Genomic DNA, 53,786 nt, shown 5'->3' on the forward strand with positions numbered 1-53,786 from the left:
CTTGCATCGAAAGATACCGCGCTCGACACCGTCGTCGCCATGCCGAGCTGGTCGCACCTAACGCCGCTCCAAGGCCTTAAGCCCCTTTGGCGCGAGATACGCAAGCCAGAGCATCGTCTCAAGAAGGCTGGGCTTGAACGGCTCAAAGACGGATCGATAGCGGCCAATCCGCAGCGCATGGGTCCGCTCACCTTCGCCGCTCGGCTGATGGCCCTCGATCGTGTCTTGAAGATCCAATCGGACTGCAATGCGGAAGCCGCGCGCCGCGGGCTAGCCGGAATCAACATTCTCGATATCGAGGAAGAGGCCCGCATCCGCGAACTGATAGCTGCCGAGACCTGGCCACAGGGCTGGGATGGCGATGAGCCGACCGCCGACACCCCGATGGACACCGTCTTTGCAGACGGCTCAGTCCAACCGCTGTTTCTGTGAGGGTCATGATGTCCTATCGAGATTTTCTCCAAAACAAGGTCCGCCTCGCACCGGTGTCTGGCTTCGAGATCGAAGACGACGAGATCAATCCAATCCTCAAGCCTCATCAGCGCGACATGGTCCGTTGGGCGGTTCGTGGCGGCAAGCGGGCGATCTTCGCAGCATTCGGTCTCGGCAAGTCTGTCATCCAGATCGAAGTCCTGCGCATCGTCGCCGCAAAGGCGGCCGGCCGTGGACTGATCGTTCTGCCACTTGGTGTCCGACAGGAGTTCCGGCGCGATGGTCTGATGCTCGGCGTCGAAATCAAGTTCATCCGCAGCGTGGCCGAAGCCGGCGAAACTGGCATCTACATGACGAACTATGAGACCGTCCGGGACGGCAAGATTGACCCGAACGATTTCACGGCCGTCACGCTCGACGAGTCGTCGGTTCTTCGCTCCTACGGCTCGAAGACCTATCAGACCTTCCTCACGCTTTTCGATGGCGTCCGGTACCGCTTTGTCGCCACCGCTACGCCTAGTCCGAACCGTTACAAGGAGCTGATCCACTACGCTGGCTTCCTCGGAATCATGGACACCGGGCAGGCTCTGACACGGTTCTTCCAGCGAGACAGCACCCAAGCGAACAACCTCACCCTATACCCCCACAAGGAACGCGAGTTCTGGCTCTGGCTCAACTCGTGGGCCATCTTCCTGCAGAGCCCAGCAGATCTCGGTCACTCCGCCGTCGGCTACGATCTGCCGCCTTTCCAGGTGATCTATCACGAGGTCCGCTCTGACATCGCTGACGGAGGTACCGATCGCGACGGGCAATCTGCGATGTTCAAGGACATGGCCCTAGGCGTCGTCTCGGCCTCCAAGGAGAAACGCGACACGCTCGACGCTCGCATCGACGCGATGACAAGGATCCTTGCCGCCGCGCCGGACGATCATTTCATCATTTGGCACGACCTCGAGGATGAGCGCCGCGCCATCGAGAAGGCGGTACCAAGTTCGGTTTCGATCTACGGAACACAGGACCTTGAGAAGCGCGAACAGACGATCGTCGATTTCAGCGACGGCAAGTTCCAGTATCTCGCCGCCAAGCCTGTGATCGCTGGCTCTGGATGCAACTTCCAGCGCCACTGCCACAAGGCCATCTTTCTCGGCATCGGCTTCAAGTTCAACGACTTCATCCAGGCGCTGCACCGGATCTACCGGTTCCTGCAAACCAGCCAGGTCGAAATTCACATCATCTACGCCGAGAGCGAGCGCGAAGTGCTGCGGACTCTGCAGGGCAAGTGGGAGGCGCATAACCGCATGGTCGACAAGATGTCCGAAATCATCCGCGAGCATGGGCTCGACAAGCTGAGCGCCGCCGACGTTCTCACCCGATCGATCGGCGTGGAACGCATTGAAGCCAAGGGCGAGGGGTGGCTTGTCGCCAACAACGATTGCGTCGAGGAAACCCGCTCGATGGCCGATAACTCCGTCGACATGATCGTCACCTCGATCCCATTCTCTAACCACTACGAGTACACGCCGAGCTACAACGACTTCGGCCACACCGACAGCGACGATCATTTCTTTTCGCAGATGGACTTTCTGACGCCCGAGCTTCTCCGGGTTCTCAAGCCCGGCCGGGTCTACGCCTGCCACACCAAAGACCGGATCATGTTCGGCAACGTGACGGGCATGGGGATGCCGACGGTCAACCCCTTCCACATGAAGACGGCCATGAATGCGATCTCCCATGGCTTTGCCTACATGGGCATGATCACGATCAACACCGACGTTGTGCGCGAGAACAACCAGACCTATCGCCTCGGTTGGAGCGAGAACTGCAAGGACGGCACCAAAATGGGCGTCGGCTCGCCGGAGTACGTCCTGCTGTTCCGCAAGCTGCCGTCCGACAACTCGAAGGCCTATGCCGACGACCGCGTTGCCAAGAGCAAGGATGACTACACCCGCGCCCGCTGGCAGGTCGATGCTCACGCATTCTGGCGCTCATCCGGCGATAGGATGCTTACACCTGATGAGTTGGCGGCCATGGGCCCGGACAAGCTCGCGAAGGCTTTCACCGAATGGACGCTCAAGAACGTCTACGACTATGAGACCCATATCCGCATCGGAGAGGCACTCGAAGTCCGCGGCGCCCTGCCTTCCACCTTCATGAGCCTGGCGCCCGGTGCGCATGACGCTTTCACCTGGCATGACGTCAACCGAATGCGGACACTGAACGGCGATCAAACCAAGAAGGGGCTCGAAAACCATATCTGCCCGCTTCAATTCGATATCGTTGATCGCCTGATCAAACGGTTCTCGAATGAAGGTGATCTAATCTTTGATCCGTTCGGCGGTCTCTTCACCGTCCCATATCGCGCCCTGAAGCTTGGCCGGCGCGGACGGGCGGCTGAACTGAACCCCGGCTACTTCCTCGACGGGATCAAATACCTCGAAGCCATGGAGCGAGAAGTCTCGACGCCAACCATGTTCGACGTCTTCGAACAGCCTGCAGAGGTAGCAGCATGACAGTCACAGCATCGAAATATTCTCGGGCCGAAAACGATCTATACCAAACCGAGCCGTGGGTGACTGAAGCCCTCATCCGGCATTTCCCGGTCGACGGACTTACCGTCTGGGAGCCCGCCGCTGGCAATCATCTGATGGTTGATGTTCTTCGAGAGCATGCATCGATGGTGATCTCTACAGACATCGCCCGATACGACCGTGACCACGATCAAATGTACGATTTCCTCGTTGCCAAGGGTGGTTGGCCGCACAGCGATGCGATCATCACCAACCCGCCTTATGGAAAAGGAAACCGCGACGCGCGACTGTTCGCCGAATATGCCCTGACGCGATGCAAAGGCCTTGTAGCCCTGTTGTTGACGGCGAAGTTCGATTTCGGAAACACCCGTTCTCACCTGTTCCGTGACAATGCCCCGTTCGCGGCGAAAATAGCTCTAACAGATCGCATCAGCTGGACGCTCGACGGCGTCACCGGGACAGAGGACCACGCCTGGTATGTCTGGACGGAAAAGCCGCGGCTGCCACGCGCGCCGGTCATCCTCTATGCGGGGAGGCGAGCATGAACATGGCCCCCAGAGATTTCATGGACCGCGTCACCGAAGACGACTTGATCGAAGCCGAGCAAGATGTCTTGGCCGCGCTGATGGTCGAGAACGAGCTTCTGTCCGAAACCGGGTTGGAGGATATCGACTTTCTCGAAGGCCTTCACCAGACAATATATGCCAGCATTGAGAAGCTTTCCACCAGCAATCAAGCGGCCAGTGCGGTGACGCTTAAGCCGTTCGTCCCGAAGGAGCTGATCCGAAGCACGATCACGCCGGCTCAATACCTCATGATGCTGCAACGCCGCGGAGCTGATCCGGACAATCGCCGGAAGTTCGAGGCTGCGCTCCAGATTATCAAGGGTAAATCGCTTGCCCGCCAGATCGGCAATGAAGCCCAGTATATGGCGTCAATGGCTTCTGAAGGGCACAGCTTGCTCACGTTGGGCGACGAGCTAGAACAGCTTGAAAACCGCGTAAAGGAGATGAAGGCCCGGTTCTCCGAGACCACGGCGATCACCTCACCAGGCAACAGCTATTTGGCAATGTTTCAGGCATCAGCCAAGCGGGACGGTGTTGTCGGCGTGCCGATAGCATTTCCGGAGTTGGCCAAGGTGTTGTCTGAGCCGGTGTTTGAGGCTGGCAATCTCTATGGCCTGCTGTCGTCAAGTGGCGAAGGAAAGACCAGTTTCACGGTCCACTTGATCTATCACGCGATCACACACGGCCACCCGGTGCTATTCCTGTCCTACGACCAGTCGGCAGCCCAGTGCGTCAGGCAGATGATCTCCCAGGTCCACTCGATCGATCTGAACCAGCAGCGCGACCCGATGGGCAAGATGACGGACATGGAGCGCGACACCTGCGTCCAATTCGCCAATTGGATCAACCAGCAGCCTTTCCAGGTCGTCCGTTGCCAGCGGGAAGGGATCGATCGCCTCGTCGCCTACACCCGCCGGTTCGTCAAGAAGTTCGCCAACGGCAAGACGCCCTTCGTTGTGCTCGACCACATCGGCAAGGTGAAGCCGAAAGACGCGAAGCTTTCCGCCGACCGCATCTCTGGCGATGTCACTGTCGAGGCCAAGGCATGCGCCGATGAGACCTCATCCGCCTGGCTGATCCTGAACCAGCGCAACGGGGCAGGCGACAAGCGCGACAATCCCCGGCCGATCGCTGCTGACCTCTACGGCGGCACTGGCGCCCGAGCCGACTACGACGCCGTGGCGACTATCTACAGCCCCGAAAAGTACAAGGCCGAACGCGAGAAGATAGCTTCGAATCCTTCCGACTGGGCAAAGATCAATCGCGTGTTCGGATCGGACATCGAGGGGCATCGCGAGATCGCCGTCATCAAAAGCCGGTTCGGCGATCCCAACATTACAGAGACCATGGATTTCATCGGCCGCTACACGCGGTTCGCTTCGAAGCCCAAGCCTGTCCACACTCAAGAACGGATGCTGTAGATGAGGTGGAATGGTCCAGAAAGCCAATGGTCTGGCGGGCTCGCGCATTGGGTGACGGGCGATCGCGCATATCTGTCGGTCGCCTTCACCTTCAAACTGCCCGAGGCGCGCAAGCTGGCGATCTACTACGCCGCGACCGGCAAGAAGGTCTTTGCCGGCGGTCCCGCGCTCGCCCATATCAAGACGCAGAAGTTCCTAGAGGACGTGGCGTGGGTGCCGCGTGGCGCCGGCAATCCCGGTCGCATGGATGGAGCTTTGCAGCGGCATAACCCAGCCGCGACGATCGCCAGCCGTGGTTGCTCAGAAAAATGCTCATTCTGCATCGTGCCATTCATGGAAGGCGACTTCACGGAACTGCCTGATTTCCCGGTGCTGCCGGTACTTTGCGACAACAATCTGTCCGGCTTGCCGGGGGAATATCAGGATCACATCGTCGGCCGCTATCAGGCTGAAGGGGTTCCGCTCATCGACGCCAACAGCGGCTTCGAGCCTCGCACCTTCTCCGCGACCGTCTTCGAACGCTGGCGCGTGATCAACTGCGGCGTCTGGCGCCTTGCCTATGACGATCTGGTCGAGCGCGACTTCATCAAAGAGGCGATGGCGATCCTGCGGAAAGCCGGTGTCCCTCCGCGCAAGGTCCAGATCTACACTCTACTCGGCAATGAGCCATACGAGGCCTGCATGCAGCGTGTCCATGAAGTCATCGAATGGGGCGGAGAACCTTACTGCCAGCCGCTCATGAAGCTGGTCGCCCTCACTCGCGACCCGCACGTCAAACACGACTGGACCGCCAAGAAGCTGCGCGGCGTTGCCCGATGGGCGAACAACCGCATGTGGCGATCGGCGGCTCCCCGTTTCGAAGATTACGACCCATCCGTCCGTCGCGCGCCTCGCGCCCGCTACGACGCCAGCCAAGGATTGTTCATATGAACGTTCTCGAAGCCTACGCCACCCCTTGTGTCGGCGGATATCACGGCATGGTCCGGTATTCGCATAAGGCCCAGGCATGGCCAGTGATGCGCGGTGAGCAGCCCATCGTCTTCAAGGTGGAGTCAGCGGCGATCATCGCGGCCCAGGACCAGCTGATCCGGCACATCAACGGAACACTGCGATCGAGCGGGTTCAAAATGGATGCGGCGAAGGCCTCAGCCGAGAAGCTTTTCACCCGCCAACGCGGATCCAGCAAGACCACGGCAATCGAGATCAAGAGGAGGGGAGCATGAAACTGATGAAAGGGAGCGAACCCTCATTCATGACAGCCGAGGAGGCTGCGAACCGGAGAGGATATGCGTCTCTATCCGAGCTTGCGCTGCGTGACGGCCTCGAGGGCATCTTGAGACAGCGGTTGCCAGACGCCCGGATCGTCCATGAGCTTGTAATGGGGGCGAGGGAGGTCCGCGCGGATGTCGTGGCGATCTCCCCGGGCCATATCGCTGCAGTCGAGGTCAAGGGCGCCTATGACAACGTGTCCCGCCTTCTGCACCAAGTCGGCATGTTTCAGCTCTGCGTGCCCGAGGTATGGGTTTGCTGCGCCAAGGAGCACGCGGAAGATGCCCGGCTGATCCGGCACCTGCTGCCGAGCGTCGGTCTGATCGTCGGGTCCAACCTCGACAGGCACTATCACCGTGGCGACAAGGTGCAGCCCCTGGACCTCCAGATTGAAGCCGAGCCTGTGCCTCGGCCTGTCGTGCCTCAGATGATGCTGGAAATGCTGTGGGCCGAAGAGCTTCGCGCCTCCTGCCACATGCTCAAGATCTCGGTGACGTCGGCCACGACCCGGCCAAAGGCGATTGCCTGCCTGTTGGAGTTCGCCACGCCACAAGAATTGATGGCGGTGACATGCGCCCAGCTCAGGGCCAGAGACGCGATCTGGCGCGCCGACAATCCGATTGCAGTTGAAAGGGCAGGAGCATGAAGACCATCGACGAACTCGTCGCTTACTTCGATCAGGCGAAGCGGGAATGTGACGACCAAATCGCCCGTCTCGCCAATACAGAGCCGACACAACGCACCCCTGAAGCCACTATCGGCAAGTGGATGGCTGACTACTCGGAACAGCGCCAGATTGTGCGGGACACGGCGTCGTACCTATCGGCCCTGCATTCGATCAAGGCGAAGCCCAGCTTTCAGGACCGCGTTGCCTTGGCCCACGGGCCTTTGTTCAGCGACGATCCAACCGACGTCGCAGAGCGCAGCGCCCGCTTCTTCGAGGAAAGCAACGAGACCTGCCAGGCGTTCGGCATGACGCGCGAGGAAGCCCACGCTCTCGTCGATTACGTCTACGGCAGGCCGGTCGGCGAACCGGCCAAGGAGATCGGTGCCGCGTCGCTGACGCTGACCTCGCTTTGCATCGTGGCCGGTTACGACCGCGCCGGCTGCGAGGAAGCCGATCTAGAGAAGCTCGTCCGCCCCGAGACGATTGCTCGCATCCGTGCCAAGCGCGCGACACGGCATGGCAGAGGAGCGCTTCCGGGGTTTGATCCATCTGCGACGGAGGTTGAATAGATGACGGAAGTGATGACGCGGGCTGACCGCGAAACGTTGATAAAGATTGCTCGCCAGCGAGAGCGGCTAGCGAAAAGCGAAGCTAAAGATCGTGCGGCTCAATTGGCTGCTGACTTCGAGAAGCAACTCGATCGTCGATATCAGTACGACGACAATGAAATATGGTCCCAAGCTGCCAAGTTGGCGGAAGAGGCCATCGCTGGCGCAACTGCCAAAATAACCGATGAATGTGACCGTCTCGGCATACCGAAGGAGTTCGCTCCAAGCCTGAACCTAAACTGGTACAGCAGAGGGCGGAACGCGAGCAAGGAGGAGCGTGCCGAGATGAGGCGCGTGGCCGCTAAGCAGATCGAGGCTATGCAGAAGGCTGCCATGACGGCGATCGAACGCCGGTCTGTCGAGACGCAGGAGAAGATCATGGTTGGCGGCCTTTCTACCACTGATGCGCGTCTCTTTCTTGATGGAATGCCAACTGCCGATAGTCTGATGCCGGCCATCGGCATAGACCGGGTGGAAAGCCTACTCCTTGAGGGAAAGGCAAAGCCATGACCCTGTTAGCCCGCCAATACGACAACGCCACCGACATGCTGGCCGGTGCCCATGCCGTCCGTACGCGGCTCATGAGGCCAAAGAACGCCTTCAGGATCGTTGAGGCATTGCCGGCGCCCGTTGCCACCGTTCCACTGCCAGCTGATCTAGGCGCCCCTCTGTGGATGCAACAGGGAATCCATTTCGATGCCCACGTCAGGCACTGGGAATGGCGTCTGGCTAATCCGGGAGGCGACCGCCGCGAATTTGTTGCCAGGCGCTGCGATGAACTTGGCTTGAAGCATTCCGATTTCGTCGGATCTAGCCAGAAGGCGGGACTGACCGGCAAACGGCAGATCATCTGGTACGAGCTGAGGCTCAACTTCAATCTTTCCTATCCGCAGATCGGCGCGATGTCCGGCGGCCGTGACCACTCGACAATTCTGAGCGGCGTCAGGCGGATCGCCAAGATCATGGACGCGGAAGTCCCCGGCAGCCTGTCCGACGCCGGCCGCCTGTCGTCAGACCGAGAGCTGAATAACCGGATGAGGCGGGAATACGCCAAGGGCGCCACACAAGCCGATCTGGCCGAAAAGTACGGCCTGTCCCTAGGCGCTATCCAGAAGGTTGCTCAGCTCGAAAAATGGCCGCGCGAGTGTCAAAAGGTTGCCAAGAGATATGACCTGGCCGGCATTTTCGATGCCTACTACGCCGGGTGGCCGATCAAGGAAATCACCGAGAAATTCCAATTGCCCGAGCGGACGCTCCGGGGCCTGAGGCAGCGGTTCGGATGGGCGAAGCGGGGCCTACGGGGCATCCAGGAGAAAAAGGCATGACCGAGGGTGAGACCAGCAGCGCCTCCATGTCATCATCAAAACGCCAAGCCGCCGCCTCCATTACTAAGGCGGAGACGGCGACCGGCACGCACCCGGTTCTAAGCGGGGCGTCGCATCTCTCAGAGGCTACGACGCGCCCCAAAGTAACTCCGGTGGATCTGACTGGCTTTCAAGATTTTGATATTTATTCGCAGAGTGAACCGAAATCTGCACCTACGTCGGCATCGATGGAGCGGGTCTAATGATGGTCGACCGCATCCCCTGCTGCGTTCCGTACTGCCGCCGCACGTTCAAGAACGACGAGGGATGCAAGGAGGTCATCTGTGGAAAGCACTGGCGGCTTGCGTCGCCGGTGTTGCGTCGTCGCAAGATCAAGCTTTTCCGAATGTACACCAAGCGGTTCGGCGAAAATGGATTTTGGGCATATCCGGCAGGCTCTGCCAAGCGCATCGAGGCGGTGAGGCTTGATCGGCTGTGCGGACTGATTTGGGAACGCTGCAAAACGCAAGCGATCGAGAGGGCCATGGGCATATGAGCAAAGGCAGGCTAGACGCATTGCTGGACGGGCTCGGGATCAAACTAGTTCCCGTGTACCGACGTCGTGCGGCTGCTCAAAGCCATGCCCGAGGGACGATGCACGAGATCAGGAACCAGTATGGCGATGGTCACTTGGTTATGACGCTCCGATGCATCAGGCAGACGAAAAACAACCGCGACGAGTTGTGGAGCGAAACCATCGGCGCGATTTCTGATATATTGATCCAGCGCCCGGATTGGTCAATCGATAGGGCCGGAGACGTGCTGGACGCCTTCGACCAGGTTCCGCTCGGTGTATTGCGTGGGAAGGCGGTGGCGCGTCGTCCGTGGCCCGTCAGGGCAACACTTCGAACTCTTATCTATCAGCAATTGGAGGCTATCCTTGATGAACCAGAACAGCGCCTTGCGGTCTGAACTATCCGAAGAAGCCGCACTGATGGCTGACCTCAGCACTGTCGTCAAAGCACGGTTCGTCGAGGCTGCCGACACGATGCTCCATCTGGACGTGAAGGGACTGCGCCCGGCCGCCGTCAAAGCTTTTTGGCCAGAGCATGTCCTCGACTACAAGGAAGTGAGGCTCCGGTACCGGCCGTCATCCGCCGCGATATCCCGGGCGGAGGAAGTCATGTACGGTTGGCTGCTCGACTACGTCCACCAAGATCGCCGCGCTCTGGTCGGGAAATGGTCGATTTGCCTCGCCGCACCGCATATCGAAGGCTCTTTCCGAGAATATTGCCAGAAAACGAACCGAATTCGTAGGACAGCGGAACGATGGCTAAATTCTGAGTTTACTAGCGTTTCCAGTTCACTGCTTAAATTCGCTCAAACGTTACACGAGCCGAATTGGTCGAGGGTGTCGCCAATGATGCCGAATTCATCTACTGGTTTGCATAAGGTTGGAACACCTGTCGACAAGAGCATCTCACACTGGTTGCCAGCGGATGCAAAGCCGATATTCGATCCTGCCAGCCCTGAACTTGAGGCGCTGATCAAGCGTATCGAACGGGGCAACCGTCGCCGGCAGGGCCGGAAGCAGGCGGCATAGATATCTCGATTGGAGAGCCGCGAAGGCGCACATGTAGGGTTCGACCCTGCACCCGGCGCTGAAGCCATGGTCCGCACCTGTGACGCGGATGAAACAGCGGCAGATTTACGTGCGGTGGAGCAGCCCGGTAGCTCGCCAGCCTCATAAGCTGGAGGCCGCAGGTTCAAATCCTGCCCCCGCAACCAAATACCAAGGGGAAGCCATCGCGCCCCGACCACAGATGTCGCTGAGAGCCTAAGGGATAGCTCAGTGCCGATGGCCAAGCCGGGAGGGTAGCCCGGCAACTAATTCGATCTGCGCAGAACAACGGGCTCCTATAGCTCAGCTGGATAGAGTACCCGCAGCCCGAGAGGGACGGAAGGTCGTCGGTTCGAATCCGGCTAGGAGCCCGCTGCGTGGGCAAGAACACTGCATGCATCCGAACTCCTGGGTTCAACCAGAGACGCGGACCTACAGGTCAGCTAGGGTGTATGCAGGACCAGATCGAGATGGATGGCTAAGCCCATGGCGGCAAAGCATCGCCCTTAACCTGGGATTGGGCGGTGGCCTGACGCGGTAAGCTATCCGCACCATCTTGATACCATTCAAGCCACCCACGGTTCACGCCATCAGATGGCTTTGTCATCCGCGCCCGGCGGTACCCGGGCCAACAAAGGAGAAGACGCATGAACGTCCCCGTAAGCAGATCCAAATTCCGACTGGTGTCCAAGAACGAAAATCAGGCGGGTTTCTCGCTGAATTTCGAGCCCGTCACCTCCGGCAGCGCTGAGAACGATCGGTTCTTCAAGTTCACCCCATGGGGCAAGCTGGAGATCGGCACCATCAACGCTGACGCCGCGAACGGCTACAAGGTCGGCAAGGAATATTATCTCGACCTGATCGAAGCCGAATAGCCCGTTTCCTCCCAAAGGAAGCCACCAGAGAGCCACCCCACCGGTTTGACAGCCGATGCGGTGGCTCTCTCATTTCAGCCTACCAACCGAAAGGAAACAGCATGAACAAGCTTCGAAGTATTGCCTTCTGCGCCATCGCCCTCTTGGCCGGCGCATTCATGTCGATGCCCGCCAACGCCTCAGTCCCGATCGAGCCCGGCATTCACGCCCTCGCGTCCCAAGGCATCTGCCATCCGTCGCCGGCCATCTTCGATGTCGATCATGTCGCCATCGCCGCCGATCGCCAGGTGGACGCGGCTTCCTCGCACGTCCTGGTCCGAAGTACGCCGATCACACAGATCGCTTCCTCTACACCTTCCGTCGGCCGCAAGCTTTCGCCTATCGACATCCGAATGCGATGCTGACTGACACCGGCCTGTAATTCTCGACCCCGAACAGCTTCACGGCTTTCGGGGTCGTTCGATGTCCCGCTTTGTGTCCTCTCCGGAGGATAGAGACCGAGCCATCCATTTAATGCTGAGGCTACACCATGAACCAGCACTGGCATTGCCGCATCGGCAGGATCCGGCTCAAGCCCGGGCAAAAGTTGATTTGTGATCAGCCCTGCGGGAATTTCTTCTGAGATGGCCGGTCGGTTCAAGGTGCTGCGCTACCGCCTCGCAAGGGTGCCGATCATCGCCCTGCATGTGAATGGCCGCAAGCTATTCGACAAGCGCTATACTCCGGCCATCCGGGCTATGTGGAAAGTTGGAGACTACGGGAAGTGAGCCACACCTTGATCCCCGACCATCGGGACCGCATGCTCGCCCTTGAGAACGTCGCCAACCGACTGCAGAAGCACTGCCGGATCGTGAACGTCCAATGGAAGCCACGGACGGCGCCGGCGTTCAACGGGATCTTCATTGGGTCGCCTCCGACCAAGAACGGCTGCTTCGCCACATCCGCATCGGACAACTGACATGCGCAAACGAGCCATCATAGTGAGCATCGTCATTGCTGCCGCCTTTATCGGGGCTGGACTTCTGATGCTGCCGGGATGTGCGAGGTATCAGCCTCCCGGCGCTGGGATATGGCGGGCGCTTCAATAGATTTGTAGAAAATTCCTGCGCTGCGGTCGAGGCCAGTAGAAATGATCTTGCGCAATTTACAAAGGATGCACCCGCTCCTTGGCACAATTTTGCTAATCGTGCTGATTTTGCTCCTCGTCGGCGCTCTGCCTAACTGGGGATACTCCGGATCATGGGGTTATGGCCCCTCGGGTGGCTTAGGCCTCGTGGTGGTGATTGCCCTCGTTCTGGTCCTGTTGGTAGAATTTAGACGGTAGGAAAATTTGATCTATTGCTGAACTGCGGCGCCAGTCGTAGTCAACTTAATCACCTTGCCTGACCGGGTTAGTCTCGTTCTGATGACAATCGCTCGGATCGAAAATCCACTAAACAAGACCGCCAAAATTATACTCATAATGAGGAAAGGCAGTGCCAAATCACCTGCCGATCTGAATTCTTGCGTGCACGGTACGATAAAACCAATACATGCTCCGAACAGCAGAGACGCTACGAACAAGTGATACTCGTAGTCTGCTAGGGCGCTCGCATCGACCATGCGTATGGTTATCTGCTCAGGCACGTGGACGGTAATATTGAAAGCTTGGGATGGGTTTGGCACCGCTGAGGCGGAAGAGTTCGTTTCGACCTGTTGCGGCGCGGCGTCACCTGGGTTTGAAAGGTCCGTCATTTAGACCTCGTATTTAATTCGGGCCAAAGGTTTGGCGGCAGAGTGCCTGCATACTGGCCGCCCACCATCGCCGGGCTGATAAGGACATGGATGTTTCCTCCTGCATTACGTGAAACAGCCCCTAGTCCATTGATGATTACTTGCCGAACCATTTCGTTAGCAATCGGAACAACGTAAACGGTTCTTAATGGCCTAACCCAAGCGTAAGGAATGAGAACCTCTTTTAGTTTCTCATTCCAAGTATCCCATTGAGCGCTGGCTGGCTCGTTGATGTCCCAGGACACGACAATATGCATCTTAAATCTCGCTTTTTGGTTGCGTCAGCATATCGACAAACAAGATCGTTTCGCAAGATCGATCGAATTGTGGAAGGGCATTGTTCGCTACCCAATGAACTTGCAAAAGAATCCTAGTCGAAAGTAGACCGAAATAGATGGCAGTCGGTAAAAAAACCGGGGGGCGGCAAAAAGGCACCCCAAACAAAGCCACACAGCGCCGCCAGCGCGAAGTAGCGAGGTCGGGCGTCACTCCCCTTGAGTACATGCTCAAGGTCATGAGGAACCCCAGGGCGGACAGCGCGAGGCGAGACGATATGGCCAAAGCTGCTGCTCCGTATGTCCATCCAAAACTCGCGTCCCTGCAGCATACCGGCAAGAACGGCGGCCCGATCCAGACCGTGGACCTGACCAAAGCATCGGAAGAGCAACTCAATGCACTCGAAGCCATCTTTGGCCCGCTTGCCACCGGCAGCGGAGATGATGAAGGCGATACGAGCGGAGAGGGCTCGGAGAGCGTCTGAGGCAGAGCGGGAAAACATTGCCCGAGACGCCGAGCGCATCCGGGCGCGGTGCCGGACGCTAGAGGGGTTCATCCTAGAATTCTGGTCTGTCCTTGAGCCGAAGAAGGAACTCCGGTTCGGCTGGGCCCTCCGGGCGATGTGCAAGCATCTGGAGGCGGTGACCGAAGGCAAGATCCAGTTCCTGATGATGACTGTGCCGCCCGGCATGATGAAGTCGCTTCTGCTGGTATTCTGGACAGCTTATGAATGGGGCCCCTGCGAACGGCCTGACATCCAGGTCCTTGCGACATCGTACAGCCAGCCGAACGTGTTGCGCGACAACATGAAGCTACGCCGGCTGATCGAGAGCGACAAGTTTCAGGCCATCTGGCCGCTGAGGCTTCGGGACGATCAGAACGCCAAGGGGAAGTTCGAGAACACCGGCAGCGGGTTCAGCGAGGCCCGGCCGTTCAGCTCTATGACCGGTGGTCGTGGCGACCGCGTCAAGATCGACGATCCGCATTCGACCGAAACAGCCGAGAGCGACACCGAGCGTCAGACCGCTGTCCGGATCTTTCGCGAAGGCATCTCGGACCGTCTCAACGATGTGACCACGTCAGCCATCGTCATCATCATGCAGCGGCTTCACGAGCAGGACGTCGCCGGAGTGGCGCTGCAGCTGGATATCGGCTTCATCCATCTCAATCTGCCGATGGAGTTCGAGCCCGATCGAAAGTGCATCACCTATGTCGGGGGAGAGCTGTTCTTCGAGGATCCTCGGACCTTCGAGGGGGAGCTGCTCTTTCCGGAGCGGTTTCCTGCCGAGGAGATCGAGCGCCTCAAGAAGGCCAAGGGGTCATACGCCTACAGCGGGCAATACCAGCAACGCCCTGCGCCTCGATCGGGAGGCATGTTCCAGCGGGGCGACTTCGAGATCGTCCAAGCTGTTCCGGCCGGCGCGATGCGCTGCAGGGCATGGGACTTCGCGGCAACCAAAGCGAAACCGGGCAGGCAGCCTGACTGGACCGTCGGTCTGAGGATGGCCTATGTGGGCGGTATCTTCTACGTGGAAGACGTGGTCCGCGACAGGTGGTCACCCGCCGACGTCGAGAGAAACCTGAAGAACACGGCCACACAGGACGGCCTTGAGATCAGGATCCGTATCCCAGAGGATCCAGGCGCTGCCGGCAAGTCCGACGCTGCGACCAAGATCAAGATCCTTCGCGGCTATGACGTCAAGGCTATCCGGCCCACCGGCGAAAAGTCGGTCCGTGCCAAGCCCGCTTCTGCCCAGGCAGAGGCCGGGAACGTCAAACTGATCGAAGGTAGCTGGAACAGCACGTTCCTCGACGAGGTCTGCTCGTTCCCGAACGCCCAACACGATGACCAGGTCGACGCCTTCGCTGATGCTCTGAACGAGCTGGCGCTGGGCTCGACCTTCACGCTTGCCAACATCTGAGGAATTCATGGGCGACATCATCACTATGGTCCGTGACAGCCTCACGAGCCTGGTGTCCCGCATGGGCACCGATCGAGACAAGGCCGCGACGACGTTCTACACGCAGCCTGTGCTCACCGACGATCAGATCGTTGCTGCATATCGTGGGTCGTGGCTGCCGCGGAAGATCGTGGACATTCCCGCGCTCGACGCGTGCCGCAAATGGCGGGATTGGCAGGCCCAGAAGCCACAGATCGCATCGATCGAAGCCGAAGAGAACCGCCTGAACGTCAAGGGCAAGGTCCTTGAAGCCATGAAGAAGGGCAGGCTGTTCGGTGGAGCCGCGGTGCTGATCGGGACGGGCGACGCCTACCCATCTGAGCCCCTTGATGTCGACCGGATCGCCAAAGGCGGCCTGAAATATATGACGGTGATGACCCGTCGATCTTTGACGGCAGGCGAGGCTGATCTCGACCTATCATCGGAGTTCTACGGGAAGCCGAAGAACTATCAGGTGACCGGTGCCAGCGGTGTCACGCTGACCATCCATCCGTCACGGCTTGTGATCTTCAACGGGAACATGACACCTGACGATGGGATGGATTTCTATGCGAACCAGGGTTGGGGCGAAAGCATCCTCGTCTCGACGCTCGACGCCATCAAGAACGCCGACAGCACGGCCGGCAACATCGCCTCGCTCGTGTTCGAGGCCAAGATTGACATCATCCGCCTGCCCAACTTCATGGCCTCACTCGGCAATGAGGAATACAAGCGGAAGATCCTCGAGCGATACACGCTGGCGAACACGGCCAAGGGCATCAACGGCACACTGCTGCTCGACAAGGAAGAGGAATACGAGAGCAAGTCTGCCTCGCTTGCCGGCCTGACTGACATCCTGATGGCCTTCATGCAGATCGTGTCCGGTGCTGCCGATATCCCGGTGACACGCCTCCTCGGGCAGTCGCCGGCCGGCATGAACGCCACCGGCGCCAGCGACATGAAGAACTATCACGACCGTATCCAGTCGATGCAGGAGCTTGAACTGTCGCCGGCCATGAACCGCCTCAACGAATGCATTATCCGTTCGGCCGATGGCGCCCGGGACCCGTCGATCTACTATCGTTGGTCTCCCCTCGAGCAGATGTCCGAAGCGGAGCGGGCCACGATCTTCAAGACGACAGCGGATGCTGCCCGGCAACTGGTCGGAACCGCAACGGGCCAGGAGATCATCCCGCGCGAGGCTGTTTCCGACGCACTGGTCAATCGACTGGTCGAGGATGGCGTTTTGCCAGGACTTGATTCCGCCATGGCAGAGTATGGAAAGCTGTCTGAACAGGATCCCTCGGAAGAAGAGACAGCCGCTGCTGCTGCCTCGCAGGCCAGCAAGGTCCCGCAACCCCAGCTGAAGCTGGTTCAGACCGCCGCAGATGCTGCGCCTCGCACTCTTTACGTCAGCCGTAAGGTTCTGAACGCCGAAGATCTGATCTCATGGGCGAAGGGGCAGGGGTTCACGACCACGCTTCCGGCAGATGAGCTTCACGTCACGATCGCATACAGTCACACGCCGATTGATTGGATGAAGGTCGGGGAAAGCTGGGCCAGTGAACTGAAGGTCGGACCCGGCGGCCCGCGCCTCATGGAGCAGTTCGGCGAAGCGACGGTCTTGCTGTTCAAGTCGGTCGAACTCGATTGGCGCAATCAGCAGATCACGGATCTCGGCGCCTCGTGGGATCATCCTGAGTACCAAAGTCACATCACCATCAGCTACGGCGGCGCACCGGCGGATCTCAGCAAGGTCGAGCCGTACCAGGGCGAAATCGTCTTGGGCCCGGAGCTGTTTGCCGAGGTCAAGGACGACTGGAAATCCGGAGTGTCTGAGGAATGAGCCTGTTTGCCCTGACCCCACTGACCTTCGTCATCATCGCGACGGCTTTAAACGTGGCCTTCGTCTGGCTCACCTATCCGAAAGGAAACGGCAATGACCGAAGTCGATAGCACCTCTGACGAGCGGACGGTGAATAACACGATGCGCCACAAGTACCGCGTCCTCTCGGATGCCGAGAAGGCGCAGATGCAGGCGGTTAAGGACAAGGGGCAGGAGTTCCTTGATCTGATCGAAACGCTGCGGACACCATCCGTCCCGATGGGCACGAACGCGGATGGCATCGAGATGGCCATGGGCACGGTCGATCGGGAGCTCACCATTGCGGTCGAGCGCATCGAGGAAGCCGTGATGTGGGTTGTGAAACACATCACGGCATAGCGCTAGGTCGGCTGAGTTGCCACAAGCAAATGCCATCGGATAGCGCCCTGGGCAGGGCTATGCTGCCGATGGTTTTGAGACGGGAGTTGAACGCCCTTGTTTGAGGCAATCTCATCTCCGCATCCCTTGCAACGGTAGATACCGGCATAGTCAGGGGTCGTGCCTGGCTTCCAATCTTTGGTGAAAGCATCACTGGGATTAGCTTTTTTTACGTTCGTTTCGTCGACATACAGCGCCATCTCATCCTCCTATTGGCGCGATCAGATGATCATCAATTCAACTAAGAGTCGACTCGGGCTCTGGGATGTATCCAATGAAATTCACCGATGCTGTAGCGGTGTCCGGCAAGCGTCGGACCACCGATGGATACCTCGTGGCCGAAGCTCGGTCCGTTCGCACCGGTGTTCAGTTGTACGCCGGCAGCGAGGTCGGCAAACCTGAGATGCCTGTCGTTCGCGTCTACCGTCCGGCCGATCAGGTCTTCGCACAAGACAGCCTGCAGAGCTTCAGTCACGCGCCGGTGACAATGGATCATCCAGAAGAGTCCGTGACCGCCGACAACTGGAAGCAGCTGGCCGTCGGTGAGGTCAGCACGGCAGCCAAAAAGGATGGGGAATGGGTACATCTTCCCCTGATCCTCAAGGATGCTGCAGCTATCCAAGATGTCGAAAGCGGCAAATGCGAGCTTTCCGCCGGATACGACTGCGAACTTGTCTGGGGAGACGGAGTGACAGCCGACGGCCATCCTTACGACGCCCGACAGCAGAACATCAAGATCAACCACTTGGCCATCGTCGATCGCGCCAGAGCTGGTTCACAAGCTCGCATTGGAGACAGTGCGATTACCTGGGGCGCCGCCCCGATTTCAACCAACGACAAGGAGACAGTCCCTATGACTGACGTACTTCGAACTGTGGTCGTGGACGGACTGTCGGTTTCGACAACCGATCAGGGCGCACAGGCCATCGCCAAGCTGATGAAGGATCTCGAGTCCTCTGCAGCAAAGTTTGCTGATGCCGAGAAGACAGGCGCCACCACGCTCGCCGACGCGGAAAAGGCCCATGCCGCCGCCATCGCCGCCAAGGATGCCGCCCTTGCCGAAAAGGACAAGCAGTTGGCTGCCAAGGATGCTGCCCTGGACGCCGAGAAGGCCAAGGTCCTCAGTGATGCCGATCTCGACAAGCGTGTCGCTGCCCGCGCCTCACTCGTCACCATCGCCGGCCTGCTCGCCAAGGACGTCAAGTTCGACGGTCTGAGTGATGCCGCGATCCGCAAGGCCGTTGTCACCACCGTTCTCGGCGATGCTGCGGTCAAGGATAAGGCCGACGCCTACATCGACGCCCGGTTTGAGATCCTGGCCGAAGATGCCGTCAAGAAGGCCGCCGACGGAGACCCGCTGCGCGACGCTCTCGCCGGTGGTCTCGTTCATGTCGGCGATGGTGATAAGGCCGTCACCGACGCCTACACCAAGATGATTGCCGACATGCACGCCGGCAACACCACCGCAACCGCCAAGTAAGGAGGAGACGTTCAAATGTCGACCTATCAGACTTCGTATTCGAGCGCTCCCGCGAAAGGCCTTCCCGGTCAGGTCGCGAACGAGGAGCGCAGCAACCGCATCTCCCGTACCGTTGAAACAGCTGCCGGTATCGCGTTCGGCCAGCCGGCGTTCCGCGGCGCCGGTGACCACGGCGTCATCGCTGGTGCTGCCTTTGCCGCAACCGGCACCGCATCGGCCGCCGCCGGCAATACTGGCACCTCAACGGTCAGCGCGCCTGTCATCACGGCCGGCGCCAAGTCCGGGCGCTACCAAGCCGTACTTCAGGCGACTTCGGCGACCGCCCAGTTCCAGGTCTTCGATCCTGAAGGTCTGATGATCGGCGTCGGCAAGGTCGGCACGGCATTCTCTGCCGGTGGCGTGGCCTTCACGATCACCGCAGGCGGCACCCCGACGGTCGGCGACACCTACTACATCGATGTCGTCTTCACCTCGAACGGCATCTTCGTCGGTCTCGCCATCCTGAGCCCGGCAGTTCCGCCTGTCGCCAACGGCGCCACGTTGGTCGATGGCTACCCGCAGTACTTCACTGGTGCCTTCATGACCGAGGGCCAGATGTACGTCGTCGCGGGGGCTGCCGTGAATGACGGTGACCGGGTGTACTGGAACCCGGCGACCGGCCGCTACACCAACACTTCGACGCATGTGCGCATCCCGAACGCCGTATTCGATACGACGGGCGTGGACGGCGGCATCGTCGAAATCTCCATCCGCAACCGCTAAAGGCTGAGAGGATCACGCCATGAATCAGATAATCCGCCCGCAGCCGTTTAAGGATGCGCAGGCCGCGTTCCCCTTCGTCATCGGACAGGGCCGAAACGTCGAGACAAAGATCTACCAGAAGCGTTACCCGACGTTCAATTACGGGCTTCACGTGCCTGTCGTCACCGAGGGCAACGAATGGGCCATCGGCACCATGTTCTTCACCGTCGACGTCGCCGGCGAGGCCAAGTTCATCTCCGGCGCCGCCAACGACCTTCCGTTCAGCGCGGCCACTCGTGACCAGGCTGCCCAAGACTTCGCCATGATCGGCGCTGGCTGGGAATGGAACATGGAAGAGATCAATCAGGCGGCCCTCTACGGCATCGCCCTGAGCGACGTCAAAGCCATGAGTTCGTCCCAGTCGATCGAGCGGCTGCTGAACTCGGTCGCCATGGTCGGTTCGACCGAGAAGAACTGGAAAGGCTTCTGCAACAGCTCCCAGGTGTCTCGCGTCGACGTCGTCAATGACGGCACCGGCTCGTCCACCTACTGGTCAGCCAAGACCAACGACCAGATCCTGCGGGACATCAACGACCTCCTGTCGAGCGTTCGCAAGAACACGAAGGAAGTCGAATGGGCTGACACCCTTCGTCTGCCCCCGGATGCCTTCCGTCTTGTCAACAGCCGTCGTCTCGGCGCCGGCGATGGCGTGCTAAACCTGCTCGACTATCTGCGGAAGAACAACATCTACACCGCAGAGACCGGCCAGCCGCTCGACATCATGCCGCTGCTCGAACTGGCCAACGCTTCGAACGCCGGCGGTGGTCGCATGGTCGTCTATCGCAAGGACGAGGAAGTCGTTCGCTTCCACCTTCCGATGCCTCGCCGCGTTCTCCCTCCTCGTCAGAAGTCCATCATGGCTTTCGAGCAGGGCGCCATCGCTCGTACCGGTGGCACCGAATGGCGTCTGCCAGGCGCAGCAGCCTATGGCGATGAGATCACCCCACCGGCATCGTGATAGGAGATCCGACATGAAGGTCACCAACAATAGCGAGGCACTGCAGGGCGTTCACACGCTTGGCGGTGTCGCCTACATCCTGCCGGGGGAGACCCGCGAGGTCGATCTCAATGCGGATCAGGCGGATCGGGCGGCAAAGCTCGCCTTCTTGACGCTGGAAGGAAACCCGGTGAAGGGAGAGGTCAAGTCGACCCTGCTCAACACGGTCGACGTCCCTGACAACGAGATCGATCAGCTTCGGCAGCAGCTGGAAAGCTCGACTGCCGATGTTTCCCGGCTGAACTCGTCCCTTGACGACGCGCTCGCAGAAATCACGCGTCACAAGGGCCTTGTTGCCAATCGGGATAAAGAGATCGCCGATCTTAAGGGCACGTCCGGCGAGATCAACGACCTGAAGGTCCTGATTGGCGAGCGTGAGGCTGAAATCAAACAGCTGAAGGATTCGTTGGCTGTCGCCACGCAGCAGCAGGGCACCAGCCAGAGCCAGCAGACAGTGACGCCTGTCGGCCCATTTGAGGTACGGGACACCTCAGCCGGCTGGTTCGGCATCTTCGGCGCCGACGGCAACCAGGTCGGCAAGAGCATCCGCTCCACCGATGCCGATGCTTTCCGCGCCATGGCGCCGGAGGGTCAGCTGGCCTACCTCACCGCGCCGGCTTCGGTGTGACGCTCATCGTCCCGGCGGGAAACCGCCGGGCACTCTTTCATTCCGGAGAAACGACATGGCTGGCTATGGCTCAAATGACGGCTTCAGGGCTTATGCGACCGACGCCGGCTATGTTGTTCCGGATGGCACGAGCGATGCTCAGATTGCCGCTGCCCGTCAGCGTGGTGCTCTGGTGATCGATCGGTACGAGGCGAAGTTCTCTGGCCAGCGCACAGGCGGCTTTGCCCAGGACCGCGCTTGGGGCCGCACCGGAGCCCGGACCTACTACGGGGAGGCAATCCCCGACGGGCTAATACCCGTCGCCATCATCAATGCGAGCTATGAGGCTGCCTTCCTCGAATTGACCAATCCGGGCAGCTTGTCGCCGGTGGTAACTGGATCATCGACGGTCAAGCGGGAGAAGATTGGACAGCTTGAGATAGAGTACGCCGCATCGTCGTCCACCTCGATCGATGATCTCGTCGCCATGGCAACACCGGTGGTCACTATCATCGAGGGGCTGCTCTGGCCGTTTCTCATCCCGATCCTGCCCGCGATACTGTGTGTCTGATGGCTAATCCGCTCTATGCCCGCCTTCAGGCGACGGCCGATCGATTGCTAAAGAAATACGGACAGGTCGGCGCCATCAAGCGCAGCGTGCCGCCAGATCCGGTCCTTGGTGGCGATGCCGAGCCGCAGACGTTCCCGGCCAAGCTCGTGCCGATGACCTACGACCAGCGCTACGTGAACGGGACATCGATCCTGACAACGGACCGCGAGCTCTACATCAGCTCTGTCGGCTTGGGCATAGTGCCCCAGGTCGGCGATATCGCAACTGCCGGCGGCGTGGATTACCTGATCATTGCCGGGGACCCGAACAACTACGACGGCCTGACATCGGTCGTCTTCATCGTCCAAGGGAGAATTATGTGATGGTCCAGGTTGAATTGCTCAAGGGTTATCGTCGCCGCGGTGTCGGGACCACAATGGAAGTCACTGAAGGCCTTGCCGACGGACTGGAAGCAATCGGTCTTGCCAAGCGCATGGATGCCGCACCCGAGCCGGAGCAACAACCAGAGGCCGTCGAAGAGCCAACCCAGGCAGATGCCGCGGAGCAGGCGCGTACCGTTGACCTCGTCGAAGATGAATCAGTCGCCGAGTTTAATCGCCTGCATCCCGAAGCCGAGGCCGTCAAGTAATTGGCCACTCTTCGCCAACAGCTCAACGATCTGATCGACAAGCTCACTCCGGACATGGAGAAAGCCTTTCACGCAGCAGTCGACGACTTGAAGTCCGAAGTCGTGATCAAAGAGGTCGTGGCGAAGCTCGAACAGAACGACGTCGCCGGCGCGCTATCGGCGCTGCACATCGATCCGACAGCATTCCAACCTCTGGCCGACGCGATGCGTGCTGCGTACGGCTCCGGCGGCTCACTGGTTGCTCAGGCGCTACCGCAGCTGTTCACGCCTGACGGCACCCGCGTTGTGTTCCGCTGGGACGTCAGCAACCAAGCGGCTGAAGCGAACATCCGCGACCTGTCATCGAAGCTGATCACCAATATCAGCGGCGGGACCGTCCAGGCTGTCCAGCAGGCGATCGTCAACGGCTATGCACAAGGGCAGGGCCCTGCTGCCATCGCTCTAGACCTCGTCGGACGTCGGAACAACGTAACAGGCAAGCGTGAAGGCGGGATCATCGGGCTCAACGGCCCGCAGTCGGAACTGATTGCTCGGACGCAGATCAATCTGGCATCTGGCGACCCGGTGCTGATGAAAAAGTACCTTGACCTCAATACCCGGGACAAGCGCTTCGACGGCGCCGTGAAGAAGGCAATCGCTGCCGGCAAGCCGCTCGATGCAGCCACGGCGACGAAGGTGCTGGCGCGGCTGCGCGACAAGAACCTCAAGCTTCGGGGCGACACGATCGCCCGAACGGAAACCGTCACTGCCGTCTTGACGGCCAAGCACGATGCCTACCGGCAGGCGCTCGCCAAGGCCAACCGCGACGAGACGCTTGTGAAGCGTAAGTGGCGCAGCTCTGGCAAGATCACGGTGCGGCATACCCACCAGATCCTGAACGGCCAAGAGGTGGTTGGAATGGATCTTCCCTTCGTTTCCGTCTCGGGCGCGATGCTTCGCTATCCCGGAGACGTTGGGTTAGGCGCGCCAGTGTCTGAAATCGTCAATTGCGAATGCGACGTCGACTATGTCTTCGATTTCGCTGAGGCGTTCGCTCGATCCAAGGGGCGGTAATGGCCGAAGCTGTTTCGTTTGCTGCATCGGTATCTGAATGGGCAAAGAACGAGCTTGGTGCTGCGAAAGCCATATTCCAACTGGCTGCCCAGACGGTCGCCAACGAGGTGAAGAAGCCTTTGGCGGATGGGGGTGCCATGCCCATCAAAACGGGCAATTTAAGACGCTCACTGATGGCTTCGACCGCCGAAATGCCCACGGTCAAGACGGATCAGACGACTTTCACAGATGGCGGGATTGAATTGGTCATCGCCGGCGCCGAACTTGGCTCGACGGTATTTCTCGGCTTCCAAGCCGCCTATGCCGCGCGCATGAACTACGGCTTCGTCGGAACGGACAGCCTCGGCCGTGTCTACAATCAGACGGGATTTGCCTTCGTCGACAAGGTCGCCCAGCGATGGCCTCAGATCGTGGCAGAGGCAGAAGTCACGGTTCGGGCTCGCTTTGAGGCCGCCCCTTCTCAAGCATGATCACCATCGCGCGCTGGATCATGTCCGTGTTGCGCAGAAACAGCTCCACAACCGCCTGACCGCCTTCGGTCGCGCCTTTTTGCCCCTTGAATAGGCCGTGAGCCTTATCGAGGAGGGCGTAGATTTCGCGATCGGTAAGTTCGTCGTCGGCCATGGGCCAAGAGGTAGCAGAATGGCCGACACGGTGGAAATGAAAATCTACCAGGCGCTGCTGATCAGAATTCAAGCGCTCACGTTGCCGACCGGGATGACGCAGGCCGCAAATGTCGCTCTCCCGGGCATCACCTTCGTGCCGACGGCGACAACGAAGTTCATCAGCATCGAGGTCCACTTCAATAAGTCGATCGAGACAGACCTGTCGCTGGTGATGGACCCGATCCGCCAAGGCCTGCTGCGCGCGAACGTCATGTGGCCGAAGGGCTCGGCAGTCGTCGACGGAATCAACCTTGCTGGCCAGATCAGAGAGTTCTTCCGGCGCGGCACGAAGCTTCTACGCGCGGACACTCAGGTCCGCATCGACGAGGATCCGGAAGTCGGGACGCTCGATACAGGCGACACCCATACCACCATCCCCGTCACCGTGCGGTGGACATGCCAACCACAAGTTCCGGCCTGATGGCCTGCCATCCCTGCGCCTTTGGCAAGCGCATCAGACCTTGAGAGGAAACTCAAATGCAACTCAATCCAGTGGCCGGCGCAAAATTCTATATCGGCCCCGCCGTCAGCAATGTCCCCGATGATGCCGATCTGACCGCAGCCAACTTCACCGCCGTGACATGGACAGAGCTCAAGGGCTGGCAGACCATGGGCGCCGTCGGCGATGCCGCGACCCTGATCAGCGAGGACATCATCTCGTCCGGCCGCACGCTCAAGGCCAAGGGCACCCGCAACGCCGGCTCGATGCAGAACAACTTCATCATCCTGCCGAACGACGTCGGCCAGATCGCGATGATCGCGGCTGAAAACACCGACTACAACTATCCGTTCCGTATCGTTTTCGACGATGCTCCCCCGGCTGCAGTATCAACCGTCACGGTCACCATTGCCACGCCAGGCGTCTTCACTGCGTCGGCCCCGCTTGCTGCCGGCACTCCGGTGAAGTTCTCCACCACTGGCACGCTGCCGACCGGCATCACGGCTGGCACGACCTACTATGTCGTAGCGCCAAGCGGCAACACCTACAGCGTGGCAGCAACTGTCGGCGGTGCGGCAATTGCCACCACAGGCACACAGACTGGCGTGCACACGGCGACGACTGTGACTGCCGGCACCATCAAATACTTCTACGGCATCGTCATGACTGCCCAGGAGAACGGCGGTGGCGCCAACACCTCGCGCCTGCTGCAAGCGAATGTCGAAATCAACAGTGCCGTCATCACTGTTTCGCCGGTAGGTGGCGCATAATGGTCGTTCAGAAGAACCAGGGCGCTTTGCCAGAATTCATCGACCTGACGCCGTTCGATGACAACCTCCAGATCCAGGAAGAGGGGATGTCGGTCGATATCGTCAACCCCGCTGGCAAGGCGACCGGGCTCAAGATCGTGATCTACGGCCCCGACAGCACGCGCGCCGAACAGGCCGTCAAGGAACTGGCTGCCGAGATCGAGAAGGATTCGGCGGCAGACGGAGACCTCGGCGGAGACACGCCGGAGGCGCAGAAAAAGCGCTCGATCGCGTATCTCGCCAAGATTACCAAGGGCTGGAACGTGCCGATCGGCGCTGACCGTCTGACCTACTCGGAAGAGAACGCCCGGGCGCTGTACGCCAAGTACCCGTTCATCAAGGACCAGGTGCAGTTCAAGGCCGACCGTCGGAGCCTTTTTATCAAAAGCTGATCGGCAAGCTTTGCCGTCTGATCGTCGATCAGCATAACAGGAAGAGGCTGCGGGTACCTGTCGCGGCCTCACACGTCTGGTTCTGGTTCCGGGAACTCGATAGCCAGCGCGGCAGCAATGGCTATGGGCCAAACCCTCTCGGGTTCCAGGAGATCAAAGCCTGGGCCGATCTCCGGGGCCACATGCTGAAGCAATGGCACATCGACGCTCTCGTCGCGATGGATCTCAAGCGCCGGGTCGTTTCCGCCAAGGCCGCAGATGCCAAGGACAAGAAGGAAGAGCAAGCATCGGTCTCTGAGCGCCCGCTGAGCCCGCAACTCTTCGACGCCTTGTTCCCGGCAAAACGAAAATAGGCCAGACTATTGGCACTGATCGGCGGATTGCAGAACAAGGTTGCCACCGTAGATCATGAATGGCTGAAAGCCAGTGTAGCCACCGCTTGCGTTCTTCAGGTTGACGAAGCCGCATAGGTTGGCGGGGTCTGCCGGAGAGTGGTGCAGCTTAATAAGCTGGGCGGCGTATGGATCACCTGTTTGGCTAATCAGCTTATCTAGAAGAACACTGATGTCGCTTGGCGCAACCGCACCATCGGAACCGTCCATCACTTGTTGGGCACCAGCGCCAGACGTCACCGTCACCACCGCAACTACCGCTATCAAGAACCGCATCTTTCTTCTCCGTTTTGTGACGGGAAGATAGCGCTAAGCGCTCGCAAAGGTAAATAGATGTCCGTCAGCCAGCTTGGGTTCCAGATTGATAGTTCGCAGGCAGCTTCGGCCGCCAGTGATCTTGATAAGCTGACGTCCTCTGCTTCGCGTGCCGAGCAGGCTGCCGGTAAGACGGGTGCGGCCGGCACGCGCATGTCGCAGAGCTTCGGCGGGATCAGTGCCGCGCTCGACAAGATCGTCTCTGGCCTCGATCGGCTGGAAAAGTCCAGCATGTCGATTGATAGCCGCCTTGAGGCAATGGCAAAGGGCGCCCTCACTGCGACATCGGCCACGAAGGCTCTCGGAGACGGCGCGAAATCGGCGAGTGACGGCGTTGATCAGCTTTCCACCAAGCTTCGGCAGGCCGCCAACGACAGCAGGACGTTCGGCGATCAGGCTTCGCATGTCACGGCATTCCGGAATGAGATAGATCGCCTGACCGCTAGGTATGCGCCGTTGCAGGTCGCCGCGAAGCAATACCAGTCGACGGTTGCGGATATCCAGCGCGCGAACCGCCTTGGTGTCATCAGTTCTGAGGAAATGACTGCCGCTCTGAACAGGGAAAAAATCGCATACGACAAGGCGCAGAAAGGCAAGTCGAATAATAGTTTCCAGACCGCGAACATCACTTCGCAGTTCCAAGATATCGGCGTCACGGCAGCTATGGGTCAGTCTCCTGCGACCATCGCGTTGCAGCAGGGATCGCAGCTCGCATCTGTGCTCGGCACAACGGGCGGTGGCGTAAAGGGAGTTGCCGGCGCGCTGGCTGCTGGTGTTGGTTCCCTCCTAAGCCCTCTGAGCCTCGCTACTGTCGCATTCACGGGTCTCGCCGCCGCTGGCGTTCAGTACGCCATGAACACCGGCGACAAGGTCAAAGAACTTGACGATGTGCTCGACGACCATGCGAAGTACATCAAGGCAGTCGAGGATCGCTACGGCTCGCTCGCAGAGAAGGCGCGCGGCGCCTCCATGGAAAGCGCCAACGTCCTGAACTTTCAGGGCAGCACCGACAAGCGTGTGGTCAAAAGCGCCACCAACCAGGCACAGTACGCCGCCTTCCAGCAGACTGGTTCGATCCTTGGCCGCGTCAAGGGCGGTACCGAAGGCGGGAATGACCTGTCGGTGGACAGCGCATACAAGCCGATTGAGGATGCGCTGAGGCGTCTCCGTGGCGAAGCAAAAGCTGGCAAGCCTGACTTCGACGCATTCTATGACAGCCTCTACAAAGCCGCTGCCCTTGATCCGAAGTTCGCCAAGAAGGCTGATGAGCTTGCTCCGTTCATCGAGAAGCTTCGCGAAGGCACCAAGGCCCTCGAGGACTTGGCGCGCCTTCAGCGTGCCGTCTTCGATGATCGCGGCCCTACTGGAACGCTTCTGTCGCAGGGGACTACGAACAAAGCCGACATGGGCAACTATGCGGCCTTTCAGGCGCAGCAGGCAGTCGCCGCAAGACGTCAGCAGCAGAGCCAGGATGCGCAAATCGCCAGCATCAACGCTCGTTCGGCCGAAGAGAAGGCTGCAGCGGCTCGCGGGTCGGCTGCGGCTGTCTACAACAACGATGAAAGCCCGACGCAGCGCAGCATGCGTATCGCTTCGGCCGGCGCCTTGTCGCGAGCTCAGTCTGAAAAGGAACTGTCGGACGCGCAGCGTGATCGCTCGCTCAGCCTCGAGAAGCTGCTTGACGACCAGCGCAACGAAACCAGCATGATCGGTGAGACCGCAAATGCCACGGACGATCTGCGTCAGAAGTACACCCTCACTGCAAACCTTCGCGCCGAGGCAGCCCGCAAGGGCATAACCGACGAACAGGAGTTCCAGAAGGTCTACGGCGGCGAGATCGAAGCCATAGACAAGGTCATCGACAAGCAGCGCGAACTGATCACGCAGCGTGACATGATGATGTCTCGCACCAATGCCGCGGTTGCCCAGACAAAGTACGATGCTGGCAACGTCGGCGCCTTGGCGGACCTCAGGCGCACCCAGGGAGCGGCTCTCGGTGCCATAGGGGCGAAGACACCTCAGCAGCTTGCCGACGCAGCCCGCGCCCGCGTGCTGGCCGAGCCTGTCGATCCCGGCAAGGAAAGTCAGGAAGTTCGTCAGTATCGAGCCAGCGCGGCTGCTGCACTCGCGTATGCTCAAGCTGAAGACCAGCTGAAGGAAGCCCAGAAGAACCGATCTCTGAACCTTGAGAAGATGCTGTCCGACCAGCGCAACGAGGCGGACCTGATCGGCAAGACTGGCGGGGCTGCTGCCGCGCTGCGCAAAGAATATGAACTGACCTCAGCGGCAAAGCTTGAGGCTGCCCAGCGCGGCCTTGAGGTTGACAGCGCGGAGCTTGCCAACATCAAGGCCAAGGCCGCCGAACTGGGCAAGCTGACCGATGCCTACAATCAGCAGAAGTTCACCTTCGATCTCAACCAGCAGAACAGCGATGCCCGGCTTAGCCCTCGCGATCAGCAGATCACGACGCAGTTGCGTCAGGCCGGCTTGCCGGAAGACCTCAACGGGGCGAATGCCAAGGCTGCCGGTCAATCCATCGACTGGTCTGCTAACAAGGCGGCTACGAAGAGTTTCCTATCCGACTTCGAGCAAAACCTCGTCAATAATGGCGGGAAGATCGGCAAGAGCTTTGCGGACTCGCTGAAAACAGCGCTCATGGCGGAGACGTCCAAGCTGTGGGACGGCATCTTCGACAAGCTGGGCAATGTCGTCGCGGATTGGCTCACGGGAAAGTCGGGATCCGGCGCTTCCGGTTCAGGGGCGGGCCTCGGCGCCATCGGTGCGATCGGCGGCAAGCTTTTGGGCGGCGCAACAGCTGCAAACGACAACAAGGCGGTTTCTGGCACCGGTGGTGCGCTTGGATTTGTCGGCAACTACAAGAGCGGCGTCGATCCACGTCTGACGGACATCCTCAGCACGGCGGCCACGAAGTTCCCGGGCTTCAAGGTTGACGCGATGTCCGGTCTTCGCGCCGGCGATCCTCGGTTCCACGGCAAAGGCCTTGCGACGGACGTATCGCTGACCGATCTCGCCTCAGGTTCGAAGCTCGCCAACTATCAAGATCCGTCGACCTTCGGCACCTATGAGAAGTTCGCTCAGACCGCTCGATCTGTGCAGATGGACAAATATCCCGAGCTTGCCAGTGATTTCCGTTGGGGTGGCTACTTCGGCGGCGGCAAGGGCAAGTATGGCGCCATGGACCAGATGCATTTCGATCTTGGCGGCAGCAAGGTTGGGATGGGCGGCGGCAGTTGGGACAAGGGGCTGAATTCCGGCCAGTCTGCACTCTGGGGTGGCGTCCAGAGCAAAGGCATGACGGATGCCGCCAAGGCCATCGACAAGCTTACAGCGTCATCTACCGACGCGAGCAAGGGCCTTGGCCAGTTGGGGCAGTTGTCGACGAGCTTCTTTCCGTCCGCACCTTCCGCTGGCGGGGCTTCCGGCGGCGGGATCGGTGGGTGGTTCTCGTCTCTCTTCGGCGGCGCGTTCAAACCCATCGGAGGCCAGGCCGCAAAGGCTGCATCGGGCAGCATTACAGGGCTCTTTGCCGGCGGCACGAACTACGCGCCGGGTGGTATGGCCATCGTTGGCGAGCAAGGACCTGAGTTGGTCGATCTCAATGCCGGTGACCGCGTGATCAACAACAACAGCATGCGCAACATGATGGGCAGCGGTGGCGGGAATAGCCACGTCACGGTCGGCGTAGCCGTCGATAACAACGGCAACCTGTCCGCTCACGTCAAGAGCATCGTTCATGCCGAAGCGCCAGGCATCGCTCAAAACGCGGCTCGTCAGACGGTAGGAGACTACGACAAGCACCAGGTGCGCGGCGGCTTCGGCGACAACAACAGACAGTATGCGAGCCGGAAGGGATAGCGGATGGCGGTCTACATCAACCAGCCGACAGTGCCGATCTTGGCGCTTCGGCCGAAGCGGGCCAGCTTCGATAATCCCGGCTCGTCTATCGACGGTGGTGTCGACGGTAATGGCATATCGATCGGCATTGAAAACTCAGGTGGCGGATATGTCTCCGCCACCTATGAGGAATGCGTGCTGCAAGGGAGCGATCCGGAACTGCATGAGATCGTCAACTGGCTCGGCGCGCGCGGGAATGGCGGGTATCGTTATTTCAACGTGCCGATCATCAACGATGGCATCGGGCCGTTCCCATTCATTCGTGGCAAACGTCGACCGATCATTGATCATATCCCGCATTCGGACGGTGCATTGTTCTCAGACGATTCTGGATATTCACAGGCCACCGTCTACGGCGCGATGTCTGGCGCGGCTGGCCTCAACGCCGGCATCATCAGTATGCGCGTCTACGGTGCGGCGCGGCCACTCCGTTGGTCGGATTGGTTCTCGATATACCATCCCACGAAAGGATGGCGAGCCTACCGCTATTGGGAGGTCATCAGTAAGACGGACGAGGATAACCCGGTCTATCAGCTGGCCATTTCTCCCCCGCTGCGGGAAGCGGTCGACGATGCGACCCGGGTCGAGCTCGCGCGCCCGATGTGCGTCATGAAGTTCCCCAAGGGATTTACGCTGCCGTGGTCATATGAGGCTTGGTATCAGTCCCGCCCAACACTTCAGTTCGTCGAGGCTTTTTGATGGGATGGGTGCCAGACAATGTCATCGAAGAGATGCGAGGCAGCCATCAGCTTGGGATTTTCCTGCGCATCGATACCGCGCCGGCGCTTCATCTCTATTTCGGTGTCAACGACGTGCCAATCGGGTTTTCCAGCGTCGATCCTTCTGGAACGGTCTATCTCGGCGGCGGCCGGCTCGAAAGCATCCCGAGCCTTGAGATCCTGGTGAATGGGACATCGGACGCCGTAGACTTCACGCTATCCGGTATCGACCCGGTGACAGGCTCCAATACGCTCGACGCCATCCCAGACGTTCGCGGCAAAGCCGTCCAGATCGGGCTGACCACGCTCGATCGGTACTTCCAGCCGATGAGCAGCATCATTCCGATATGGACCGGGACGGCATCCCATCCGACTGAAGCCAGCCCTGCCATCAAGCAGGGTGACACGCCATCACTGACGCTTGGGCTGACCGTCGCAGCGGGCGAAAACACCCGGTCGCGTCCGTCCCGTTCTCTCTGGTCAGACGCGATGCAAAAGTCGGTCTCTCCAACCGACGACTTCTGCAAGCAGACGGCGCGCATCGCACGCGGCGTCCAGCCCACCTGGCCGAATTACTGAGGCATTCATGAACCTTCTGGACTTCTTGCAGCTTCCGCGCTCATTCGAGTGGGGCGGCCTGAACGGCGACGACTGCACGACGTTCTGTGCATCGTGGGTTCTCGACCAGATGGGAGTTGATCCGGCTGCTGAGTTTCGCGGCACATACTGTTCTCCGGTCGAAGCATACCGGATCATCAGGGCTTATGGCGGGATTGCCTCGCTGTTCGACCATCAGGTTGCGCCGTATGGCATCAAGCGCGTCCAGGATCCCGCCGACGGCGATATCGGCATCATTCAGTCTCCATGGCCTGTTGATGGCAAGGCAGCTTTGATCGGGGCCATACGCTTCGGTCCATTGTGGGCATCTCTCAGCCCTGGTCGCGTTGTCACTACGCCGGCCGACTTCACCGTCGCTTGGAGACTGCCATGCTGAGAGACGAACGGTTCTACCTTGTCGGGAACAGTGAGTTCGAGCAGCTGAACGCCATGACGATGCGGATGGCGCGGAACGGGACAGCTTTGTCGCCTATGCCGCGCCGCGATCCGATCTTCACGCCGCTTTTCACCAGCTTTTTCGTCAACACCCTTGGCTTCAGTGCTGCGGCCGGTGCCATCGCCGGCAGCGTGGCGACAGCCATTGTCACGACCGCCGTCACTATCGGCATCCAGGCTCTGACAGCGCAGAAGCCGCCAAAGCCAGAGGATGGCAAGGTTCCTGTAACTCAGGCCATCCCTTATCGGCAGTGGATCGTCGGTCGCGTTCGGACGGCCGGCGCCTATATGCTTTGGGAAGCTCGAGGCAAGAACCTCTATGCCGTGCAAGCCCTTGCCGGGCATCGGATCAAATCGGTGAACCGCTATTGGCTCCATGACGACGAGGTCATGATCGACGGGTCGGGGAAAACGACAAACGATGATGGCGGTCGGTACGGCAACAATGTCACGATCCTGTCACGCATTGGGCTTCCGACTGAAACCGCGTATGCGCCTATCGTGGCGGACCTTGCTTCGGCTGGCGTATGGACGAACAACCATCGTGGCGACGGTCAAGCTTCGCTCGGCATGATCGCCCAATCGGTGGCTGCCAAAAACCAGGCGACCCGCTTTCCATATGGCGTCCCGCGCCTGTCGGTCGAGGCCGATGGCGCCTATGTGTTCGACTATCGAATATCGTCGGATCCGGGCAATCCGGCGGCATGGGTCTGGTCGAGGAATGCAGCGCTTATTCTGTGCTGGCATCAGTGCTTCAATGAATTCGGTCATCATCGCAGCTTTGCCAAGGCTATCCTGCCTGTCCTGAGCATGTGGATCGAGGAGGCCAACATCTGCGACGAGGATGTTCCTCTCGCCGGTGGCGGAACAGAGAAGCGCTACGAGTGCAACGGGTTCGACACAACGGAGAATGCACCAAAGGTCGGGACGAACGCGATCCTTGGCGCCTGTGACGGCTGGCTGTGCGAGCGCGGCGACGGTGCCTTGCTGTTGACGGTCGGCAAGTTCCGCGAAGACCGTGTCGGCGTTCTCTCGGATGGCGATATCGTCGGTCATCAGATCCAGTACAATCAACTGTTCGAGGATGAGATAAACCGGCTTGTCCCGAAATTCACGTACCCGGCAACCGACTACACAACGAGCGATACCGACTTTTTCGAGGATACCGCTGCCCAGCTTGAGGCGGGCAGGGTGCTTGCCGAAGATGCTGACTATCAGTGGGTTCACCAGTGGCGCCAGGCTCGCCGTCTCGGCAGCCGGGAGTGGAAGAGGATCCAGCAGAAGATCAGGGGGTCGATCGATGTTCGACTGTCCGGCATCAACGCGGTCTATAGCCGATGGATTCGGATGAACACACCGAACCGGATGCCGCGGCTTAACGGCAAGCTGATCGAGAACCGTAAATCGACTCTATCTTTGCTTCAGGGTGGGTTTTCCATGGATATCGTCCAGCACCCGGAGAACATCGATGATTGGACGCCGGCAACTGACGAAGGGATGCAGCCGCCCGTGCCGTCAAAGCCGGGGAATGCAAACCTCGATACACCGGTCATCAACTCCGTTATTGCCTCGGCACTCAACGGATCGGTCTACCTGCAAGTCAAGATCGTTGTGTCCACTGATAACAGCCTTACCCCATCGGTTCGTTATCGGATCGCTGATACGGGCGGCGGAACACCCGGTGGCTGGGTGGAGAAGGTCAATACCGATGCATCGACATCTGGCGGCTATACAACCTTGGTCACTGACGTGGTCCCGTCTGATCAGAACTTGGAAGTTGAGGTCGCCTTTATCAGCTCGAGCGGCAAATACTCTGACTGGTCAGTCGCAACACTGATCAAGTCCACCTCGGACCCAACACCTCCTGGGACACCGGTAAACCTCGTAGCCCCGAACTCGACTACTACAGTGCCAGTCAGCGCGCGCGCCGCCAACGACAACACCCGCTATCTGGTCTTCAAGCGCGGGACGACGGCTCAATCATTCGCCTCCGCAACGTTGCTGGGGCGATTTGTGGCCTCAGGCGGCCAAGTCATATCGCTCAACGATACGCCAGGTGCTGGTACCTTCAAATACTGGTGCGGGGCTGAAAACGGGTCCGGTATCGCTTCCACAGCACAAGCCTCAGTGACAACGGTGGTGACCTGATGCCAGTAGACCAGACCGACTATCGGGTGATGACCGTAGATACGGCTGCGGCAACGGCTGTTGCGGCGGCTGCCGCTGCTGCGGCGGTGGGAGCCGCAAAAATAGCTTGGATCGCAGACGTTACGATCACTTACAGCGGGCTTCTCGCACTAAATCTTGCCCCTAGAACAAAGAGCTTCGATATCAAAGCCGCTCAACTCGGCGATCGTGTCTACGTCCACCGCGCCGCTGCACCAACTCTTGCCGGGGCAACCGTAGGCGGTGTCATGCTTGAGGGGACGGGGTTCGTTACCTCCGACGGCAAGGTCGACGTCTATCATACCATTCCCGCCGTCGGCGCTCTCCAGACCCTGACTATTCCGCTTCGTCTCATCGGCTACCGCGCGGCCTCGTAGTGCCTCACACATTATTTCATTTTGCCAGGCTCTATCGGGCCGCTTGCGCATGGAGAACTCATGGTTCAGCTTGCTGCTAATATCTGGGCCGACGGTCCAGCATCTGCGCCATATCAGCCACCCAAAAACGATATCCGGGACTGGGCCACCTGGGTTGAGGCATTTATTAATGCCATCGCGTCAAACGGAGGGCTTGTTTACACCTCTCTGACTTTGCTGAGCGCTGATCTGGCCCATGGCGCCAATTCAATGGCATGGGTCGTGGGCGACATCACGGTTGGCAACAATGGCGTCTACCAAAAGGTTGGAGCTTCCGGATCCGGTTCATGGGTCAGGGTTGCGAACCTACCTTACAGCTTCGTTGTCGCCACCGATGCCGGAGCGGGTACCGCCAATGCAATTTTGGCAAAATCCAGCCTGCCGGTATCGGGCTCGGTCCTTGTCTGGTTCACGCTTTTTGAAACGAATACGGCGACACCCGTCACGATCTCGTTCAATGGTGGTCCTTCGCTGACGGTCAAGACTAACAGCGGAAATAATCCCATCGTCGGCGGCCTCGTGGGCGGCATGACCGTTATGGGCATCGTTGTCGGAACCACCTTCCGGTTGGTTAGCGATCAATCAAGCGAAGCGATCCTTGCGGGGGCGGAAGCGGCGGCTATTGCGGCATCTGACTATGCCGACTTTGCACGCAACAACTGGGTTGTGAATGGTCCATTCGTAGGTACCGGGGTCGCCGACGATCTATACCCGCTGACTATCGACCCCGGCTCTGCCAACAATATGTTCCCGGTCGTCAGCGGTTTTACGCAAATGCTGACGATGCCATCGTATGGCCTCGCCTACGTTTCCGGGTCTCCTAAGATCCAGATAACAGTGCCGTTAGGCGTCGTCTTTGAAGTCCGCATGTCGAACGCTGTGACGATCGGTACACCATCTGACGGCACGGTGACCACTCCTAAGGTCGCAGATAAAAACATAACCTATGCCAAGGTTCAGGATATTTCGGCTTCGTCTCGGCTGCTTGGTCGAAAGTCTACAGGTTCAGGTAGTGTCGAAGAAATATCGCCGACTGAATTGCGTAAGCTCATGCCGCCCGGTTCGATCATCCAAACGGTCGTTGGTAAGAACACGAGCTATCTCACCGCTTCAACGATCATTCCTCTCGATGATACCAAGCCGCAGATCTCGGAAGGGACGCTTGGCGTGTCTGTAACGATCACGCCAACATCTGCGACAACCAAGCTCCGGTTTCGAGTTTCGGGATTTGGCGCGACGACTGGCGCAAATGCTATTAGCTGGGCCATTTTTGCCAATCCTACAGCCACACCAACAGCAAATCCTGACGCGATTGGTGCGGCAACATCTTACACCTCGGCTGGCGGCGTTGTCGTGCCGTTTAGTGGAGAAGTCCTTGATTTTGTCCCAGGCACAACTGCCTCTTGGACCATTGATCTAAGGGTGGCAGCTCAAAACGGAAGTCCTTGGTGGGTGAATGGTCAAAATGCCAACCGACTTTTTGGCGGGGCGGCAGCCCTGACTTTGGCCATCGAAGAAATACAGGTGTGACCATGGCATATTCTCCGACAATCGGCTCGCGTTTCATGTACGAGCCGTCCAGCGCATTTGTAAATGTCACTGATCTCCCGTTCAGGGTGTCTGGCGACGGGATCACTGACGATACCGCAGCGCTGCAGTCTGCATTGGACTTTGCGGGTTTGAACAAGCTAGGTCCTGTGCACCTTCCTTCGCGGCGCTACAAAATCACAAGTACCCTGCAGTACAACTATTTTGGCGTTGGGCTGATCGGAAACGGCTTTCTAAATACAGAAATCATCCAGTATAATCCTGCAGTTAGCGGCATCAACATGTGGGCGCCGCAAGGCGAGCTTGCTGGTCTTAGCCTTGAGTATGCAACGCAGGCGACAGCAGCGGAGGCCATCGGCATCAGAACAGCCGGTGGCGAAAACCGGCTAGACAATTTCCGGGTTGACAAGGCTGCAAACGCACTTCTCGCTACCGCAGGCGGTGGGCAGCGTATCTCAAATTTTACCCTGACAAACTACCAGACATCTGGTTTTTGGTGCACTGGCGTTAATGACGTGTTCGCTGATAAGTACATCATTTCTACGGGAGATGCCCAAGGATCCCTTGGCGGCGTACGCCTGACTGAATTTTGCGAAGCCATCATGATGAAAACCGGCGATGTCCTCGGCGGTCAAGTATCTCTGGCTATTGATGCCGCATCCACGGCGAACAAGCAAAAACCTCAATACAATAATTTCACTGATGTATTCTTCGACAGCTCCATACTGGGGTCGCTCATAAACAATGGCGGCGCCAACGACTTCAATGGCTGCTGGTTTAGTGGGGGGCGCTCCGGCGGCGGCGCTGATGGGCTGACAATTTCCAACAGCATCGCCACCACTTTCCGAGGAACTCGGTTCTTCAATAACGGTCGCAATGGATGTTCTTTGTTGACAGGCAGTAAACGAACGACGTTCGAAGCTTGTTTGTTTGACAGCAATTCCCAAACTGCAGCAGCAAATGTCGGCTCTGGTCTGGTCGTCTCAGCCGGCGTCAGCGACTTCAAGGTTCTTGGATGCGACTTTGGTAATGAAATGTACTCAGGTCGACAGGGCCGCGGCATCTTGATCAATAACGGCAGCTCCGACCGCTACATCATCAAGCATAATACGTTCCAGGGCCATGCCGTTGCCAACATCACAGATGGCGGCACGGGCACAAACAAGTTCGTCAGCGAGAATATCTGACGAACCTTATGCGCATCTTTGAATAACAATCCCGATTGATGTCGTTGTGTAGCCTTCAAGTTGAAGGCGCAAATGGGGATCGTGACGAAAGGGCGCGATGTCGACGTATTGGTCGACTTCTGAATCGCCTTCGACGATGGGGAAGTCGTAAACGATGTGACCAAGCGTGCGGGCCCTATCTTTGATGGCCTCGATATCGGCGCGCCGATAGAGAACTGTGTGCCCAGTCGAGATCGTTTCGACATCTGAGGAAAGGTTCAACTCAGTGGTATGGACCGCAATGCCTCCTGGCCTCAGCGTCTCAACGCTGTTGAGGATGAAATCCTCGCCTGCCTGCAAGGAGCCCAGGTGCTCAAGGCAGCATGCAGACCAGCAGAAATCGAAATCGCGCAAATCGGGGTCAATATTGTTCATGTCGCAGACTGCGAAAGAAATGCGCCTTTCGAATTCATCACGACCGATGATGCTCGGATAGTGGAGGACCTCCCGGTTCGCCGCATATTGGCCAGTCTGGTTCCAGTCTGGTGTGACGACATCTTCAGGACCGTCAGTCGCAAGTATGGTGCAGCCTTTCGAGGCAAAAAGAGCTGGAAGACGCTCGTTTCCAACACCGAAGCAAAGGCCTCGCTTGCCTTCCCTGAGAAGGCGCCTGGACTTCAGGGCGTACTCAATAAACGCCCATTCCCAAATCTTGCGGTGATACCACAAGGCGTGGTCGATCGATGCGCAAAACGCGGCGAATTCGGGCATGTCGAAATCAGATGCGTTGGGGATAGCGCTCCGCATGTAAGGGGATTGTTTGAACAGCGCTTGCTTGATGAAGTGCCTGACGGGCAGCGGCACTAGTTCGCTAACTGCGCGAATTTGATCTTTCAAGACAATACCCCCCCCACATGAAATTGGGACGGTAGTAACACGATACAATCGCGCGCGGAAGTGGCGCAAAATCTGCATCCCCAATCCAAAGGACATCCCATGCCTCCCGAGCCACAGCCCATCAAAGGGGCGGTGAAGCGCAGCTTTGCCGCGTCCCTACGCGCGTTCGGCCTGGAGCCGATCGACCATTTTGCCCACGTCTTCAAGCGGGCGATGAGCGTCAAGCTCATCCTCATCGCGGCAGCTTTCTCCGGCCTCGAGGTGGCGCTGCCATACATCGACGAGTGGATCGTCATTCCGCGCGGCCTGTTCGCGGCCGTGTCCGGCTTCACCACGATGGCGGCATGTATCGCCCGCCTGACCGTTCAATCGAAAATGACCATGCCGAAAGGGCCGGATGATGCCGATCAACAGACCAACGCCTAGAGGCAAGGCCGCCGTTGCTGCGGCCATCGTAGCTGCCGGCATCACAGGGTGGGCGGCGTTCACTGGCAGCCATCTGACGCCGGCCAAGCCGACTATGACGCCAGCGCTCATTCATCAGGCTCTCGACCAGGGTGTGACGCCTCCGGCCGTGTTCGCTGCGATCGGCGTCATCAAGAAGTGGGAAGGGCTGCGCACGGCAGCCTATCTCGACATGGTCGGTGTCCCAACGATTTGCTACGGCGAGACGCTGATCGACGGTAAGCCCGTCAAGCTCGGCATGACCAGGACCGTCGCTGCTTGTGAGACCATGCTCATCGACCGGGTCAAGCGCGACTACTACCTGCCGCTCGTCGATGGCGTGAAGGACTTCGTCAAGGCACCTGACAGCGTCCAGGGCGCGATGATCTCCCTCGGCTACAATATTGGAGCTGCCGGCGCTCGAACCTCGTCGTCGGCCAAGGATATCAGCCGCTATGACTACAAGGCGGCTTGCGAGGACCTGTCGAAGTGGAACAGGGCAGGCGGGCGCGCCGTCCAAGGGCTGACTAATCGCCGGGGCATGGGCGATCCCGGCCGGGTAGGCGAGGGCGAGTTGTGCGTGTCTGGCCTGGCCGGGGTGCAGTGATGTTCGCAAATCTCTCCGACATCATCAAAATCCCTGCCGCGATCCTTGCCGGCATGATCATCGCCGCCGTCTTACTGATCTTCTTCTACGAGGGGCTCAGTCTCCCGCTGGTCGGCCAAGTCATTGACGGCCGGGTTGCCAGCGAGGTCAAGACAGCCACCGGCACCATGGTAACCAAGTTCGAGCGGGATGCACTCCAAGCCCAGGTCGACAAGGAGAAGGCCGACCGCCTGGCTGCCGAACAAGCGGCGACCGAAGCGAAGAAGCGGGCGGAAGCGACAGAGGCAGCCAGGCTGCAAGCCGACGCCCGGATCAAGCAGCTGCAGGCGGCGGCCAAAGCCGACAACATGCAGGGCTGGAGCCCAGAGGAGCTACAATGGTTAGAAAAGCACTGATCCTTTTGCCTGTGGTTCTGCTGCTGACCAGCGCCAAGGGCTGCCAGACACTGGAGCAGCGTGCCTCAGCCGCTGCTGTGGTCCAAGGACAGGCGAACGCCGCCTCTCCGTTGCCTGAGAAGCTTGACGGCTCATGCACGGTACACATGGACCGGGTGAAGCCGTCAGCAGACGAACCGCGTGTCGTGACGCTCAAGCGATGGGACGTCGTCGCCGACAATCGCGACCGGCAGTCAGACGACTGCTCTGCATGGTGGGCCGATTACTATGCTCGGCAGACCAATTCCACCAACACTTTGAAATGATCTGCCTCCTCGGCTTCGCGGTCACCACGACTGCTTTCATCTGCCTGCTCGCCGCCGAGTGGGTCTCGATCCTGACACCTTAAATCTGGAGACCATCATGTCCCTTACCGGAATGCACATCGTATGCGCGCCTACAGCTTCGACCGACAGTGGTGGCGTATTGCCGTTGATCACCGGCTTCTTCGGGAAGACGATGACGGCCGCAGCCATCGTCGGCCAGGTTCCCGGCGCCGCCAAGGCTCTGCTTCGGGCTCACAGCAGCGTCCAGGGCTTCATTGCCGTCTCAAAGGTGTCCGGCGCCGACGCGCTCGCGAAGGCCCAGGACGCGAATGCTGTCCGATGGATCGTGGAAGCAGATAGCCAAGACCATGACTACTACGTCGAGGCGGGCAACTACGTTGCATGGGCGCCGGCATGAGCGCGCTTTCTGCTCTGCGGCTTCGTCCGTCTCTGGGGGCGTTGACGCTACCCCGTCCGTCTCAGGGTGGGGGGGTGCCTCAACCCGACCCCGGCTTCGTTCTGCTCGTCGATGACGACGGAGCATACCTCGTAGACAGCGACGGTGCATACCTTCAGGAGGCCGCATAATGGCAAACCGCAATATCAAGCAGAGCAACTTCGCCCGTGGTGCCCTGCGAGGCCTTCCGGGTCCGTACTACAATCTGAAGCCATCAAACCCGCTGGTTTTCAAACTGAAGTCGTCCATGCATCGCACGGACCAAAACATCAACCTTCCGTGCTGGGGGCCTAGCACCACGCGTGGCCAGCAGACAGGCGGCGGGACCGCTCAAGCCGTGACAGCATGGCCGATGCAACTGGCTCGCATTCTTCGCAGCATGGGCATCCAGGCGGGCGCAAACAACATTTTTGCGGATGGCGGATCATGGGGGCTGTCGAACGCGGCAATCGCCAATTTCCTTTCTGGCGATGCTCGAGTGACAGTGAGTGGTGGTACGAATTTCGGCGCCCTGAAAACCATCGGCGGGAATGCCTTTCAATTTCCAACCGTTGCCAGCGCCCTGAATTTTACTCCGCAGGACAGTGTCACACGCTTTGACATCTTCTCCTTGGACGGCACGGTTGGACGCAATTACAGCTGGGCAATCGACGGTGGCTCTGCGACAACAATCAATTCGTCCACCACGTCTCAGGTGCTCAAGACCACGACAAGCGCTGTTGCGCTGGGCGCTCATACCCTCAATACCGCATGGGTCGCTGGTGGCGTGACGATGATTGGCTTCAATGCCTATGACGACACGGCGGGCAGGCGAGAAATCAGCCTTTTGAACTGGGGTATCTCCGGCGCTGTTTCCTCGCAGTTGATCGACGATACCGGCGGCGTAGCGGGGCGGCTGGCGATGCTATCAACCATCGGCGCTCCTGCAGCATTCATGGACGACTGGCAAATCAATGATTGGCGCTCGACGGGACCGATTACAGTGGCGCAGTCGCAGGCCAACATGACGACAGGTGCACAGGCCTGCATCTCCCGTGGCGTGCTGCCTATCCTGATCGTGCCGCCCTATGACGGAAGCGTTGCGGGAAGTTCTGCCGCTCAAGAGGCTTATGCTGCCATGACATACGATGTGGCAGATTTCGTGGATTGCCCGGTGATCGACTGTCGTGTCAGTGAGGTTTCTTACGCTGCTGCCCTTGCTGCCGGTGTTCTGAGCGATAGCGTCCATAAGACCACGCTCGGCTATTCCATGAAGGCAGCAACCATCGCTGAATTCATCCGGGCGGTACGGGCGCTCTAACCCATCAACGCGCTTTTTGTTTGAGTGCGGGCGTGGTAGGAAATACGTGTTGACCGGTTCAATTCCGGGTCGCTGACCGAGGCATGGTTGATCGAAAAACTGGGTTCAAGTCCCGGCCTATTTATCTAGGTGCAATATCCCTAATGGTAGGGGGATGGTCTGACAGCCGGGAAAGACCGGCACCCATCACCCTAAACACTTCAGTGGGCCGTTTATGCCTTCGGCAGGATCTGAGCGACAAGGGCGGACACGGCCCTGTTGGGCAACGTGCTGAAGCCGAGCAGGGCGTGCAGGAACTCAATCGGGTCATCGTAGCCCAGGCCAGTCATCAACTTGTCGAGGCTTCCATCTTTCTGGATCCTGTCCAAAAGCAGGGATCGGCCTGATGGCGTCAGCCTCGGCTCGTGACGGCCGGCATACTCGAGGAAGGGCGGGCTAGGCTTATCGTCGCCAGGCGCGATCTGGTCGAGCTGCTGCCTTATGGCCTCGCGAATGAACTTCGATCGACCCTTCTCTCCGACAAGCGCGTCAATGCGCTCCACGTCGGCGGGGAGTAATTTCAAATGCGTTCGAACCATATTCAGCGAAGGTCTACCCATTCCGTCATGATGGGGCATGGATGATTAATAACTATCCCACCGGTCCCATGCCTCGTCACATTTGGCTCTGGTAGACCAAATAGAAAGTCAAAAACCACGCCAACGCTGTCGCAATTCCCAGCAGGACTAGCCACGATCTCAAATTGTCACTCCGCACCTTTTGACTTTGAGGATGCGGATACGATCCCGATCGGAAAATAGTTTCAGTACACAGGGGAAATTGCCCAGGTGAACTCATCCTAACCACCTCCGGAAGGGAAATGCCCGAACTCGGATCAGTATCGTGTAGTGATCTCATCGAGTTCGTGCCGAAGCTGCTGCAGCTCCATACGTGTGGGGTATAGCAGGTAGGCAATCTGGAGAACGCAGATCGCCACCTGCGCCGTCGTCTTCAAAGCGAAGTCGAGGGGCACGCCATCGTCGTGCAGGTAAATCGACAGAATATGGGTCTCACCAGGCTCCTTCCGGAGCTTGGTGCTCATCGAAAAGCCTTGCTTATTCGGATGGGCTCCAAAGTCGATCAGGCGCTCATACAAGGTCTCGAAGTGACCGCCGATCTTGGCGTCGGCCTTCTTGATGGAGCGGCGGATAGCGCCCGAGGTGAATTCTTCACGGACCGCCTTTTTGGATTTCTCATCGTCGTTGCGTTTCATCCATCGTGTCCAGCGCAGTTGGTCGCCACCGATGAAAAAGCCATACGACGCATGCTCAAGGCTCAATCGTAATAGTACTTGAGCTTCGTAAAGCTGACCACCCATCACCAAACTCACTGCGGCCCTGAAGGCCGCGTGGGCGCGCAGCAAGAATGTCATCGGCATCTGCGGATCGGGGTCGCGGGCACCGTTCAGCAACTTCTCAAAGAGATTGTCGAGCGCGATGAGGTCAGCGACCTCCTTCCGCTTGTTATGAAACGTCGCGAACTGGTTGCCGCGGAACTCTTCGAGATACGCGGACAGTCGGTCCTTGCCCCATCCAGGTGGCGCGGGGTTTGTCGTCATGGGAGCCTCCGTAATGCTGTCCATCGCCCGAGTCACGTCTGGGGAGGATTAAAAGGCCAGCTTCGAGATGATTTTCAGCGGTGTCTCGGCTAAAATCTCTCGGCAAACATGTCCACTCCCATCTGGAGGCAAATGCTCGCCGCGCCAGTATCGGCGGGCCCAGTCAAGCGTCAGACTGCCGTCGTGAACGTTGTTTCGCCAATCGGTTGAATGCTGGACGGACTGGGGCTTGATCAGTTCTACCTCATACAAAAGCATTGCTGAACGCATAAGGTCGGTACCGCGGTAAAAGCGGGCTTCGCCAATGGCGTCAAAGAAATAGCTCGAGGTCAGTCTTGATGGCCGATCGGGAAATTCGTTTGCACGAACATCCTCCATGATCGCCTCGATCGAGGATCTAGCATGATTGGCTCCTAAATGCCGGACGATGCGGCCCCAATTCCCGGGTTCAATGATGGACCCAGGGGCTAGTCCGGTGCTGCTCAGGTGAAAATATCGCAACGCGAGCCTCGTTCGTATGGATCCAAGATATCCTGATGCAGTCCAAGTAGTGCCGCCTGCCAAACGATGCAATCTTGCATGCCACTGTTTCTATCCCTGCCGAGCAAAGTCTTCCGGCCGGCGTTATATCCATGTTCCGCCGGCCGAGGCCGTAGCCTGCGCCGCGACCCCGAAGCCGTGATCGGCGCACCCGACAGAATGCCCTGTGGATCGGTGCCGCGCTATCCGTACATTGTCGTAGATTTTGCCTCGTCACCCACCCGGTGGCGGGGTTTTTCGTATCGGAAACAAAGGAACCCAGATGAAATGAGCAACCCTCCCTCTTACACAGGACCAGCGATGTGGATCTCGATCCAACACCGGTTTGGGCCTCGCATGATGGAATGGTTCATGGCAGGGCATATGATCCTGTTCGGCTACGTCATCCTTCTCCCGTCGGAGACGTTCAATCAGCCGGCCTTCCACTCGTTCCGTGACCTTGTGCCCTCCGAAAACTTCATGGGATGGGGCATGCTGTTGGTGGGATGCCTGCGCATCGTAGGCCTCGTCATCAACGGCGCTAGAAAAACTGTTACTCCACAGATCAGGCAGGTCTCTGCGGCTATCGGCTGCATCATCTGGTCTGGAATTTCATATGGCTTCGCATCCTCTGACGTCGTCAGCACGTGGATCGCCATTTACCCGCTCTTCGCGATTGGCGAGCTGGTGAACATCAACCGCGCTGCTCGAGATCAAGGGGAAGCTCGCAATGGACCAACTGGCTAACCTGCCTCCGCTTGCAATCGTCGTCTTCGGCGCGACATTGGCATTGATCTTTGGCGTCCGCTACATGGGCCTTCTATCAGGTGCCGGCGCGCCATCCGAGAAGAGCCAGTCAACGGCTCAGGTTGCAGCTGTTATCGTCGACCCGAGCGCGCTCAATAAGCTCTCGGCGGCCGGCGAAGCGCTCAACATGACGATAATGGAGAGCAACCAGATCGCGAAAGAAAAAACCCGGGTTGAGAAGCAGCTTGCGGAAGAGTTGGACAATATCCGCGAGGAGCTCAGGATCCAGCGCGAGATCAGCCGTCGAGAAAGAGATCGCGACCGCTGATCGCTTCCAATCAATCGGTCGCCCGGCCGTCGCCTAGTGGGCCGGCCCGGGTAGGTGATCACTTCCAGGTCGGCTTTTTGGGATAGAACCTCATACCAATCTTCTTGGCGCCCGGGGCGGGAAGAACAAGCAACATCTGCTTTGGTACGGGGCCGGAGTAGACTTCGGCCTCAGCTGCGGCCTCGACAAACATCTCCCGCGCTCTGTCGGGCGGTGCCTTACCCTTCAATACAGTACCGCAAAGCTTGACTGCGGACTTGTAGCGCTGCCCGTCACGGCCGGGCCATCGGTCCTCAAGGAGGTTCAGCGCCTGTCGTGTCGATGTCACGACCATATAATTGCCAAGCTCCCCCAACTCCACATAGACGCCTTCTGACCAGATCTTGTCTTCTCTCAAAGCCATTACGCCGCCCTCACACTCGATACGAATGCGACTCAATTGTCGGCAGACTGATTCGTTCCAGCCTCAGAAGGGATTCACTTTGTGCCCCGGAGGCGCTAAACCCGTTCATCTCAAATTTCCTATCGAGACCGGGCCATGCAGCGAACAATCATGCGGATCAAATTCGGGTCGCACCTCTACGGCACTTCGACGCCAGAATCCGACCTGGATTTCAAAAGCGTCTTCGTTCCAGCCGCAGACACGATCCTACTTCAAAAGGCGCCGAAAACGCTGAATAACCACCGGCCCAAGGGCATCGGTGAGAAGAACAGTGCCGGCGAGATCGATGAAGAGCAGTTCAGCGTGCAGCGGTTCCTTGGACTGGCCGCAGAAGGTCAAACCGTTGCCCTAGACGTCCTGTTCGCCCCGGAAACCGCCATGGTCGAAGAGCCGGCATGGGAATGGCGTGAGATCGCGGCGAACCGTCAGAAGCTACTGACGCGCAAGTCGGCGGCATTTATCGGTTACGCCCGTTTCCAGGCGAACAAGTATGGCATCAAGGGTTCCCGCGTCGCTGCGGCCCGGAACGCCCTTGCTCTGCTTGACGCCGGGATGGACACACACGGCTCGACCGCCAAACTGCATATGATTGCCGATGGTATCGCCGCGACCATCGAGGCCAACGACCATATGGGGATGCTGGAGGACACCACGCCTCACGGCCAAAGGGTATCGCTTTGGGAAGTCTGCGATCGGAAGATGCCCTTTACTGCCTCGATCAAGAACGCTCGCGACATAATGGCCCGCGTCGTCGACGAGTATGGCCGGCGCGCGTTGATGGCTGAGACCCAGCAGGGCGTAGACTGGAAAGCGCTTTCACACGCGGTTCGCGTCGGCGAGCAGGCGATCGAGCTGCTGTCGACGGGCAACGTCACTTTCCCCCTGCCAGACGCGGCACACATCCTTGATATCAAGCAGGGTCGACTTCCTTATCAGGACGTTGCCTCTGAGATCGAGGATCTGCTCGAGAGGGTCGAGGCGGCCGCGACGAGCTCGACCTTGCCGGACGAGCCGGACTACGAATGGATTAATTCTTTCGTTGAGCATGTCCATCGCGAGGCCGTGCGATCCGCCCATTTCTTGCCATACCGGGCCAGCGTTAAGGAGTTTTCGTGACACCGTCCGACCTTGAAAAGCACGCCCTTCGGTTCGCGACCGCCGCACATGGCGAGCAAAAGCGGAAATACACCGGCGAGCCCTATATCGTGCATCCGGTGGCCGTGGCTGAAATCGTACGTGGCATTCCTCACACCCCGGAGATGATCGCGGCGGCACTCCTTCACGACGTGGTGGAAGACACTCCGGTCACGCTCCTAGAAATCAAAGAGAAATTTGGGTCCAAGGTTGCTCAACTCGTAGCCTGGTTGACTGACGTGTCGACGCCGTTTCACGGAAACCGGCTGGCTCGCAAGGAACTGGACCGGCAGCACATCGCCTTGGCGCCACCCGAGGCGAAGAGCATTAAGCTCGCGGATCTCATCCACAATTCGATATCAATAAGAGCCGATGACCCACACTTCTGGAAGGTCTTTCGGGCGGAAAAGCTGCGGATCCTCGATGTCCTAGGGGAAGGCGATGCCACTCTCATGGCACAGGCGAAAGCCTTGGCTTCCGCCGAGTAAGGGATTCATCGAGACTTCAGGCGGTAGTCGATGTCTCGATGCTCGTAGCATCTCCACTCTATGGTGCGGCCGGCTCGCTCGTAACCAAATGGGCCTTGCTTCCCGCAAGCCGGATATGCGCACTGATGGTCCTGTGGGCCTTCGTACCTCGGTGTGCGTTCGGCGTCGATCATTGCTTCAATCCGTTGTGGCGTAACAAGCGATCGTAATAGTCTTCCGCCGATGCCGCAGCTCGTCGAGCCGACGGCTCATATCCTTGATGAGGCAGCAGCCTTTGCTGCACTCTTGGGCCATGACCAGACCACTGCCAGGTGTTTTTCTTTAGCCCCATGGGCTCGAAACGGATCCGTCCGACCGGCACGTCTCCATCCCACCCCATGAAATCTGTTTTCCAGCTATCTGCGTCACCAGGGTCCGACCAGGTAATCTTCCATCGGTACCTGAGCTGCGGGTCATCAGGCACTACCGATCGTCACGCAGCGATATCGCCGATCTCGCCGTGACGTGCGAGTAGGCGAGGCGAGCTCATGTCGCCAGTTTCCTCGTCGACCATCACAGCATAGGCTGCGACGCCGATGAACCGATCAGCCATCGCGCCGGCAATCTTCTCGGCACTGACGGTGTTCGATGCCTGTCGCATCTCGCCGGGCACTAGGTTGCCGCGGTTCTTCTTGTATGGAATGATGATGAACTTCTCGGCGGCCATGTGAGGATCCTTTCACGCATGTTCCTCAAATGTTCTCTTTGTCATCGAGAGTCAAGAGGTGGGATTATAGGCGAAAAGCGAGGCCTTATCCTAAGGGAGATGAAAGCCCGGGGAGGTTGCTCGGGCTAATCTCAGTCAAACGTCTTTGTCGAAAGTGATCTCGTTGAACCTGTCGGCGGTCATTCGTCCGGCATTGCGCCTCGGCGTGACATAGACGCCGAGAAAAATCGCCGAGCTCTTCCATCCGCCAGCAGCCATGGCCGTGGGGATATCTAGCCCCATGTCGATTGCTGTCGTGGCGAAGGTATGCCGACCACAGGCGTGGCTCGACTTGTAGGTGATCCCAGCCCGGCTGCAGACCGCCTCAATCCTCTCATTGACCGAGTAGCGGCATTTGAAAGTAAAGACCCTGGCCGGATTTCTGTTGCTCCTGGCTTGCCGCAGGACATGCAGCCTGTTGACCAGTTCATCCGTGAGATGACGTGTCGAGTTTCTCTCGGTCTTCGTCTTGAGGAGCAATGCTGTCCGGCTCTGCAGGTCTACCTCCGACCATTCCAGTGCCACCGCCTCGGACACACGGGCGCCGGTGTGAGCCATGAACAAGACCAGAGCGGCGACATGCGGCAGCCGGCTCCTGTCGCACTCCCTGACGAAAAGCTGTAGCCAGACCGGAGGGGCGGGGAGCTTCCGCTTGGGAGCGTCTTCCTTGAAATTCTTGATCCGGATGTAATTGCACCAGCCTCGCTCATTGGCATGGTTGATGACGGCCCGAACCGGGGTGAGCACCTGCCGGTTCTTCGTGGCGTTGGTCACGCCCGGGAAAAGCGCCTTGGCCATCTCCTTGATATCGAATGGAACGATGGAATCAATTGGCTGGTCGGCGAGGTATTCCACGATCCTATCGAGATATCGGTGGCTACCGCCGTGACCGAGGTAGCTTGCCGCGGCGTCGGCAAAGGTTTTGGCCAGGCGCTTTTGGGTGGGGATTGGGTCATCGTTGTTGATGACGTAACGAATATTCGCTAGTCCTTGGGCAGCCATGTGACACCTCCTAAGTGTTGGCTTGGTTAGGACCCTCTGGCAGCCTGCAAGCCGCTGGTGGGTCCGCCTAACCTAGGCGCCCTCTGCAATCTCCGATAGTTTGATAATCTATTAGTTGTAGTCGCGGTTAACGCGCTTGTTCCTTCATGGAAGGAGCATGGCGAGGGCGGGTAAAAACGTCCCTGGCGACCTCAAAATGTTTTGCAAATCTCGCTTTGTTCCATCGATTTCGGTCGTAAACCGCTATGTGTTTTGCAGCCAGAAACCTTGTTTTCCGGTGAATACAAGTGATTTTAAGTCCCTTGCGTCTACCAGTTTCGCCACGTCCGCCTGCCTTTCAAATCAACGAGTTTGACGATTCCGTCAACCCGGTGATCTCGGATATCGGTACGCAGGAGAAGCTACTGGCTCGCCTTCTCCTCCCGGACGCCTCCTCAGCCGGCGACCAGGAGGTCCGGAGTCCATCGCGCCCGGATGCGGTTGAAGGCGTAGCCCATCGCCACGCCGGCAATCGCTCCGCCGCCCTTGACGATGGCGTCGTGCAACCGCGCATGGCGGGTTGGCGAAAACTCCTGCAGGAACTCGAAGCCGAGTGCGCCTGCGACCAGAAGAACTCCGATCGATTTCCAGTGGCGTGGGTAGGCCAGCACGAAAACAAGACCGGCAAGCGCATAGGCGCCGGCTCGGTCGATATTGACCGTCGTCAGCGTATGCGGCCTGAGGTCAATCGGCGAAACAGTGGAGAAGAGAATAAAGGCGAGCACGAACCATGCCGCGCCCTTCAGGAGGATTCGTGTCATCATACCGTCATAATAGGCAGGCTCACGGCGGAATAAAGGCTTGGCATCCACACGCCAAAAGGGGCGGTCTAAAAAAGACGAAGCCCGCCAACCCGGATACACCAGGCGCGTAGCGGGCCTCTAACCATCATCATGATGGCTTGCCGTATAGAGTGCACCGCGCGAGTAGATGTCAATCCAAAGAAATGAGGGGTTGAGCCTTGTCGTCCGCGACGATTCTTTCGGAAGGGCAGTATAAGAGCGCCTCATCGCTGAAAAATCGGACATTGCCTGGCCTCGGACGAACAAAGAGACTTTATCTCGACAGCCGGCCTGTGTCATAGCCAGACGCTTGAAACAACGAAGGACGTTCAGACTTTGAACACACGGGATGTCGACAGCGCGCAGGAAGCCATGCGGGAGATTTTCCCCGCGACGCCGCTGCAATTCAACGAGCATCTCTCCGCCCGCTACGGTGCCGATATCTGGCTGAAGCGCGAAGACCTGACGCCGGTGCGCTCCTACAAGATCCGGGGTGCCTTCAACTTCTTCCGAAAGCAGATGGCAGCCGGCGGTACCGGGAAAGTCTTCGTCTGCGCCTCGGCCGGCAATCATGCGCAAGGGTTCGCCTTCGTGTGCCGCCACTTCGGCGTGCCCGGTGTGGTTTTCATGCCGGTGACGACGCCGCAGCAGAAGATCGAGAAGACCCGCATATTCGGCGGCGAATTCATCACCATCAAACTCTTCGGCGACTTTTTCGACCAGTGCTACCAGGCTGCGCGCGATTACGTTTCGGCCAATGACGGCTTCATGGTGCCGCCATTCGACCATGCTGATATCATCGAAGGCCAGGCGACGGTGGCGGCCGAAATCGCGGCGCAATTGCCGGACGGCGTGCTGCCGGATCTGGTCGTCATGCCGGTCGGCGGCGGCGGACTGGCTGCCGGGATTACGGGCTATTTCAGCGATGTCCTGCCACCGTCGGCGTTCCGATTTGTCGAGCCGGCCGGCGCTCCCAGCCTTCGTCGCTCGATAGAGGCTGGAAGCCTGATGACATTGCCGAAGGTCGATAATTTCGTCGACGGGGCGGCGGTTGCCCGCATTGGCGATCTGAATTTTGAAGCATTGCGAGCTTTCCCCGCCGATCAGGTGATGCTGATGCCGGAGAACGCCATCTGCGTGACAATCATCGATATGCTGAATGTCGAAGGCGTCGTGCTCGAACCGGCGGGCGCGCTGGCAATCACCGCACTCGAGGCGATGGATCGCGACGCCATCCGTGGCAAGACCATCGTTGCCGTCGTGTCCGGTGGCAACTTCGATTTCGAGCGGCTGCCCGACGTCAAGGAGCGCGCCATGCGCCATGCGGGCCTGAAGAAATACTTTATTCTGCGGCTGGCCCAGCGGCCGGGCGCGCTGCGCGACTTTCTCAATCTGCTTGGCCCTGACGACGACATCGCCCGCTTCGAATACCTGAAGAAGAGCGCTCGCAATTTCGGCTCTATCCTGATCGGTATAGAGGTGAAGAATGCGGACAGTTTCGCGGTGCTACGGCAGAATTTCGAGAATGCCGGACTTGGCTACGAAGACATCACCGACAATGAGATCCTTGCAAACCTGATCATATGACTATCTGCGCTTTCAGGCTGCGGTCAACCAAGAGGCAAACAATGGCGTCCTTCTTCTCAACCATCCTGTCGATGTTCACCGGTGCCGGCGGGCCCAAGGCCGACGCCACAAAGGCGGGGGCGCCAGCCGCCTCGCAGACTTATCAGGACTGCCAGATTTTCGCAGTGCCCCAGCGGGAAGGTAGCCAGTTTCGTCTGGCCGGTCGTATCGAAAAGCAGGTGAACGGCGAAATCCTGGTGCGCAACTTCATCCGCGCAGACGTCTTCAGTTCCGTCGATGACGCGGTCGAGACCACCTTCCGCAAGGCACAGCAGATCATCGACCAGCATGGCCCGTCGCTGTTTGCCGATGGCGAACCTAGCCGCCAGGTCTGAGTCGATCCGCGATTTCACCAGTGGCGGATGAGGGACTTGCTCGCCCGTCATCTGCTAAAACAATATTTTACGTTATTAACAAAAGTTCGCAGGAGCGGGCGGGGATCGGCTCCGTCCACAGCATTTCTGCCAGTTTTGCACTTAAGCGCCGCTTTTCGCTACTCTCTCTTCTTGCGTAGCCCCGTTCAGCGTTAACATCGTTGCGTCAAAATACCGGATTCGACTGCAATAGACTTGGCGGAACCTCAGCAGTCCTATATTTCAAACTTAAACGGTCGTTGTGCAAAAGCACGTTTAAGAGGCGAAAGCGGACAATGCGATGAGGGAGCTTAACCTGGCTTTGTTCGTGCTCGAGGCCGTCGCCTATTTTGCGATCATGGTGACGCTCCTGCATTTGCGGCACCGCATCGGGCTCGGCGTCTTCTTGACGGCACTCGGCGTCATGCACTTCATGGAAACCTACCTGGCAGCCGTCTTCTATGTCGAACTGCCTTTCGGCGTTGTCTCTCCCGGCTCCTCGGTGTTTTTCGCCGGCAAGCTTATGATGATCCTGATGCTTTATATGCAGGAGGATGCGGCGATCGTTCGCCAGCCGATCTACGGGCTCTTCCTCGGCAATTTGCTCACGGTGACGATTGCCTGGGCGGTGCAATTTCAGATTCCCGCCGTACTATCGCCGGGCCGCGGCACGGATTTCGCTTTTCTTCGGGAGATGGGCTGGCTGATGATCTGGGGCACGGCGCTGCTCTACATCGACGCCATCGGCATCATCCTGCTCTATGAGAAGCTCGGCCGTTTCATACAGCGCTGGGTCGTGCTGCGCTTCATGATCGCGGGCTTCGTGCTGCTGACGTTCGACCAGATCGGCTTCTTTGCGGCCCTGCATTATTTTGCCGGCGTGCCGATGACTGCCTTCTGGAGCGGCTGGATCGGAAAGCTTCTCGCGGTCCTGATCTATTCGGGGCTTTTCGCGCTTTATCAGCGCGGCATACGACGACATCTGGCGACCACCGCGCATCGCTCGGTACTCGACGTGTTCCACGACCTGACGTTTCGCGAGCGCTACGACGATCTCGTCTCTCGCAGCGGCCGCGATCTGCTGACGGGTACGTTCGATCGCAACCGCATGGAGGTCGAGGGGCCGCAGATACTGCGCGACAGCCAGAAACGTAACGAAACCATGACGCTGCTGCTGATAGACGCCGACGAATTCAAGGCGGTCAACGACCAGTTCGGACATCTCGAAGGCGATGGCGTTCTGAAGGCGGTCGCCGCAGCAATCTCGAACGCGTTGCGCCCGACCGACCGGCTGTTCCGGTTCGGCGGCGAGGAATTCGTGGTGCTCTGCACGAGGACCAACCACGCCGAGGCACTGCTTCTGGCCGAGCATCTGCGATGGCAGGTGGCGGAAACCATCCGCAACCCAGGGGGCAAGCCCATCACCATCAGCATCGGCGTTGCAACGTCCGGGGATGATGCCGCAAGCTTCAACGGTCTGCTGGCAATCGCCGACGACCGGCTTTACATGGCCAAGAACGACGGCCGCAATCGGGTCGTCGGCCGCGCCGGCTGGAAGCCGCTGGGCTGACGCCGGCGTTGCGCTGGGTGTTCCGACGGGCACCATCGGTGCCCGTCGAAAAAGCTGGCCGCGATCAGAGAACCAACCGGAACGTATGGAAACCGTCGGCGCCGTCGCCGACATCTTCGACGTGGACGCTTTTGAGGTCGGCGATATAGGTCTTCGCCTTCGGCGCGCTGTCGAACACGACGGTGGTGCCCGGCATCGGCTTGAAGGTCCAGTTGCCATCGGCGCTCGGGTTGATGGTGCCCTGATCGTGGATATAGCGGACGATGACGTCGCGATTTGTATCAGGAGCCTGATAGACCACCTTGTCCGTGGCGATATCCGGAAACTTGCCGCC

At 58.9% G+C, this 53,786-nt stretch carries 69 protein-coding genes and 2 tRNA genes (2 of these 71 cut by a window edge); 59 read left to right on the forward strand and 12 right to left on the reverse strand.

Annotated features, from left to right (window positions below; translation table 11 throughout):
* The 21 genes from EQW76_RS00685 to EQW76_RS00780 form a co-directional block, all read left to right on the forward strand.
* A protein-coding gene (locus EQW76_RS00685; protein ID WP_142822357.1) for a phosphoadenosine phosphosulfate reductase family protein crosses the window boundary here: on the forward strand, positions 1 to 432 show its 3' portion. Its footprint begins 783 nt before the window's first position; only the last 432 of its 1,215 coding nucleotides appear in the window; the start codon falls outside the window, past its left edge; its stop codon occupies positions 430 to 432.
* Between the two features lie 8 nt (positions 433 to 440).
* The gene (locus EQW76_RS00690) at positions 441 to 2,942 is read left to right on the forward strand and encodes a DNA methyltransferase (RefSeq protein ID WP_244616890.1); all 2,502 of its coding nucleotides are present in this window, start codon (positions 441 to 443) and stop codon (positions 2,940 to 2,942) included.
* Positions 2,939 to 3,505, forward strand: coding sequence for a hypothetical protein (locus EQW76_RS00695; protein ID WP_142822360.1), 567 nt, complete (start codon positions 2,939 to 2,941; stop codon positions 3,503 to 3,505). Before EQW76_RS00690 ends, EQW76_RS00695 begins: the two co-directional genes overlap by 4 nt.
* A complete protein-coding gene (locus tag EQW76_RS00700) occupies positions 3,502 to 4,947 on the forward strand; it encodes a DnaB-like helicase C-terminal domain-containing protein (protein WP_142822361.1) in 1,446 nt (481 codons plus the stop codon). The genes EQW76_RS00695 and EQW76_RS00700 overlap by 4 nt, the downstream gene beginning before the upstream one ends.
* Entirely contained in the window at positions 4,948 to 5,877 is a 930-nt protein-coding gene (locus EQW76_RS00705) for a hypothetical protein (protein WP_142822363.1), read from the forward strand.
* Positions 5,874 to 6,170 carry a hypothetical protein gene (locus EQW76_RS00710; RefSeq protein WP_142822364.1) on the forward strand — a complete coding sequence of 99 codons (297 nt, stop codon included), beginning with the start codon at positions 5,874 to 5,876 and terminating at the stop codon, positions 6,168 to 6,170. The genes EQW76_RS00705 and EQW76_RS00710 overlap by 4 nt, the downstream gene beginning before the upstream one ends.
* Positions 6,167 to 6,862 carry a hypothetical protein gene (locus EQW76_RS00715; RefSeq protein WP_142822366.1) on the forward strand — a complete coding sequence of 232 codons (696 nt, stop codon included), beginning with the start codon at positions 6,167 to 6,169 and terminating at the stop codon, positions 6,860 to 6,862. The genes EQW76_RS00710 and EQW76_RS00715 overlap by 4 nt, the downstream gene beginning before the upstream one ends.
* Positions 6,859 to 7,452 carry a hypothetical protein gene (locus EQW76_RS29585; protein ID WP_244616892.1) on the forward strand — a complete coding sequence of 198 codons (594 nt, stop codon included), beginning with the start codon at positions 6,859 to 6,861 and terminating at the stop codon, positions 7,450 to 7,452. Before EQW76_RS00715 ends, EQW76_RS29585 begins: the two co-directional genes overlap by 4 nt.
* Positions 7,453 to 8,001 carry a hypothetical protein gene (locus EQW76_RS00725; RefSeq protein ID WP_142822367.1) on the forward strand — a complete coding sequence of 183 codons (549 nt, stop codon included), beginning with the start codon at positions 7,453 to 7,455 and terminating at the stop codon, positions 7,999 to 8,001. It abuts the gene before it with no gap.
* Complete coding sequence (locus EQW76_RS00730) at positions 7,998 to 8,816, forward strand: helix-turn-helix domain-containing protein (RefSeq protein WP_142822369.1); 819 nt, start codon at positions 7,998 to 8,000, stop codon at positions 8,814 to 8,816. The genes EQW76_RS00725 and EQW76_RS00730 overlap by 4 nt, the downstream gene beginning before the upstream one ends.
* Positions 8,813 to 9,058, forward strand: coding sequence for a hypothetical protein (locus tag EQW76_RS00735; protein WP_142822370.1), 246 nt, complete (start codon positions 8,813 to 8,815; stop codon positions 9,056 to 9,058). The genes EQW76_RS00730 and EQW76_RS00735 overlap by 4 nt, the downstream gene beginning before the upstream one ends.
* Positions 9,058 to 9,351 (forward strand): hypothetical protein, encoded by a 294-nt coding sequence (locus EQW76_RS00740; RefSeq protein WP_244616894.1) that lies wholly within the window; start codon positions 9,058 to 9,060, stop codon positions 9,349 to 9,351. Before EQW76_RS00735 ends, EQW76_RS00740 begins: the two co-directional genes overlap by 1 nt.
* 98 nt (positions 9,352 to 9,449) lie before the next feature.
* Positions 9,450 to 9,767 carry a hypothetical protein gene (locus tag EQW76_RS00745; RefSeq protein ID WP_244616896.1) on the forward strand — a complete coding sequence of 106 codons (318 nt, stop codon included), beginning with the start codon at positions 9,450 to 9,452 and terminating at the stop codon, positions 9,765 to 9,767.
* Positions 9,739 to 10,398: a hypothetical protein gene (locus EQW76_RS00750; RefSeq protein ID WP_142822372.1), complete on the forward strand. Its 660-nt coding sequence runs from the start codon at positions 9,739 to 9,741 to the stop codon at positions 10,396 to 10,398. Before EQW76_RS00745 ends, EQW76_RS00750 begins: the two co-directional genes overlap by 29 nt.
* Positions 10,399 to 10,508: 110 nt before the next feature.
* Positions 10,509 to 10,583, forward strand: a tRNA-Met gene (locus EQW76_RS00755).
* 125 nt (positions 10,584 to 10,708) lie between these two features.
* A tRNA-OTHER gene (locus EQW76_RS00760) sits at positions 10,709 to 10,787 on the forward strand.
* A gap of 276 nt (positions 10,788 to 11,063) precedes the next feature.
* A complete protein-coding gene (locus tag EQW76_RS00765) occupies positions 11,064 to 11,291 on the forward strand; it encodes a hypothetical protein (protein WP_142822373.1) in 228 nt (75 codons plus the stop codon).
* Positions 11,292 to 11,392: 101 nt separating this feature from the next.
* Complete coding sequence (locus EQW76_RS00770; protein ID WP_142822375.1) at positions 11,393 to 11,695, forward strand: hypothetical protein; 303 nt, start codon at positions 11,393 to 11,395, stop codon at positions 11,693 to 11,695.
* Positions 11,696 to 11,914: 219 nt separating this feature from the next.
* On the forward strand, positions 11,915 to 12,058 hold the full coding sequence (locus EQW76_RS28975; RefSeq protein ID WP_153816601.1) for a hypothetical protein: 144 nt from the start codon (positions 11,915 to 11,917) through the stop codon (positions 12,056 to 12,058).
* Positions 12,055 to 12,249 (forward strand): hypothetical protein, encoded by a 195-nt coding sequence (locus tag EQW76_RS00775; protein ID WP_142822376.1) that lies wholly within the window; start codon positions 12,055 to 12,057, stop codon positions 12,247 to 12,249. Before EQW76_RS28975 ends, EQW76_RS00775 begins: the two co-directional genes overlap by 4 nt.
* Before the next feature lie 195 nt (positions 12,250 to 12,444).
* Positions 12,445 to 12,615, forward strand: a complete 171-nt coding sequence (locus EQW76_RS00780) for a DUF3309 family protein (protein ID WP_142823574.1) — start codon at positions 12,445 to 12,447, stop codon at positions 12,613 to 12,615.
* A gap of 406 nt (positions 12,616 to 13,021) precedes the next feature.
* On the opposite strand, the gene EQW76_RS00785 is transcribed toward EQW76_RS00780, so the two are convergent.
* Positions 13,022 to 13,321: a hypothetical protein gene (locus EQW76_RS00785; protein WP_142822378.1), complete on the reverse strand. Its 300-nt coding sequence runs from the start codon at positions 13,319 to 13,321 to the stop codon at positions 13,022 to 13,024.
* A 296-nt stretch (positions 13,322 to 13,617) separates the two neighbouring features.
* Between EQW76_RS00785 and EQW76_RS29590 the strand changes: the two genes are divergently transcribed.
* The 13 genes from EQW76_RS29590 (at position 13,618) to EQW76_RS00855 (ending at position 24,150) form a co-directional block, all read left to right on the forward strand.
* Positions 13,618 to 13,824, forward strand: coding sequence for a hypothetical protein (locus tag EQW76_RS29590; protein WP_244616898.1), 207 nt, complete (start codon positions 13,618 to 13,620; stop codon positions 13,822 to 13,824).
* Positions 13,781 to 15,262, forward strand: coding sequence for a phage terminase large subunit (gene terL / locus EQW76_RS00795; RefSeq protein WP_142822381.1), 1,482 nt, complete (start codon positions 13,781 to 13,783; stop codon positions 15,260 to 15,262). Before EQW76_RS29590 ends, terL begins: the two co-directional genes overlap by 44 nt.
* A gap of 7 nt (positions 15,263 to 15,269) precedes the next feature.
* Positions 15,270 to 17,126 carry a phage portal protein gene (locus tag EQW76_RS00800; RefSeq protein WP_142822382.1) on the forward strand — a complete coding sequence of 619 codons (1,857 nt, stop codon included), beginning with the start codon at positions 15,270 to 15,272 and terminating at the stop codon, positions 17,124 to 17,126.
* A 93-nt stretch (positions 17,127 to 17,219) separates the two neighbouring features.
* On the forward strand, positions 17,220 to 17,504 hold the full coding sequence (locus EQW76_RS00805; RefSeq protein WP_142822383.1) for a hypothetical protein: 285 nt from the start codon (positions 17,220 to 17,222) through the stop codon (positions 17,502 to 17,504).
* A 313-nt stretch (positions 17,505 to 17,817) separates the two neighbouring features.
* Positions 17,818 to 19,023, forward strand: a complete 1,206-nt coding sequence (locus EQW76_RS00815) for a DUF2213 domain-containing protein (protein WP_142822387.1) — start codon at positions 17,818 to 17,820, stop codon at positions 19,021 to 19,023.
* A 15-nt stretch (positions 19,024 to 19,038) separates the two neighbouring features.
* Positions 19,039 to 19,785, forward strand: a complete 747-nt coding sequence (locus EQW76_RS29275) for a hypothetical protein (RefSeq protein WP_203452791.1) — start codon at positions 19,039 to 19,041, stop codon at positions 19,783 to 19,785.
* A gap of 19 nt (positions 19,786 to 19,804) precedes the next feature.
* Complete coding sequence (locus EQW76_RS00825) at positions 19,805 to 20,782, forward strand: DUF2184 domain-containing protein (RefSeq protein ID WP_142822389.1); 978 nt, start codon at positions 19,805 to 19,807, stop codon at positions 20,780 to 20,782.
* A 13-nt stretch (positions 20,783 to 20,795) separates the two neighbouring features.
* A complete protein-coding gene (locus tag EQW76_RS00830; protein ID WP_142822390.1) occupies positions 20,796 to 21,449 on the forward strand; it encodes a hypothetical protein in 654 nt (217 codons plus the stop codon).
* Positions 21,450 to 21,504: 55 nt separating this feature from the next.
* Positions 21,505 to 21,999, forward strand: a complete 495-nt coding sequence (locus EQW76_RS00835; protein WP_142822392.1) for a DnaT-like ssDNA-binding protein — start codon at positions 21,505 to 21,507, stop codon at positions 21,997 to 21,999.
* Positions 21,999 to 22,361 carry a hypothetical protein gene (locus tag EQW76_RS00840; RefSeq protein WP_142822393.1) on the forward strand — a complete coding sequence of 121 codons (363 nt, stop codon included), beginning with the start codon at positions 21,999 to 22,001 and terminating at the stop codon, positions 22,359 to 22,361. The genes EQW76_RS00835 and EQW76_RS00840 overlap by 1 nt, the downstream gene beginning before the upstream one ends.
* The gene (locus EQW76_RS00845; RefSeq protein ID WP_142822395.1) at positions 22,358 to 22,627 is read left to right on the forward strand and encodes a hypothetical protein; all 270 of its coding nucleotides are present in this window, start codon (positions 22,358 to 22,360) and stop codon (positions 22,625 to 22,627) included. Before EQW76_RS00840 ends, EQW76_RS00845 begins: the two co-directional genes overlap by 4 nt.
* A complete protein-coding gene (locus EQW76_RS00850; RefSeq protein WP_142822396.1) occupies positions 22,628 to 23,680 on the forward strand; it encodes a head morphogenesis protein in 1,053 nt (350 codons plus the stop codon).
* Positions 23,680 to 24,150: a hypothetical protein gene (locus EQW76_RS00855; protein WP_142822397.1), complete on the forward strand. Its 471-nt coding sequence runs from the start codon at positions 23,680 to 23,682 to the stop codon at positions 24,148 to 24,150. Before EQW76_RS00850 ends, EQW76_RS00855 begins: the two co-directional genes overlap by 1 nt.
* Here the strand turns inward: EQW76_RS00855 and EQW76_RS00860 are convergent.
* A complete protein-coding gene (locus EQW76_RS00860; RefSeq protein ID WP_142822399.1) occupies positions 24,107 to 24,304 on the reverse strand; it encodes a hypothetical protein in 198 nt (65 codons plus the stop codon). The genes EQW76_RS00855 and EQW76_RS00860 overlap by 44 nt on opposite strands.
* Positions 24,305 to 24,322: 18 nt before the next feature.
* Between EQW76_RS00860 and EQW76_RS00865 the strand changes: the two genes are divergently transcribed.
* From EQW76_RS00865 to EQW76_RS29595, 4 genes are all read left to right on the forward strand, one after another.
* A complete protein-coding gene (locus EQW76_RS00865) occupies positions 24,323 to 24,766 on the forward strand; it encodes a phage tail terminator-like protein (RefSeq protein ID WP_142822401.1) in 444 nt (147 codons plus the stop codon).
* A 56-nt stretch (positions 24,767 to 24,822) separates the two neighbouring features.
* Positions 24,823 to 25,554 (forward strand): hypothetical protein, encoded by a 732-nt coding sequence (locus EQW76_RS00870; protein ID WP_142822402.1) that lies wholly within the window; start codon positions 24,823 to 24,825, stop codon positions 25,552 to 25,554.
* Positions 25,554 to 25,985: a hypothetical protein gene (locus EQW76_RS00875; RefSeq protein WP_142822404.1), complete on the forward strand. Its 432-nt coding sequence runs from the start codon at positions 25,554 to 25,556 to the stop codon at positions 25,983 to 25,985. Before EQW76_RS00870 ends, EQW76_RS00875 begins: the two co-directional genes overlap by 1 nt.
* A gap of 182 nt (positions 25,986 to 26,167) precedes the next feature.
* Positions 26,168 to 26,338, forward strand: coding sequence for a hypothetical protein (locus EQW76_RS29595; protein WP_153816602.1), 171 nt, complete (start codon positions 26,168 to 26,170; stop codon positions 26,336 to 26,338).
* A gap of 6 nt (positions 26,339 to 26,344) precedes the next feature.
* Here EQW76_RS29595 and EQW76_RS00880 read toward each other — a convergent pair whose 3' ends face one another.
* On the reverse strand, positions 26,345 to 26,653 hold the full coding sequence (locus tag EQW76_RS00880) for a hypothetical protein (protein WP_142822405.1): 309 nt from the start codon (positions 26,651 to 26,653) through the stop codon (positions 26,345 to 26,347).
* A 57-nt stretch (positions 26,654 to 26,710) separates the two neighbouring features.
* On the opposite strand from EQW76_RS00880, the gene EQW76_RS00885 reads away from it, so the two are divergent.
* The 8 genes from EQW76_RS00885 to EQW76_RS00920 are packed head-to-tail and all read left to right on the forward strand — an operon-like array spanning position 26,711 to position 37,696.
* Positions 26,711 to 30,568, forward strand: coding sequence for a phage tail length tape measure family protein (locus EQW76_RS00885; RefSeq protein WP_142822407.1), 3,858 nt, complete (start codon positions 26,711 to 26,713; stop codon positions 30,566 to 30,568).
* A 3-nt stretch (positions 30,569 to 30,571) separates the two neighbouring features.
* Entirely contained in the window at positions 30,572 to 31,306 is a 735-nt protein-coding gene (locus EQW76_RS00890; protein WP_142822409.1) for a hypothetical protein, read from the forward strand.
* A complete protein-coding gene (locus EQW76_RS00895; RefSeq protein WP_142822411.1) occupies positions 31,306 to 31,905 on the forward strand; it encodes a hypothetical protein in 600 nt (199 codons plus the stop codon). The genes EQW76_RS00890 and EQW76_RS00895 overlap by 1 nt, the downstream gene beginning before the upstream one ends.
* Before the next feature lie 7 nt (positions 31,906 to 31,912).
* Positions 31,913 to 32,320, forward strand: coding sequence for a hypothetical protein (locus EQW76_RS00900; RefSeq protein ID WP_142822413.1), 408 nt, complete (start codon positions 31,913 to 31,915; stop codon positions 32,318 to 32,320).
* Positions 32,314 to 34,527 (forward strand): hypothetical protein, encoded by a 2,214-nt coding sequence (locus tag EQW76_RS00905; RefSeq protein ID WP_244616900.1) that lies wholly within the window; start codon positions 32,314 to 32,316, stop codon positions 34,525 to 34,527. The genes EQW76_RS00900 and EQW76_RS00905 overlap by 7 nt, the downstream gene beginning before the upstream one ends.
* Positions 34,527 to 34,922: a hypothetical protein gene (locus EQW76_RS00910; protein WP_142822416.1), complete on the forward strand. Its 396-nt coding sequence runs from the start codon at positions 34,527 to 34,529 to the stop codon at positions 34,920 to 34,922. The genes EQW76_RS00905 and EQW76_RS00910 overlap by 1 nt, the downstream gene beginning before the upstream one ends.
* Positions 34,923 to 34,982: 60 nt before the next feature.
* Positions 34,983 to 36,491, forward strand: coding sequence for a hypothetical protein (locus tag EQW76_RS00915; RefSeq protein WP_142822418.1), 1,509 nt, complete (start codon positions 34,983 to 34,985; stop codon positions 36,489 to 36,491).
* Positions 36,492 to 36,493: 2 nt separating this feature from the next.
* The gene (locus EQW76_RS00920; RefSeq protein ID WP_142822419.1) at positions 36,494 to 37,696 is read left to right on the forward strand and encodes a glycosyl hydrolase family 28-related protein; all 1,203 of its coding nucleotides are present in this window, start codon (positions 36,494 to 36,496) and stop codon (positions 37,694 to 37,696) included.
* A gap of 6 nt (positions 37,697 to 37,702) precedes the next feature.
* Here EQW76_RS00920 and EQW76_RS00925 read toward each other — a convergent pair whose 3' ends face one another.
* Entirely contained in the window at positions 37,703 to 38,572 is an 870-nt protein-coding gene (locus EQW76_RS00925; protein ID WP_161991110.1) for a class I SAM-dependent methyltransferase, read from the reverse strand.
* 99 nt (positions 38,573 to 38,671) lie between these two features.
* Here EQW76_RS00925 and EQW76_RS00930 point away from each other — a divergent pair, with 99 nt between their 5' ends.
* From EQW76_RS00930 to EQW76_RS00955, 6 genes are all read left to right on the forward strand, one after another.
* Complete coding sequence (locus EQW76_RS00930) at positions 38,672 to 38,998, forward strand: hypothetical protein (RefSeq protein ID WP_244616909.1); 327 nt, start codon at positions 38,672 to 38,674, stop codon at positions 38,996 to 38,998.
* On the forward strand, positions 38,973 to 39,623 hold the full coding sequence (locus EQW76_RS00935) for a lysozyme (RefSeq protein ID WP_161991111.1): 651 nt from the start codon (positions 38,973 to 38,975) through the stop codon (positions 39,621 to 39,623). Before EQW76_RS00930 ends, EQW76_RS00935 begins: the two co-directional genes overlap by 26 nt.
* Positions 39,623 to 40,018: a hypothetical protein gene (locus EQW76_RS00940; RefSeq protein WP_142822424.1), complete on the forward strand. Its 396-nt coding sequence runs from the start codon at positions 39,623 to 39,625 to the stop codon at positions 40,016 to 40,018. The genes EQW76_RS00935 and EQW76_RS00940 overlap by 1 nt, the downstream gene beginning before the upstream one ends.
* A complete protein-coding gene (locus EQW76_RS00945) occupies positions 40,000 to 40,323 on the forward strand; it encodes a hypothetical protein (RefSeq protein ID WP_142822426.1) in 324 nt (107 codons plus the stop codon). Before EQW76_RS00940 ends, EQW76_RS00945 begins: the two co-directional genes overlap by 19 nt.
* A gap of 97 nt (positions 40,324 to 40,420) precedes the next feature.
* Positions 40,421 to 40,741: a hypothetical protein gene (locus tag EQW76_RS00950; RefSeq protein ID WP_142822428.1), complete on the forward strand. Its 321-nt coding sequence runs from the start codon at positions 40,421 to 40,423 to the stop codon at positions 40,739 to 40,741.
* A 169-nt stretch (positions 40,742 to 40,910) separates the two neighbouring features.
* Entirely contained in the window at positions 40,911 to 42,080 is a 1,170-nt protein-coding gene (locus tag EQW76_RS00955; protein ID WP_142822430.1) for a hypothetical protein, read from the forward strand.
* 212 nt (positions 42,081 to 42,292) lie between these two features.
* Here EQW76_RS00955 and EQW76_RS00960 read toward each other — a convergent pair whose 3' ends face one another.
* From EQW76_RS00960 to EQW76_RS00970, 3 genes are all read right to left on the reverse strand, one after another.
* The gene (locus tag EQW76_RS00960; protein WP_244616911.1) at positions 42,293 to 42,643 is read right to left on the reverse strand and encodes a ribbon-helix-helix domain-containing protein; all 351 of its coding nucleotides are present in this window, start codon (positions 42,641 to 42,643) and stop codon (positions 42,293 to 42,295) included.
* Positions 42,644 to 42,954: 311 nt separating this feature from the next.
* Positions 42,955 to 43,677 carry a hypothetical protein gene (locus tag EQW76_RS00965; RefSeq protein ID WP_142822433.1) on the reverse strand — a complete coding sequence of 241 codons (723 nt, stop codon included), beginning with the start codon at positions 43,675 to 43,677 and terminating at the stop codon, positions 42,955 to 42,957.
* A 48-nt stretch (positions 43,678 to 43,725) separates the two neighbouring features.
* Positions 43,726 to 44,055 (reverse strand): hypothetical protein, encoded by a 330-nt coding sequence (locus tag EQW76_RS00970; RefSeq protein WP_142822434.1) that lies wholly within the window; start codon positions 44,053 to 44,055, stop codon positions 43,726 to 43,728.
* Positions 44,056 to 44,568: 513 nt separating this feature from the next.
* Between EQW76_RS00970 and EQW76_RS00975 the strand changes: the two genes are divergently transcribed.
* A complete protein-coding gene (locus EQW76_RS00975; protein WP_142822435.1) occupies positions 44,569 to 44,943 on the forward strand; it encodes a hypothetical protein in 375 nt (124 codons plus the stop codon).
* Positions 44,927 to 45,271, forward strand: coding sequence for a hypothetical protein (locus EQW76_RS00980; RefSeq protein ID WP_142822437.1), 345 nt, complete (start codon positions 44,927 to 44,929; stop codon positions 45,269 to 45,271). The genes EQW76_RS00975 and EQW76_RS00980 overlap by 17 nt, the downstream gene beginning before the upstream one ends.
* Positions 45,272 to 45,329: 58 nt before the next feature.
* Here EQW76_RS00980 and EQW76_RS00985 read toward each other — a convergent pair whose 3' ends face one another.
* Complete coding sequence (locus EQW76_RS00985) at positions 45,330 to 45,674, reverse strand: DUF982 domain-containing protein (protein ID WP_142822438.1); 345 nt, start codon at positions 45,672 to 45,674, stop codon at positions 45,330 to 45,332.
* Between the two features lie 135 nt (positions 45,675 to 45,809).
* On the opposite strand from EQW76_RS00985, the gene EQW76_RS00990 reads away from it, so the two are divergent.
* Together EQW76_RS00990 and EQW76_RS00995 are read left to right on the forward strand one after the other, a co-directional pair.
* The gene (locus EQW76_RS00990; RefSeq protein WP_142822440.1) at positions 45,810 to 46,829 is read left to right on the forward strand and encodes a nucleotidyltransferase domain-containing protein; all 1,020 of its coding nucleotides are present in this window, start codon (positions 45,810 to 45,812) and stop codon (positions 46,827 to 46,829) included.
* Positions 46,826 to 47,335 (forward strand): HD domain-containing protein, encoded by a 510-nt coding sequence (locus EQW76_RS00995; RefSeq protein ID WP_142822442.1) that lies wholly within the window; start codon positions 46,826 to 46,828, stop codon positions 47,333 to 47,335. The genes EQW76_RS00990 and EQW76_RS00995 overlap by 4 nt, the downstream gene beginning before the upstream one ends.
* A 472-nt stretch (positions 47,336 to 47,807) precedes the next feature.
* Here EQW76_RS00995 and EQW76_RS01000 read toward each other — a convergent pair whose 3' ends face one another.
* The 3 genes from EQW76_RS01000 to EQW76_RS01010 all read right to left on the reverse strand — a co-directional run bounded on the left by EQW76_RS01000 (position 47,808) and on the right by EQW76_RS01010 (position 49,882).
* On the reverse strand, positions 47,808 to 48,041 hold the full coding sequence (locus EQW76_RS01000; protein ID WP_142822443.1) for a hypothetical protein: 234 nt from the start codon (positions 48,039 to 48,041) through the stop codon (positions 47,808 to 47,810).
* Between the two features lie 135 nt (positions 48,042 to 48,176).
* Positions 48,177 to 49,082, reverse strand: coding sequence for a site-specific integrase (locus EQW76_RS01005; RefSeq protein WP_142822444.1), 906 nt, complete (start codon positions 49,080 to 49,082; stop codon positions 48,177 to 48,179).
* Between the two features lie 434 nt (positions 49,083 to 49,516).
* Positions 49,517 to 49,882 (reverse strand): VanZ family protein, encoded by a 366-nt coding sequence (locus EQW76_RS01010; RefSeq protein ID WP_224128470.1) that lies wholly within the window; start codon positions 49,880 to 49,882, stop codon positions 49,517 to 49,519.
* Between the two features lie 357 nt (positions 49,883 to 50,239).
* Between EQW76_RS01010 and ilvA the strand changes: the two genes are divergently transcribed.
* The 3 genes from ilvA to EQW76_RS01025 all read left to right on the forward strand — a co-directional run bounded on the left by ilvA (position 50,240) and on the right by EQW76_RS01025 (position 53,452).
* Positions 50,240 to 51,490, forward strand: a complete 1,251-nt coding sequence (ilvA, locus tag EQW76_RS01015) for a threonine ammonia-lyase IlvA (protein ID WP_142822447.1) — start codon at positions 50,240 to 50,242, stop codon at positions 51,488 to 51,490.
* 41 nt (positions 51,491 to 51,531) lie between these two features.
* Entirely contained in the window at positions 51,532 to 51,864 is a 333-nt protein-coding gene (locus tag EQW76_RS01020) for an HlyU family transcriptional regulator (protein WP_142822448.1), read from the forward strand.
* 319 nt (positions 51,865 to 52,183) lie between these two features.
* Entirely contained in the window at positions 52,184 to 53,452 is a 1,269-nt protein-coding gene (locus EQW76_RS01025; protein ID WP_142822449.1) for a GGDEF domain-containing protein, read from the forward strand.
* A 64-nt stretch (positions 53,453 to 53,516) separates the two neighbouring features.
* Here EQW76_RS01025 and EQW76_RS01030 read toward each other — a convergent pair whose 3' ends face one another.
* Positions 53,517 to 53,786 carry the 3' end of a bifunctional 2',3'-cyclic-nucleotide 2'-phosphodiesterase/3'-nucleotidase gene (locus tag EQW76_RS01030; RefSeq protein WP_142822451.1) on the reverse strand. The gene runs 1,716 nt beyond the window's last position, so only the last 270 of its 1,986 coding nucleotides appear in the window; the start codon falls outside the window, past its right edge; it ends in the stop codon at positions 53,517 to 53,519.

Source organism: Rhizobium sp. rho-13.1 (assembly GCF_007000305.1).
Lineage (GTDB): Bacteria > Pseudomonadota > Alphaproteobacteria > Rhizobiales > Rhizobiaceae > Rhizobium > Rhizobium rhododendri.

Coding starts and splice junctions, on each gene's coding strand:
- EQW76_RS00690 (WP_244616890.1), top strand. CDS start 441: ATGTCCTATCGAGATTTTCTCCAAAACAAGGTCCGCCTCGCACCGGTG.
- EQW76_RS00695 (WP_142822360.1), top strand. CDS start 2,939: ATGACAGTCACAGCATCGAAATATTCTCGGGCCGAAAACGATCTATAC.
- EQW76_RS00700 (WP_142822361.1), top strand. CDS start 3,502: ATGAACATGGCCCCCAGAGATTTCATGGACCGCGTCACCGAAGACGAC.
- EQW76_RS00705 (WP_142822363.1), top strand. CDS start 4,948: ATGAGGTGGAATGGTCCAGAAAGCCAATGGTCTGGCGGGCTCGCGCAT.
- EQW76_RS00710 (WP_142822364.1), top strand. CDS start 5,874: ATGAACGTTCTCGAAGCCTACGCCACCCCTTGTGTCGGCGGATATCAC.
- EQW76_RS00715 (WP_142822366.1), top strand. CDS start 6,167: ATGAAACTGATGAAAGGGAGCGAACCCTCATTCATGACAGCCGAGGAG.
- EQW76_RS29585 (WP_244616892.1), top strand. CDS start 6,859: ATGAAGACCATCGACGAACTCGTCGCTTACTTCGATCAGGCGAAGCGG.
- EQW76_RS00725 (WP_142822367.1), top strand. CDS start 7,453: ATGACGGAAGTGATGACGCGGGCTGACCGCGAAACGTTGATAAAGATT.
- EQW76_RS00730 (WP_142822369.1), top strand. CDS start 7,998: ATGACCCTGTTAGCCCGCCAATACGACAACGCCACCGACATGCTGGCC.
- EQW76_RS00735 (WP_142822370.1), top strand. CDS start 8,813: ATGACCGAGGGTGAGACCAGCAGCGCCTCCATGTCATCATCAAAACGC.
- EQW76_RS00740 (WP_244616894.1), top strand. CDS start 9,058: ATGATGGTCGACCGCATCCCCTGCTGCGTTCCGTACTGCCGCCGCACG.
- EQW76_RS00745 (WP_244616896.1), top strand. CDS start 9,450: ATGCACGAGATCAGGAACCAGTATGGCGATGGTCACTTGGTTATGACG.
- EQW76_RS00750 (WP_142822372.1), top strand. CDS start 9,739: ATGAACCAGAACAGCGCCTTGCGGTCTGAACTATCCGAAGAAGCCGCA.
- EQW76_RS00765 (WP_142822373.1), top strand. CDS start 11,064: ATGAACGTCCCCGTAAGCAGATCCAAATTCCGACTGGTGTCCAAGAAC.
- EQW76_RS00770 (WP_142822375.1), top strand. CDS start 11,393: ATGAACAAGCTTCGAAGTATTGCCTTCTGCGCCATCGCCCTCTTGGCC.
- EQW76_RS28975 (WP_153816601.1), top strand. CDS start 11,915: ATGGCCGGTCGGTTCAAGGTGCTGCGCTACCGCCTCGCAAGGGTGCCG.
- EQW76_RS00780 (WP_142823574.1), top strand. CDS start 12,445: ATGCACCCGCTCCTTGGCACAATTTTGCTAATCGTGCTGATTTTGCTC.
- EQW76_RS00785 (WP_142822378.1), bottom strand. CDS start 13,321: ATGCATATTGTCGTGTCCTGGGACATCAACGAGCCAGCCAGCGCTCAA.
- EQW76_RS29590 (WP_244616898.1), top strand. CDS start 13,618: ATGGCCAAAGCTGCTGCTCCGTATGTCCATCCAAAACTCGCGTCCCTG.
- terL (WP_142822381.1), top strand. CDS start 13,781: ATGATGAAGGCGATACGAGCGGAGAGGGCTCGGAGAGCGTCTGAGGCA.
- EQW76_RS00800 (WP_142822382.1), top strand. CDS start 15,270: ATGGGCGACATCATCACTATGGTCCGTGACAGCCTCACGAGCCTGGTG.
- EQW76_RS00805 (WP_142822383.1), top strand. CDS start 17,220: ATGACCGAAGTCGATAGCACCTCTGACGAGCGGACGGTGAATAACACG.
- EQW76_RS00815 (WP_142822387.1), top strand. CDS start 17,818: ATGAAATTCACCGATGCTGTAGCGGTGTCCGGCAAGCGTCGGACCACC.
- EQW76_RS29275 (WP_203452791.1), top strand. CDS start 19,039: ATGTCGACCTATCAGACTTCGTATTCGAGCGCTCCCGCGAAAGGCCTT.
- EQW76_RS00825 (WP_142822389.1), top strand. CDS start 19,805: ATGAATCAGATAATCCGCCCGCAGCCGTTTAAGGATGCGCAGGCCGCG.
- EQW76_RS00830 (WP_142822390.1), top strand. CDS start 20,796: ATGAAGGTCACCAACAATAGCGAGGCACTGCAGGGCGTTCACACGCTT.
- EQW76_RS00835 (WP_142822392.1), top strand. CDS start 21,505: ATGGCTGGCTATGGCTCAAATGACGGCTTCAGGGCTTATGCGACCGAC.
- EQW76_RS00840 (WP_142822393.1), top strand. CDS start 21,999: ATGGCTAATCCGCTCTATGCCCGCCTTCAGGCGACGGCCGATCGATTG.
- EQW76_RS00855 (WP_142822397.1), top strand. CDS start 23,680: ATGGCCGAAGCTGTTTCGTTTGCTGCATCGGTATCTGAATGGGCAAAG.
- EQW76_RS00860 (WP_142822399.1), bottom strand. CDS start 24,304: ATGGCCGACGACGAACTTACCGATCGCGAAATCTACGCCCTCCTCGAT.
- EQW76_RS00865 (WP_142822401.1), top strand. CDS start 24,323: ATGGCCGACACGGTGGAAATGAAAATCTACCAGGCGCTGCTGATCAGA.
- EQW76_RS00870 (WP_142822402.1), top strand. CDS start 24,823: ATGCAACTCAATCCAGTGGCCGGCGCAAAATTCTATATCGGCCCCGCC.
- EQW76_RS00875 (WP_142822404.1), top strand. CDS start 25,554: ATGGTCGTTCAGAAGAACCAGGGCGCTTTGCCAGAATTCATCGACCTG.
- EQW76_RS29595 (WP_153816602.1), top strand. CDS start 26,168: ATGCTGAAGCAATGGCACATCGACGCTCTCGTCGCGATGGATCTCAAG.
- EQW76_RS00880 (WP_142822405.1), bottom strand. CDS start 26,653: ATGCGGTTCTTGATAGCGGTAGTTGCGGTGGTGACGGTGACGTCTGGC.
- EQW76_RS00885 (WP_142822407.1), top strand. CDS start 26,711: ATGTCCGTCAGCCAGCTTGGGTTCCAGATTGATAGTTCGCAGGCAGCT.
- EQW76_RS00890 (WP_142822409.1), top strand. CDS start 30,572: ATGGCGGTCTACATCAACCAGCCGACAGTGCCGATCTTGGCGCTTCGG.
- EQW76_RS00895 (WP_142822411.1), top strand. CDS start 31,306: ATGGGATGGGTGCCAGACAATGTCATCGAAGAGATGCGAGGCAGCCAT.
- EQW76_RS00900 (WP_142822413.1), top strand. CDS start 31,913: ATGAACCTTCTGGACTTCTTGCAGCTTCCGCGCTCATTCGAGTGGGGC.
- EQW76_RS00905 (WP_244616900.1), top strand. CDS start 32,314: ATGCTGAGAGACGAACGGTTCTACCTTGTCGGGAACAGTGAGTTCGAG.
- EQW76_RS00910 (WP_142822416.1), top strand. CDS start 34,527: ATGCCAGTAGACCAGACCGACTATCGGGTGATGACCGTAGATACGGCT.
- EQW76_RS00915 (WP_142822418.1), top strand. CDS start 34,983: ATGGTTCAGCTTGCTGCTAATATCTGGGCCGACGGTCCAGCATCTGCG.
- EQW76_RS00920 (WP_142822419.1), top strand. CDS start 36,494: ATGGCATATTCTCCGACAATCGGCTCGCGTTTCATGTACGAGCCGTCC.
- EQW76_RS00930 (WP_244616909.1), top strand. CDS start 38,672: ATGCCTCCCGAGCCACAGCCCATCAAAGGGGCGGTGAAGCGCAGCTTT.
- EQW76_RS00935 (WP_161991111.1), top strand. CDS start 38,973: ATGCCGATCAACAGACCAACGCCTAGAGGCAAGGCCGCCGTTGCTGCG.
- EQW76_RS00940 (WP_142822424.1), top strand. CDS start 39,623: ATGTTCGCAAATCTCTCCGACATCATCAAAATCCCTGCCGCGATCCTT.
- EQW76_RS00945 (WP_142822426.1), top strand. CDS start 40,000: ATGGTTAGAAAAGCACTGATCCTTTTGCCTGTGGTTCTGCTGCTGACC.
- EQW76_RS00950 (WP_142822428.1), top strand. CDS start 40,421: ATGTCCCTTACCGGAATGCACATCGTATGCGCGCCTACAGCTTCGACC.
- EQW76_RS00955 (WP_142822430.1), top strand. CDS start 40,911: ATGGCAAACCGCAATATCAAGCAGAGCAACTTCGCCCGTGGTGCCCTG.
- EQW76_RS00965 (WP_142822433.1), bottom strand. CDS start 43,677: ATGACGACAAACCCCGCGCCACCTGGATGGGGCAAGGACCGACTGTCC.
- EQW76_RS00970 (WP_142822434.1), bottom strand. CDS start 44,055: ATGGAGGATGTTCGTGCAAACGAATTTCCCGATCGGCCATCAAGACTG.
- EQW76_RS00975 (WP_142822435.1), top strand. CDS start 44,569: ATGGCAGGGCATATGATCCTGTTCGGCTACGTCATCCTTCTCCCGTCG.
- EQW76_RS00980 (WP_142822437.1), top strand. CDS start 44,927: ATGGACCAACTGGCTAACCTGCCTCCGCTTGCAATCGTCGTCTTCGGC.
- EQW76_RS00985 (WP_142822438.1), bottom strand. CDS start 45,674: ATGGCTTTGAGAGAAGACAAGATCTGGTCAGAAGGCGTCTATGTGGAG.
- EQW76_RS00990 (WP_142822440.1), top strand. CDS start 45,810: ATGCAGCGAACAATCATGCGGATCAAATTCGGGTCGCACCTCTACGGC.
- EQW76_RS01000 (WP_142822443.1), bottom strand. CDS start 48,041: ATGGCCGCCGAGAAGTTCATCATCATTCCATACAAGAAGAACCGCGGC.
- EQW76_RS01005 (WP_142822444.1), bottom strand. CDS start 49,082: ATGGCTGCCCAAGGACTAGCGAATATTCGTTACGTCATCAACAACGAT.
- EQW76_RS01010 (WP_224128470.1), bottom strand. CDS start 49,882: ATGACACGAATCCTCCTGAAGGGCGCGGCATGGTTCGTGCTCGCCTTT.
- EQW76_RS01020 (WP_142822448.1), top strand. CDS start 51,532: ATGGCGTCCTTCTTCTCAACCATCCTGTCGATGTTCACCGGTGCCGGC.
- EQW76_RS01025 (WP_142822449.1), top strand. CDS start 52,184: ATGAGGGAGCTTAACCTGGCTTTGTTCGTGCTCGAGGCCGTCGCCTAT.